The 57052-nt window shown below is 36.2% G+C and carries 61 protein-coding genes (2 of these 61 only partly in view); 34 read left to right on the forward strand and 27 right to left on the reverse strand.

Annotated elements, in window-relative coordinates; translation table 11 throughout:
- The 4 genes in view from EHQ24_RS16325 to EHQ24_RS16340 are tightly spaced (at most 33 nt apart) and all read right to left on the reverse strand, a layout consistent with a single transcriptional unit that may run on beyond the window.
- Positions 1–95 carry the start of an AraC family transcriptional regulator gene (locus EHQ24_RS16325; protein WP_135602686.1) on the reverse strand. It extends 733 nt beyond the left edge of the window, so only the first 95 of its 828 coding nucleotides appear in the window; it begins with the start codon at positions 93–95; the stop codon falls past the left edge of the window.
- 33 nt (positions 96–128) lie between these two features.
- On the reverse strand, positions 129–2339 hold the full coding sequence (locus tag EHQ24_RS16330; RefSeq protein WP_135602687.1) for a heavy metal translocating P-type ATPase: 2211 nt from the start codon (positions 2337–2339) through the stop codon (positions 129–131).
- Entirely contained in the window at positions 2323–2526 is a 204-nt protein-coding gene (locus EHQ24_RS16335) for a heavy-metal-associated domain-containing protein (protein ID WP_135602688.1), read from the reverse strand. Before EHQ24_RS16335 ends, EHQ24_RS16330 begins: the two co-directional genes overlap by 17 nt.
- Positions 2519–2956 (reverse strand): hypothetical protein, encoded by a 438-nt coding sequence (locus tag EHQ24_RS16340; RefSeq protein WP_135602689.1) that lies wholly within the window; start codon positions 2954–2956, stop codon positions 2519–2521. Before EHQ24_RS16340 ends, EHQ24_RS16335 begins: the two co-directional genes overlap by 8 nt.
- Positions 2957–3065: 109 nt before the next feature.
- Between EHQ24_RS16340 and cueR the strand changes: the two genes are divergently transcribed.
- On the forward strand, positions 3066–3467 hold the full coding sequence (cueR, locus tag EHQ24_RS16345; protein ID WP_135602690.1) for a Cu(I)-responsive transcriptional regulator: 402 nt from the start codon (positions 3066–3068) through the stop codon (positions 3465–3467).
- A gap of 11 nt (positions 3468–3478) precedes the next feature.
- Here cueR and EHQ24_RS16350 read toward each other — a convergent pair whose 3' ends face one another.
- Entirely contained in the window at positions 3479–4588 is a 1110-nt protein-coding gene (locus EHQ24_RS16350) for an SGNH/GDSL hydrolase family protein (RefSeq protein ID WP_135602691.1), read from the reverse strand.
- A 47-nt stretch (positions 4589–4635) separates the two neighbouring features.
- On the opposite strand from EHQ24_RS16350, the gene EHQ24_RS16355 reads away from it, so the two are divergent.
- Entirely contained in the window at positions 4636–6042 is a 1407-nt protein-coding gene (locus EHQ24_RS16355; protein ID WP_135602692.1) for an LA_3751/LA_3752 family putative glycosyltransferase, read from the forward strand.
- A 77-nt stretch (positions 6043–6119) separates the two neighbouring features.
- A complete protein-coding gene (locus tag EHQ24_RS16360) occupies positions 6120–7031 on the forward strand; it encodes a hypothetical protein (protein WP_135602693.1) in 912 nt (303 codons plus the stop codon).
- Positions 7032–7043: 12 nt separating this feature from the next.
- On the opposite strand, the gene EHQ24_RS16365 is transcribed toward EHQ24_RS16360, so the two are convergent.
- Positions 7044–7349 (reverse strand): hypothetical protein, encoded by a 306-nt coding sequence (locus EHQ24_RS16365; protein WP_135602694.1) that lies wholly within the window; start codon positions 7347–7349, stop codon positions 7044–7046.
- A gap of 184 nt (positions 7350–7533) precedes the next feature.
- On the opposite strand from EHQ24_RS16365, the gene EHQ24_RS16370 reads away from it, so the two are divergent.
- Positions 7534–7746 carry an STAS domain-containing protein gene (locus EHQ24_RS16370; RefSeq protein WP_244310482.1) on the forward strand — a complete coding sequence of 71 codons (213 nt, stop codon included), beginning with the start codon at positions 7534–7536 and terminating at the stop codon, positions 7744–7746.
- Between the two features lie 58 nt (positions 7747–7804).
- Here EHQ24_RS16370 and EHQ24_RS16375 read toward each other — a convergent pair whose 3' ends face one another.
- The 4 genes from EHQ24_RS16375 to EHQ24_RS16390 form a co-directional block, all read right to left on the reverse strand.
- Positions 7805–9262, reverse strand: coding sequence for a PAS domain-containing sensor histidine kinase (locus EHQ24_RS16375; protein WP_135602696.1), 1458 nt, complete (start codon positions 9260–9262; stop codon positions 7805–7807).
- A 406-nt stretch (positions 9263–9668) separates the two neighbouring features.
- Positions 9669–10043, reverse strand: a complete 375-nt coding sequence (locus tag EHQ24_RS16380; RefSeq protein WP_425270096.1) for a hypothetical protein — start codon at positions 10041–10043, stop codon at positions 9669–9671.
- A 58-nt stretch (positions 10044–10101) separates the two neighbouring features.
- The gene (locus EHQ24_RS16385) at positions 10102–10905 is read right to left on the reverse strand and encodes an SDR family NAD(P)-dependent oxidoreductase (protein ID WP_135602698.1); all 804 of its coding nucleotides are present in this window, start codon (positions 10903–10905) and stop codon (positions 10102–10104) included.
- A gap of 182 nt (positions 10906–11087) precedes the next feature.
- Positions 11088–13100 (reverse strand): neutral/alkaline non-lysosomal ceramidase N-terminal domain-containing protein, encoded by a 2013-nt coding sequence (locus EHQ24_RS16390; protein WP_135602699.1) that lies wholly within the window; start codon positions 13098–13100, stop codon positions 11088–11090.
- A gap of 225 nt (positions 13101–13325) precedes the next feature.
- Here EHQ24_RS16390 and EHQ24_RS16395 point away from each other — a divergent pair, with 225 nt between their 5' ends.
- From EHQ24_RS16395 to EHQ24_RS16420, 6 genes are all read left to right on the forward strand, one after another.
- Positions 13326–13646: a DUF3817 domain-containing protein gene (locus tag EHQ24_RS16395; RefSeq protein WP_135602700.1), complete on the forward strand. Its 321-nt coding sequence runs from the start codon at positions 13326–13328 to the stop codon at positions 13644–13646.
- On the forward strand, positions 13624–15729 hold the full coding sequence (locus EHQ24_RS16400) for a 7TM diverse intracellular signaling domain-containing protein (protein ID WP_135602701.1): 2106 nt from the start codon (positions 13624–13626) through the stop codon (positions 15727–15729). The genes EHQ24_RS16395 and EHQ24_RS16400 overlap by 23 nt, the downstream gene beginning before the upstream one ends.
- Before the next feature lie 51 nt (positions 15730–15780).
- Entirely contained in the window at positions 15781–17307 is a 1527-nt protein-coding gene (locus tag EHQ24_RS16405; protein WP_135602702.1) for a lipid A deacylase LpxR family protein, read from the forward strand.
- Between the two features lie 97 nt (positions 17308–17404).
- The gene (locus EHQ24_RS16410; protein WP_135602703.1) at positions 17405–18736 is read left to right on the forward strand and encodes an MFS transporter; all 1332 of its coding nucleotides are present in this window, start codon (positions 17405–17407) and stop codon (positions 18734–18736) included.
- A complete protein-coding gene (locus EHQ24_RS16415) occupies positions 18733–20421 on the forward strand; it encodes a glycoside hydrolase family 2 protein (protein WP_135602704.1) in 1689 nt (562 codons plus the stop codon). Before EHQ24_RS16410 ends, EHQ24_RS16415 begins: the two co-directional genes overlap by 4 nt.
- A 9-nt stretch (positions 20422–20430) precedes the next feature.
- On the forward strand, positions 20431–21600 hold the full coding sequence (locus tag EHQ24_RS16420) for a YheT family hydrolase (protein ID WP_135602705.1): 1170 nt from the start codon (positions 20431–20433) through the stop codon (positions 21598–21600).
- Here EHQ24_RS16420 and EHQ24_RS16425 read toward each other — a convergent pair.
- On the reverse strand, positions 21597–22742 hold the full coding sequence (locus EHQ24_RS16425; RefSeq protein WP_135602706.1) for an AraC family transcriptional regulator: 1146 nt from the start codon (positions 22740–22742) through the stop codon (positions 21597–21599). The genes EHQ24_RS16420 and EHQ24_RS16425 overlap by 4 nt on opposite strands.
- Positions 22743–22859: 117 nt before the next feature.
- On the opposite strand from EHQ24_RS16425, the gene EHQ24_RS16430 reads away from it, so the two are divergent.
- Positions 22860–24005, forward strand: coding sequence for an AraC family transcriptional regulator (locus EHQ24_RS16430; protein WP_135602707.1), 1146 nt, complete (start codon positions 22860–22862; stop codon positions 24003–24005).
- Between the two features lie 120 nt (positions 24006–24125).
- Positions 24126–25808, forward strand: coding sequence for a methyl-accepting chemotaxis protein (locus tag EHQ24_RS16435; RefSeq protein ID WP_135602708.1), 1683 nt, complete (start codon positions 24126–24128; stop codon positions 25806–25808).
- Positions 25809–25866: 58 nt separating this feature from the next.
- Here EHQ24_RS16435 and EHQ24_RS16440 read toward each other — a convergent pair whose 3' ends face one another.
- The 3 genes from EHQ24_RS16440 to EHQ24_RS16450 form a co-directional block, all read right to left on the reverse strand.
- The gene (locus EHQ24_RS16440; RefSeq protein ID WP_135602709.1) at positions 25867–26412 is read right to left on the reverse strand and encodes a DUF4334 domain-containing protein; all 546 of its coding nucleotides are present in this window, start codon (positions 26410–26412) and stop codon (positions 25867–25869) included.
- 83 nt (positions 26413–26495) lie between these two features.
- On the reverse strand, positions 26496–27218 hold the full coding sequence (locus tag EHQ24_RS16445) for a flagellin family protein (protein ID WP_135602710.1): 723 nt from the start codon (positions 27216–27218) through the stop codon (positions 26496–26498).
- A 15-nt stretch (positions 27219–27233) separates the two neighbouring features.
- Positions 27234–28382: a hypothetical protein gene (locus EHQ24_RS16450; RefSeq protein WP_135602711.1), complete on the reverse strand. Its 1149-nt coding sequence runs from the start codon at positions 28380–28382 to the stop codon at positions 27234–27236.
- 116 nt (positions 28383–28498) lie between these two features.
- Here EHQ24_RS16450 and EHQ24_RS16455 point away from each other — a divergent pair, with 116 nt between their 5' ends.
- Positions 28499–29452 carry a DUF1554 domain-containing protein gene (locus EHQ24_RS16455; protein ID WP_135602712.1) on the forward strand — a complete coding sequence of 318 codons (954 nt, stop codon included), beginning with the start codon at positions 28499–28501 and terminating at the stop codon, positions 29450–29452.
- Positions 29453–29495: 43 nt separating this feature from the next.
- Entirely contained in the window at positions 29496–29906 is a 411-nt protein-coding gene (locus EHQ24_RS16460) for a CoA-binding protein (RefSeq protein WP_135602713.1), read from the forward strand.
- A 121-nt stretch (positions 29907–30027) separates the two neighbouring features.
- Here the strand turns inward: EHQ24_RS16460 and EHQ24_RS16465 are convergent, their stop codons facing one another.
- Entirely contained in the window at positions 30028–30459 is a 432-nt protein-coding gene (locus tag EHQ24_RS16465; RefSeq protein ID WP_135602714.1) for a DoxX family protein, read from the reverse strand.
- Positions 30460–30600: 141 nt separating this feature from the next.
- Between EHQ24_RS16465 and EHQ24_RS16470 the strand changes: the two genes are divergently transcribed.
- Together EHQ24_RS16470 and EHQ24_RS16475 are read left to right on the forward strand one after the other, a co-directional pair.
- Positions 30601–32985, forward strand: a complete 2385-nt coding sequence (locus EHQ24_RS16470) for a TonB-dependent receptor (protein WP_135602715.1) — start codon at positions 30601–30603, stop codon at positions 32983–32985.
- Between the two features lie 16 nt (positions 32986–33001).
- Positions 33002–33571: an LIC_11695 family lipoprotein gene (locus EHQ24_RS16475; protein WP_135602716.1), complete on the forward strand. Its 570-nt coding sequence runs from the start codon at positions 33002–33004 to the stop codon at positions 33569–33571.
- Positions 33572–33585: 14 nt separating this feature from the next.
- Here EHQ24_RS16475 and EHQ24_RS16480 read toward each other — a convergent pair whose 3' ends face one another.
- A complete protein-coding gene (locus EHQ24_RS16480; RefSeq protein ID WP_208725841.1) occupies positions 33586–34680 on the reverse strand; it encodes a PepSY-associated TM helix domain-containing protein in 1095 nt (364 codons plus the stop codon).
- A 341-nt stretch (positions 34681–35021) separates the two neighbouring features.
- Between EHQ24_RS16480 and moaCB the strand changes: the two genes are divergently transcribed.
- The 4 genes from moaCB to EHQ24_RS16495 all read left to right on the forward strand — a co-directional run bounded on the left by moaCB (position 35022) and on the right by EHQ24_RS16495 (position 39527).
- The gene (moaCB, locus tag EHQ24_RS16485) at positions 35022–35936 is read left to right on the forward strand and encodes a bifunctional molybdenum cofactor biosynthesis protein MoaC/MoaB (protein WP_135602717.1); all 915 of its coding nucleotides are present in this window, start codon (positions 35022–35024) and stop codon (positions 35934–35936) included.
- Positions 35933–37129, forward strand: coding sequence for a molybdopterin molybdotransferase MoeA (locus tag EHQ24_RS16490; protein WP_135602718.1), 1197 nt, complete (start codon positions 35933–35935; stop codon positions 37127–37129). Before moaCB ends, EHQ24_RS16490 begins: the two co-directional genes overlap by 4 nt.
- Positions 37123–37293: a hypothetical protein gene (locus tag EHQ24_RS19265; RefSeq protein ID WP_167483088.1), complete on the forward strand. Its 171-nt coding sequence runs from the start codon at positions 37123–37125 to the stop codon at positions 37291–37293. The genes EHQ24_RS16490 and EHQ24_RS19265 overlap by 7 nt, the downstream gene beginning before the upstream one ends.
- A 77-nt stretch (positions 37294–37370) precedes the next feature.
- Entirely contained in the window at positions 37371–39527 is a 2157-nt protein-coding gene (locus tag EHQ24_RS16495) for a molybdopterin-dependent oxidoreductase (RefSeq protein ID WP_135602719.1), read from the forward strand.
- On the opposite strand, the gene EHQ24_RS16500 is transcribed toward EHQ24_RS16495, so the two are convergent.
- On the reverse strand, positions 39524–40600 hold the full coding sequence (locus EHQ24_RS16500; RefSeq protein ID WP_135602720.1) for a HesA/MoeB/ThiF family protein: 1077 nt from the start codon (positions 40598–40600) through the stop codon (positions 39524–39526). The genes EHQ24_RS16495 and EHQ24_RS16500 overlap by 4 nt on opposite strands.
- Before the next feature lie 132 nt (positions 40601–40732).
- Between EHQ24_RS16500 and EHQ24_RS16505 the strand changes: the two genes are divergently transcribed.
- From EHQ24_RS16505 to EHQ24_RS16530, 6 genes are all read left to right on the forward strand, one after another.
- Positions 40733–41674 carry a radical SAM protein gene (locus tag EHQ24_RS16505; RefSeq protein ID WP_135602721.1) on the forward strand — a complete coding sequence of 314 codons (942 nt, stop codon included), beginning with the start codon at positions 40733–40735 and terminating at the stop codon, positions 41672–41674.
- Complete coding sequence (locus tag EHQ24_RS16510; RefSeq protein WP_135602722.1) at positions 41675–41917, forward strand: MoaD/ThiS family protein; 243 nt, start codon at positions 41675–41677, stop codon at positions 41915–41917.
- Positions 41918–42358, forward strand: coding sequence for a molybdenum cofactor biosynthesis protein MoaE (locus EHQ24_RS16515; RefSeq protein ID WP_135602723.1), 441 nt, complete (start codon positions 41918–41920; stop codon positions 42356–42358).
- Complete coding sequence (locus EHQ24_RS16520) at positions 42342–42974, forward strand: molybdenum cofactor guanylyltransferase (protein ID WP_135602724.1); 633 nt, start codon at positions 42342–42344, stop codon at positions 42972–42974. Before EHQ24_RS16515 ends, EHQ24_RS16520 begins: the two co-directional genes overlap by 17 nt.
- Entirely contained in the window at positions 42971–43561 is a 591-nt protein-coding gene (locus tag EHQ24_RS16525) for an HAD family hydrolase (RefSeq protein WP_135602725.1), read from the forward strand. The genes EHQ24_RS16520 and EHQ24_RS16525 overlap by 4 nt, the downstream gene beginning before the upstream one ends.
- A 200-nt stretch (positions 43562–43761) precedes the next feature.
- A complete protein-coding gene (locus EHQ24_RS16530; RefSeq protein WP_135602726.1) occupies positions 43762–44952 on the forward strand; it encodes a hypothetical protein in 1191 nt (396 codons plus the stop codon).
- 25 nt (positions 44953–44977) lie between these two features.
- Here EHQ24_RS16530 and EHQ24_RS16535 read toward each other — a convergent pair whose 3' ends face one another.
- Together EHQ24_RS16535 and EHQ24_RS16540 are read right to left on the reverse strand one after the other, a co-directional pair.
- Positions 44978–45919, reverse strand: a complete 942-nt coding sequence (locus EHQ24_RS16535; RefSeq protein ID WP_135602727.1) for a sensor histidine kinase — start codon at positions 45917–45919, stop codon at positions 44978–44980.
- 1 nt (position 45920) lies between these two features.
- Positions 45921–46187, reverse strand: coding sequence for an immunoglobulin domain-containing protein (locus EHQ24_RS16540; RefSeq protein WP_135602728.1), 267 nt, complete (start codon positions 46185–46187; stop codon positions 45921–45923).
- Positions 46188–46369: 182 nt separating this feature from the next.
- On the opposite strand from EHQ24_RS16540, the gene EHQ24_RS16545 reads away from it, so the two are divergent.
- Positions 46370–46867: a YdeI/OmpD-associated family protein gene (locus EHQ24_RS16545; RefSeq protein ID WP_135602729.1), complete on the forward strand. Its 498-nt coding sequence runs from the start codon at positions 46370–46372 to the stop codon at positions 46865–46867.
- A gap of 28 nt (positions 46868–46895) precedes the next feature.
- On the opposite strand, the gene EHQ24_RS16550 is transcribed toward EHQ24_RS16545, so the two are convergent.
- Positions 46896–47882 (reverse strand): M14 family zinc carboxypeptidase, encoded by a 987-nt coding sequence (locus EHQ24_RS16550; RefSeq protein ID WP_135602730.1) that lies wholly within the window; start codon positions 47880–47882, stop codon positions 46896–46898.
- Between the two features lie 247 nt (positions 47883–48129).
- On the opposite strand from EHQ24_RS16550, the gene EHQ24_RS16555 reads away from it, so the two are divergent.
- The 3 genes from EHQ24_RS16555 to EHQ24_RS16560 all read left to right on the forward strand — a co-directional run bounded on the left by EHQ24_RS16555 (position 48130) and on the right by EHQ24_RS16560 (position 49918).
- Entirely contained in the window at positions 48130–49083 is a 954-nt protein-coding gene (locus EHQ24_RS16555; RefSeq protein ID WP_135602731.1) for an alpha/beta hydrolase, read from the forward strand.
- Entirely contained in the window at positions 49073–49234 is a 162-nt protein-coding gene (locus EHQ24_RS19270; protein WP_167483095.1) for a hypothetical protein, read from the forward strand. Before EHQ24_RS16555 ends, EHQ24_RS19270 begins: the two co-directional genes overlap by 11 nt.
- Before the next feature lie 99 nt (positions 49235–49333).
- Positions 49334–49918, forward strand: coding sequence for a DNA-3-methyladenine glycosylase I (locus EHQ24_RS16560; protein WP_135602732.1), 585 nt, complete (start codon positions 49334–49336; stop codon positions 49916–49918).
- Positions 49919–49947: 29 nt separating this feature from the next.
- Here EHQ24_RS16560 and EHQ24_RS16565 read toward each other — a convergent pair whose 3' ends face one another.
- Complete coding sequence (locus tag EHQ24_RS16565; RefSeq protein ID WP_135602733.1) at positions 49948–50334, reverse strand: nuclear transport factor 2 family protein; 387 nt, start codon at positions 50332–50334, stop codon at positions 49948–49950.
- 87 nt (positions 50335–50421) lie between these two features.
- Positions 50422–50859, reverse strand: a complete 438-nt coding sequence (locus tag EHQ24_RS16570) for a MarR family winged helix-turn-helix transcriptional regulator (protein ID WP_135602734.1) — start codon at positions 50857–50859, stop codon at positions 50422–50424.
- 264 nt (positions 50860–51123) lie between these two features.
- Between EHQ24_RS16570 and rnk the strand changes: the two genes are divergently transcribed.
- Positions 51124–51540 carry a nucleoside diphosphate kinase regulator gene (gene rnk, locus EHQ24_RS16575; protein WP_135602735.1) on the forward strand — a complete coding sequence of 139 codons (417 nt, stop codon included), beginning with the start codon at positions 51124–51126 and terminating at the stop codon, positions 51538–51540.
- 151 nt (positions 51541–51691) lie between these two features.
- Here rnk and EHQ24_RS16580 read toward each other — a convergent pair whose 3' ends face one another.
- The 4 genes from EHQ24_RS16580 to EHQ24_RS16595 all read right to left on the reverse strand — a co-directional run bounded on the left by EHQ24_RS16580 (position 51692) and on the right by EHQ24_RS16595 (position 54626).
- Positions 51692–52051: a cysteine rich repeat-containing protein gene (locus EHQ24_RS16580; RefSeq protein WP_135602736.1), complete on the reverse strand. Its 360-nt coding sequence runs from the start codon at positions 52049–52051 to the stop codon at positions 51692–51694.
- Positions 52052–52230: 179 nt separating this feature from the next.
- Positions 52231–52851 (reverse strand): glycosyltransferase family protein, encoded by a 621-nt coding sequence (locus EHQ24_RS16585; RefSeq protein WP_135602737.1) that lies wholly within the window; start codon positions 52849–52851, stop codon positions 52231–52233.
- A gap of 58 nt (positions 52852–52909) precedes the next feature.
- Positions 52910–54091, reverse strand: a complete 1182-nt coding sequence (locus EHQ24_RS16590; protein ID WP_167483096.1) for a thiolase family protein — start codon at positions 54089–54091, stop codon at positions 52910–52912.
- 64 nt (positions 54092–54155) lie between these two features.
- Positions 54156–54626: a MarR family winged helix-turn-helix transcriptional regulator gene (locus EHQ24_RS16595; protein ID WP_135602739.1), complete on the reverse strand. Its 471-nt coding sequence runs from the start codon at positions 54624–54626 to the stop codon at positions 54156–54158.
- A 121-nt stretch (positions 54627–54747) separates the two neighbouring features.
- Between EHQ24_RS16595 and EHQ24_RS16600 the strand changes: the two genes are divergently transcribed.
- The gene (locus EHQ24_RS16600) at positions 54748–55338 is read left to right on the forward strand and encodes a hypothetical protein (protein ID WP_135602740.1); all 591 of its coding nucleotides are present in this window, start codon (positions 54748–54750) and stop codon (positions 55336–55338) included.
- Between the two features lie 6 nt (positions 55339–55344).
- Here the strand turns inward: EHQ24_RS16600 and EHQ24_RS16605 are convergent, their stop codons facing one another.
- The gene (locus EHQ24_RS16605) at positions 55345–55587 is read right to left on the reverse strand and encodes a hypothetical protein (RefSeq protein WP_244310492.1); all 243 of its coding nucleotides are present in this window, start codon (positions 55585–55587) and stop codon (positions 55345–55347) included.
- Between the two features lie 123 nt (positions 55588–55710).
- On the opposite strand from EHQ24_RS16605, the gene EHQ24_RS16610 reads away from it, so the two are divergent.
- Together EHQ24_RS16610 and EHQ24_RS16615 are read left to right on the forward strand one after the other, a co-directional pair.
- Positions 55711–56586 (forward strand): alpha/beta fold hydrolase, encoded by an 876-nt coding sequence (locus EHQ24_RS16610; RefSeq protein ID WP_135602741.1) that lies wholly within the window; start codon positions 55711–55713, stop codon positions 56584–56586.
- A gap of 91 nt (positions 56587–56677) precedes the next feature.
- A protein-coding gene (locus EHQ24_RS16615) for an STAS/SEC14 domain-containing protein (protein WP_135602742.1) crosses the window boundary here: on the forward strand, positions 56678–57052 show its 5' portion. Its footprint extends 18 nt past the window's final position; 375 of the gene's 393 nt are visible here — the first part of the coding sequence; the start codon lies at positions 56678–56680; the stop codon falls past the right edge of the window.

A 57052-nucleotide genomic window follows, 5' to 3' on the forward strand; every position in this document is an offset into this window, starting at 1 on the left:
CAAGGAAGTTCTCTTGCATTCACACCCTTCCAAATCCAGAATTCTTTTACAGAGGATTCTAAAGAGGAAGGAGGTCTTATAAATCGAATGTCCAAAACTTTACCATCTATATTTATATTTGTTTTAATTTATTTCCAACGACTCATCCGAAGTGCATTAAAAACTACGGATATAGAACTGAGAGCCATGGCAAGCCCACTCACCCAAGGCACAAGTAAACCGGAGGCAGCAATCGGAATCCCAAGTAAGTTGTATCCGAGTGCCCATCCAAAGTTTTGTCTAATGTTGATCACAGTATCCTTACCGATCCGAATAAGATCCACTATCCTTTGGATGTCTCCATTCACAAGCACAACATCAGCTGTGTTAATGGCAACGTCCGATCCAGTACCCATAGCAATTCCCACATCCGCAGCCGCAAGGGCCGGTGCGTCGTTGATTCCATCACCAACCATAGCGGAATGGATTTGATTTGTTTTGAAAGTTCTGATGATTTTTGCTTTATCATCTGGACGAAGGCCTGAATGAACAGAATTGATCCCCACAAATTTTGCTACTTTTTCTGCAGAAGATAGATTATCGCCTGTTAGGAGGATTGGTTCTACACCTATTGACTTCAATTCAGAAATGGCTTTTTTTGATTCGGGTCTTAATCCATCTTCAATGCGAAAGACAAACATTCCATTTAATTTCCCTCGAATGCCCACAAAAACCAAACTTGATCCATCCTCTGTCCAAGGTTTTATGGTATTTGTGATTTCTGAACGGATATTAAAACCATTCTCCTCAACAAACTCTTGTTTACCGGCATAAAAACTGTTCCCATTTTGTTCGGATTGGATCCCACCACCAGGATATGTTTTTGTAGAAACCATATCGAGCCTTTCACTCAACAGATTTTTTTCCTTGCCATAAGCAACAATGGCCTTTGCTAAGGGATGGTCAGAAGTTTTTTCCATTTCTATAATGTTACGTAGTGCAGAGTCAAATTCAAATTCAGATTCAATAAATCCAAACTGGGTCAGTCCTGTCACCTTGGGTTTTCCTTCGGTAAGGGTTCCCGTTTTATCAAAGGCAATCCAATTGATTTTTGCGACGGATTCCAATGCTTCGGCACTTCGAAAGAGAACTCCTCGTTTTGCGGCCCGTCCTGTTCCAACGAGTAAAGAGATGGGTGTAGCGAGTCCCAAGGCACAGGGACAAGCAATGACTAAGATCGCGATACTTGTTTCAATGGCAGAAGTGATGATTCCTGGGCTAACAAAAAAGTACCAAACTAAAAAATCGATCAAACTGATCGTGATCACAACAGGAACAAAATAAGCAGAAATCCGATCAGCAATCCTTTGGATGGGTGCTTTTGTACCAAGAGATTCTTCCACAGAACGAATGATATGGGAAAGTGTGGTGTCATTTCCAACTTTAGTTGCTTTCACAACGAGAGAACCACCTCCATTCACAGTCCCACCCAAGATTGGATCACCTAATGTTTTTTCCACCGGCATACTCTCACCAGTTAACATTGATTCATCGGCAAAACTATTCCCTTCCGAAATGATCCCATCCATCGGGAACCTTTCCCCAGCTTTTACTAACACAAGGTCACCCTGTTTTAAATATTCATTCGGAACTTCTGTCCAAATTCCATTGGAAAGGATGGATGCTTTCTCAGGACGAAGTTTGAGTAGAGCATTGATTCCATCACTACTTTTCCCTTTGGCAAAATGTTCGATCCACTTACCACCCAAAATGAAGGTAATTAAAACGGCAGAGGTTTCAAAATACAGATCCTTTCCGAACACACTGTATCCATAAGCAGCACTTGTTCCTATCACAACAAGGACATCCATATTCGCCGATCCATTCCTTAAGGCACGATAAGCCGACTGATAAAAAGGGAATCCAATTAAAAATTGAACAGGAAAGGCAATCAACATTTGAACATACCGATCCATCAAAAAATGAGGCATAGGCATAAAACTTAAAAAACTAAAATGTGTGACCATCCCGTAAAACAAAGGTAAGGAGAAAAAAGCAGAAAGCAGGAACCGAATTTTTAAATTCCGAATTTGGTCTTTTTGTTTTTTTTCTGTTTCTGATTGTTTACCTGCATCATGAACCAGTGCAGAATACCCTAGAGACTCTACTTTTTCTAAAAGCGAATTTACGCTGACCGAATCATCAGTTCGTAAAAAAACAGACTCCCTTGCAAAATTGACTCGAACATCCGTTACACCTTCCATTTTGGAAAGGCCCTTCTCTATCCGAAGGGCACAATTGGCACAGGTCATACCAAAAAGATCTAATGTTTGTTCTGTGGTTTTATTCAAGGTTTCCAAGGGAATATCCATCCTCACCTAACCTCTCCCTCAGTGCATTAAGCTCTGAGTCGCTTAAGGTTTCATTTACTGATACAATTTGTTCTTCTACATTGGCTGTGGCTTTCTTTCCATTTTCAGCAAAAACTTTTTCTACAGTTTTTTTACAATGCCCACAAGTCATTCCTCCAATTTTATAATTAACCATGATGATGAAGCTCCTTTTTTTCCTCTTTCATACCAGATAACGGAAGTTTGTGTTTCACATCCGCGCCTTTTTGAAAATTCCATTCGGGAGAAAGGATCAATTCTCCTTCGTTCACAGAACTCCCCTTAGGAATTTCACAATAAAAATGATCGGGATGATTTGTACATTTCAAAGGAAATTCCTTACCTTTCGATACAACCTTACCACGTAACTTCGAATTTTTGGAAGTAGGATTTTCAAAATTTATATCAAGTAGATACACTTTAAATCCCAAATTTTGGAAAGGAAGCACTTCCGTATGAAATGCTCCAGGCATAGAAATCAATCCACCATGGGGGCCTGGTTTATTTTCTCCATGTGCTGCCATTTGCTGTGAACTGAGTAATGTTAGAAAAATTGTTAGTTTTATTAAATTTTTTGCTAGTTTCATGGTAACTCCTTTGTTAACATAAAACCAGTCTATACCTTCCAACTATTGGAAGGTCAATGGCCGATTCCAAATTTTTTTGCTATATTTCTAATTTTTTTTGGAGTGAAAAATGAACATTGGTGAACTTTCGAAGGAAACAGGCGTCAGCGCCAAGCTCATCCGTCATTATGAAGGAATTGGTCTCATCGCAGAAGCTGGAAGAACAGAAAATGGATACCGGGTTTATAGTTCCGATGATATCCACTACTTACGTTTTATCAAAAGATCCAGAGAACTTGGGTTTCCATTGGATGATATCAAAAGTTTACTTGGGCTTTGGAAAAACAAATCACGAAGTAGCAAACAAGTAAAACTGCTCGCAGAAAAACACTTAAACGAACTAGACATTAAACTAAAACAATTAAAAGATATGTCGGACACTCTCAAAAATCTTGTGAAACATTGTCATGGGGATCATAGGCCGGACTGTCCCATTCTCAAAAATTTAGAACAAAGTGGATCCATTAGCTGATAAAAATAATCCTATTGTAAATCTTTCTTTAGAATTTCAGCGATAAGCCTTGTGGCTACTTCATTTAAGTGAATGTCGCCATTTTGTAATAAGTCGGTGCGATACCTCATCCATTTTCGTAAATCGATTAGTGGAATATGATTTTCCTGTGTTAGTTGGATTAAATCGAGAACCAATTCGGAATCTGATTCCAACCATTTCGGATTCATTTTAAATCCAATGTTTTCGTAAACATCATAACGAGTTCTATCAAACTCAACTTCCAAAGGAATGTAGACAACTCTTAGATGTTTACCATCCTTTTCAATTTTATCTTTCAATCGAAAGAATACCTGTTTCCACCTTTCAAAATCTTTTTTAGCAAATGTTTTTGTATCAAGAGAACTTGAAAGATAAGAAGGACTAATTTGAAACAATGTTTTTATTGGAAGAAAATCAATCACTTCCTCTTGTTTAGCCTTTGTATCCGGAGCAATATAAGGGAGTTTCGATACCCGTTCCAGTTCTTCTTCCATTCGTTTTTGTATCGATTCGAAATAAATTCCTTTTAAATACAAACGACTGGATTCAGGAAAAAAAAATGCAACTATATGGAAGTACCATTTTTGATGATTCACAAAATGTAAATAGTCAGGGGTGTCCCCTGTTTCATAAATATCATTTCCATAAACAAACAAATATACATCTTTTGATGGGAAAGAAGGACTAACCTTCTCGTACATAGAAAATTCATTTTCCAAAGTGAACCCGGGAATACTTACATTGACCCAATGACAGTTCGTTTCTCGATTTAAAATTTCGGGGAAACTATCTTTTTTAAATATCCCAGAACCAAAGGTTTGAGAATCACCTAATAACAAATAGGAGCATGTAATATTTGTTTTTAAAGTACCAATGCGAAAACCAAATTCATTGATTTCAGCAAATTCTCTTTCCCCTTGCCGGAAAAAAGGAATCTTTTGATTTACCGGAAAATAGTAATGACCATACGAAAAATTGAATAACCCAGCCAAATCGATGAGCCTGCAAAAGGAAAGTAAAACAGAAAAGATAAGTAAGGTATATAAACCAAATTTTATAGGTTTGGGTAAGATTGTAGTTTGTTCTTTATCTTTTTTCATTGCAGATCTTAGGAATTCCGAAAGAATATACCTGTTTTCGATTTCTTATGAAACAATCAAAAAAAGCAATAGGTTTCTTCTTTAGTTTGGCAATTTTGGCTTTTGGTTTTTTGTTATTTTTTACAAAACAAATAGAACCTTTCTCTGATTTTGCGTTAATAGAGTGGCAGATAAAACTTGCAAACCAGGGAATCTTCCATCTTCCTTATCAAAATCATTTGTTAGATCCGAACTTTCATTTATTCCCCTTCCCCTCTCTATTTTTTCATTTTCACAATGGTTTTGCCTATTCCACATTTCCGAATTTATATCCCATTTTATTTTCTCCGATTTACGGAAGTTTTGGCCTTACAGGAATCAAAGCCGCACAATTTGTTCTATTTTTCTTTTCCATCTATCTTTTTTATCAAATCAATAAAAATGCAATCTCCGCAATACTTCTGTTATCTGGTTCAACAATTTTCATCTATATTTTTCTAATCCATGAAACCATTTTATTTTTCTTTCTAGAAGTTTTGATTTTGTATCTCTATCACAATCGGCGAACGGGTTTGTCTGGATTTTTGTCTCTGTGTTTGGTTTGGATGCGACCAGAAATGATTTTTTCTGTCGCCTTTCTTCCATTTTGTTTTTCAGAAAAACAAAACTGGAAAAGATATTTGTTAGCTTTTTTGATTACAGGAATTGTTTTCTCTATAGTAAATCAATTTACCTTTGGGACTTTCGTTCCAATCCGCTTTTTTAAAAGACCTGAATACCAATTCCGGCCTGAAATCGCTTTCTATTTGTTCAAAATTACTTTAGAGCAGATTCCTATTTTCTTTCTCTTCATCATATACTTAGTAAAGTTTTTTAAAAAAAAGGAATGGTTTTATCGAAACATATCGTTACTAACAATCACAATAATCATTCTACTCATTTCACCAAACACGGGAGGACACAATACACCTCGATATTTATTCGGACTCATTCCACTTTATATTTTGTTACTCCGAATGAACACAAACATAGAAAACAAAATTTCAAAACGATGGCTACTACTCTGTTTGACACTTTCTATTTATAGTTTAGTAACTCTTTGGAACCAAACCAAGGAATTGAAAAAAATTTCAAAATTCCAGACCAATACCTTAGAAGAATTATCGAAAATTGAAGATCAAATTCTTGTTTTTAATAACTCCGACTTTGCTTTTGTAGCTTTACCCCTCCTGGATAGAAAAAAAAATCTTTTGTTGTTACAAAACCAAAATCATAGAGAAAACCTCATCACAATTCTAAATGCAAAAAATGCCAGTTCCTTTACTTTTTTGGAACTCCCTCCTTCTCCCATTCCCATAGGTGAAACCTTAAAGTTACCTGGCTGTAACAAAGATTGTGAATTTCGAACCATTGAAACAAAGACCTTACCCAATGCCCTACTCCCCATTACAGCAACCAGATACAAACGAATGTAAATTTAAACTCATAAGAAAGATATTTCTAAAATGATTTTCTCCTTGGATTTCTTTTGCTATTTGTTTGAATTCGACATATGAGCTCAAAACAATGTCCAAGCTGCGGTAGTACAAATATTTACCAAGAGTCTGCAACCATTTATCGGTGTGGGGATTGTTTTGATCGTTTGCCGACAGGAAGTACAGTGGAACTTCCGCCACCAAAGATTTACGGAACCTCCAAACAAAATTCACAGTCAGGATCTTTGGGTAACTGGAAAAATTTAATGACAGGAATTGTCGTCGCTTGGCTTGTGTTAGGTTCTTCAGTTTTCACATTTTTCAAGAATATGAATTCAGGATCTAGTTTTATACAAGAAGAAAATGTTAACATTCAAATGGATCCCAATTTGGAATCGATTGAAATCATCCCAGAAGGAGATTTCCAATTTACCACTGCTCTGCCCGACATCATCGGCAATGTTTATGTTGTAGGAAAGTTTACTAACAAAAGCGGACAGAATTTACTGATGCCAAAATTTTTTGTAGATTTGCAAGATAAAGATGGGCTCAGTTTAGCATCTGGACTTAGTTATTCAGAAAAAAATATAGTCTCCGATGGAGATTCTGTAAGTTTTCAAGTATTAATCGAAAATGCACCTAACTATGACCACTACGATATTTCAGTGACAGCAACTACGATACCGGAAAATAACAACAAACAAGAACTTACTTTAAAACAAATTGATTTCAAACGAAATCAGTATAAAGAAATTGTACTTTTTGGAAAAATTCAAAACCGAAGTAATAAAATAGCCAATTCCACAAGAATCACTTGTTTACTTTTAGATAAAAAAAATCAATCAATTGATTATGAATCGGTGAGTATAGAAAAAGAGGATTTTTTACCAAAAGAATCACAAAATTTTCAAATCATATTTTCCAGAGCCAAACAAATTCCTAACTCTTATTATTGTGAAACAAACTCAAGTATGAAAAACAATGAGTGAAATGCGCGGAGATTAGTCCCAGTGTTTATGTAGGACTTTATAAAAATTATCAATGGATTTGTCTAAGTTATGGGAGCGCCAATATGGATTTGCTTCGAGAGCATCTTGGACAGATTTGACGACTCCTCTTGTAAAACTCGTCCTATCAATTTTTGATCCCTTTTCCAATTTTTCAAAATTTGTATTCCTAACGGAAAGTTCTTTTTTGATAGCTGATGAAATGACAATTACTGCATCTTCTGCTGTTAGTCGATGTTCCATCACGAGTAACTCTGCAGCTTCTTTGATTAAAGTTAATTGTCGATTGCTGACTGCCATAGGGAATCACACAACTCCATCACAAAGAGAAATGAAAAACAATTCAGAAACGAGAAATCCATTTGGAAAAATTCTTTCAAAATTTCCAATCAAATAAAAATAGTTTTAAACCTTGGCTATTGTAATCGAAATCAAGAACAATGATCTTTCTTTTGACGGACTCAGCGGATTCCGGGAAAGAATTATGTCTGCTATCAAAAATGCGAAAGAAGATGTGGTTTTGGATCTTTCGGAGATCAGTATGTCCTTAGACAGCGCCACGATCGGAGAATTGATGAAGTTTCATTCGGCTTTGGAAGCAAGAAATCTCCAATTACAAATCCAGGGTGTCAACAAACTCATCCGCACTGTATTTCGCCTCAATAAGCTGGATACGATCCTTCATTTAATTGATTAGTATGCGGAAGAGTACGAATGTTCCCGATTCGGAAACAGGAAAGATCCAATAGAAAAACTTATTTGTTGGGAAAAAGTAACTCAAACTGAATCTTGTGCCCAGGGGTTACCTTTACTTTTCCTTTCAGCTGCAAAACCAGTAAATTCAGCAGTTTGATTCCAAACCCAGCATCGGAATTTTCCAGAGAAAATGTTTCTGGCAAAGGTTCCCCATTGTCTGTATAAATAAATAGAATTTGATCCTCTAGTTTTTGAATCAGAACTTCAATATTTCCTGAATCCACCGAGCGAAAGGAATGTTTCACTGAATTACAAATAAGTTCGTTCAAAATAATTCCGACATTGTTAGCAATATCCGGTTTCACAACAATCGTCAAAGGAGAAACAAATTCAAAATTAATGATTTTTGGATATGTAGTTAAAATTTCCCGAACCAAATTAGGAATGTAATCTTTGAAATCAATTGTATTCGGATTTTGTGACCTGTACAAACGATCATACAAAGCCATCATACTTCTCAATCGACCGGCAGCTTCATCAAACTGTTCTTTCAAATGATCATCATTTGAAAAGTTAGCTTGCATCTTCAGAAGGCTATAAACAGAGAATAAATTATTTTTGATTCGGTGGTGCACTTCTTGTAAAAGTAATTCCTTTTCCTGCAGCAACTGAGAAACTTTTTCTTCCGATTCAATGGTACGAGTGATTAAAGTATGTAAGGCAAAAAAACGATTGATACTGCCGTCAATAGCACGTAAAGGAACAATGGTAGCGCTTACCCAATAAATAGATCCAGTTTTCGTTTTGTTTCTAATGTCACCTTTCCAAACATAACCATTTTGTATCATATGATACATACGATCAAAAAACTCGGGAGAATGGAATCCCGAGTTCAACAAACGATGGTTATTTCCTATAAGCTCTTCCCTCGTATACATTGAAATTTCACAGAATCTGTCGTTCACATAAGAAATTTGTCCATTTTTATCGGTTATTGCAATGATTGCATGTTCATCAAAAGCATGTTTCAATTGTGAAAACTCAAACTGAGACATTTTTAATTCAAAAAAATTCTTTTGATGAAGATCCGCAGGTTTCGGCTGTAAATCAGTAGAACTGGAGTTTGGAACTACGACGTTTCTATGAAGTTCAAAGTCTTTTCTAAGTTCTTCCGTAATGTCACGAGCAATGACAATGATCCTTCTATTTCCATTGGAATCTGGTTGTAATTTTCCTCTGCATTCAAAGGTTAAAAAATGTCCGTTTTTATGAGCGATCCGCCAAATTCCCGTGGTTTCCGATCCAGGCATCTGTAAATGAGAGATTTTTTCACGAACCTCCCTTTGATCCTCTGGATGAAAAAAATCATCTACCGAACGACCAAGGATTTCATGCCACTCGTAACCTAACCTATGTTTATGGAACGAATTTGCGTAACTAATTTTTTCTAATGCATCCAACTCACAGACTAAATCAGGAATGTTTGAAAGTAAATCGTTGTAATTTGTTTGAAACATAGATTTGAATCTAACTAATCCGCAATTGACTCCATACCTGGACTTTGGTACAGGATTATCATTCCATTAGAAATAGTCTATAAAATTAAAATAAACAAACTTGTTGAATCAATTGAATCCAATCTCTGCTTTTAAAATGTTGGAATGATTCTAAGGAGATTTGGAAATCTTTTTTCTTCTAAAATTTGTAGCAAAAGAGAAGAAAGACAACATAACAGTCGTAAGTTAATAGAGGGATGAGTTTCAGAAGCAATGTGAAATAAAATCAAACATAACTGTCATTCGCTAATTGTTATTCCCTTGGTAAGAATAAAGAATAAACCTCTGGATGATTGGTGTATCTGAATCGAATTTACATTTAATTATTAGAGAAGGATAATCCAATCAAACGGTTTTTAAATCTGGATTATAAAAAAATCTCTTTAGCCGCCTTTGGGTAACGTGATTGAATTCCATCCCACCAAACATCGGTACTAAAAGCCCCTGACTCGGAAATTTGCCACTTCCCATTTGTTTTTTTGAACAAAGCTTCTACATGACAACAATCATAAGGGATTTCTTCTGAAAGTGAAATTTCTTTCCCATCTTTTCGTTTGGCAGTTCCCCGAAACCAAGCATAATCTCCTGAAACCTTAAAATGTTCCACCACAAAGACAAACTCTTGTTTGAATTCATTCGAAAGATTGGCACGTAAAAGATCTAAAAGGTAAGTTCTTTCCTTTTCATTCGTTTTATTTTTTGTTTTGTAATCTAAAACCGAAGATTCCGCAAAAACACCCATACCGAATAATAAAATGATTCCAATAATATATATAAAACGTTTCAAATCTTTCTCCTCCTTATCTTACCTTTGCTTTTTGAATCATTTTAAAAAATAAAGAAGGGTATACTGCTTGTAAAAACAACCCAAATTTTTCTTTAATTCCAGAGATCACAACTTCACGTTGTTTGTTGGCAACTGCATGTAAAATTCTATGTGCACATAACTGAACTGGTAAACCCGCAGCAATTACTGAATCCATAGTTCCGGTAGTGGATCCGTCCCCTGTCAGTGCATTTTTAGAAATGTTTGTTTGGATAAAACCAGGATACACCATAGTCACAAAGATTCCATTGCGTTCTTCTTCTGAACGTAAACAATGAAAAAATCCGACTAACGCGAATTTGGAGGCAGAATAGGCTGATCGAAGTGGACTTCCCAATTTACCCGCCACACTAGAAATCACTGCAAAATGAACTTCTTTTTTCCCAACAATTTCCGGTAACATTGTCCGAGTCATTTCGGCCGCACCATAAAAATTTGTGTTCATAATTTTTTCAAGAGTGATCAAGTTTGTTTCTTTTGTTAAAGATCTTTGACTAATCCCACCATTATGAATGACAACTTTTGGAATTCCATATTTCTGTAGACAACGTTTCGCAAAAACTGCAGTAGATTTATAATCTTCTAGATCTAATTTTTCAACCGCATAACGTCCTTTTTCTAATTGGAGTTCTTTTGCAAGGGCCTCAAGTGTTTTTGTTTTTCGAGAAGCAAGTAACACTTTTGCTTTCTGTTTGTATGCCTGACTAACAAGTTCTTTTCCAATTCCAGAAGAGGCTCCCGTAATCCAAACCCATTCGTCTTTATAAAATTCGCTCATACGGTTTCCCCTCATCTCTGTTCTCTTTTCCTAAGATTTCTACTAGATATGAATTTCCCACAACTTGTTTTTATTGTCCGAATGGATTTAGAAGGAGATAGGGGGTCGATACGAAAAGACTGATAAAAGGAAAAGGGAATCAGATCCATAAAAATAAATGGATCCGATTCCTAGAGGGTAATTTACTTCCCACCCTCCCCAATACGAAAACTTGGACATTCTATACGGTAAGGAGAACGAACCCCCTCCTTATTTAAATAAATTCCCTCGTGAACCAATCGGTATTCCCCTGGAGATGTATCAGCACTCGTTTCCCAAATAAGTTCTACACTTTCTTCTGCCCTTCCCCAAAGTCCTCGTTTTTGGTAAATGAACTTTGTATCGAAGTCGGCATCGGATCGAACGGGATCCCAATCGGATTTTTCTTTTGTCTCAACCCATAAATAAGAAGCCACATTAGGGTAACCGACGTTAGGGTTTACTGCCTCCACTCGACAAGTAACCAGTTCTCCTTTGCCGTATGACTCCGCACTGGATTGGATGATAGTTTGTGGTTTGGAAGAAACAGAATCAGAACCAGGAACCTTCAATGGATGAACTTTGTCTGATAAATCCAATGGTTTGATGGCGTTTAATGTTGTAGGACTTCCATTTTTTAATTCCAAAGACATCTTATGAAATTCTTGTCTTAACGCATTTAAACTTTGTGGCCCATGTAATGTATGACCACCTTCGTAGTTTTGAGTGGAGTATTCTTCAGGAGTTGTAATATACCCTGAAAAATCATTCGTAAGTCCAGAGAGAACAATCTCAGATGATTTATCTTTTAATACAGATTGAACTTCTTTTTTCAATCGTCTGCTAGACATCGTTGTGACTTCATGTGGCATCACTAAAATTGTCAAATCACCAACTAACACGAGTCCATAAGGTAGAATTTGTGGCAAACTGGGAAGAGGTTTTGTTTCTCCCATAGGAAATAAAACTGCTTTCGGATTTTGGCATTCTCTAAGTTCTTCAGAAGGAGACTGCAACATAAACTTTGCGATCCAATCAATATAGAACCTTCTATTTTTATTCGTCATCCCTTCATGGAATAAAAAATGTCCTCCTCCTTCTTCTGTGGAACCAGCAGCAAATGCATAACCATAAGCGGATGGACAAGTAGTTTCTATCTTCCCAGTACCAGAAAATTCAGGACTTACAGGATGTTGACTCATATCAATGAATCGTTGCGTAAAAGAAATACCACCTGATAGTCGTTTGCCGGATGATTTTAGGATCTGTTGGCTAGCCAAAAACTGTCTTTTCCCAATGATAAAACTGCTATCATAAATGTCTTTTCCGGGACCAGTATTGTCAAGATTTAGGTTAGGAGAAACGTCACCTTCATTTGCTTGCGCAAAAATAGCTACAAAGCCATTTAACCCTTGTTTTTTGGCTTCTGCTTCAGAAAGTAAAGAAGCAATTCCCTTATTGTCCGAAGAAATCAAACGATTGTCAAAAGTGATATTCGTTGGATGGACACCATACCAATTAACAAGACCAATGGGAATTCCTGCCACCGATACTGTTAGTTGCACCATCTCTCGATCAATATTATCCGAATATTGTTTTCTTTCTAGTTCTGGATTAGCAAGATAAGCAGAAAGACTTCTATTGACTCCGGCTTCTCCCACAAAAGCCTTTCCAATGGTCAACTCTGCTGGTTTCATTTTCAAATAGGCATCTCGAATCGATTCAAAAATCCCATCTCTCAAAACAGCATAAGACTCAGAATAAAATTCTTTTGAATAAAAGGAAACTTCGGAATAATGAAAATGCCCTGCAGGCCCACTATGAGTGTGAGATGCATTGATGAGAACATTCCCATAACCAAATCCTGGATCCACTTCCGCCTGAAGCCTTTTGACCACATCCCTTTGGATTTCAAAGGGAATCCCTCCAACCTCGGCAGTTACATAGGCCAAAAGTTTTTTGGAGTTTTGGTCTCTAATCACAAGCGAACGAGCAAACTGCCTGGTGTGAATTCCAAGCCCCGTTTGGTCTTCCCGTGCATAACCCCAGAACATAACACCCACAGACGGCCCTGTGATATCTTTTTTAGCCATGGCTGCTAAATATACCGGACTCTCCTCAGACCAAAGAGGGAGAGAGAAACATAAAAGTACAACGGATAAAATTCGAAACTGCATATCTTTAGTGTATAGGGGTTGGATGCAAAAGTCAATCCCGAACAATTGTCGACTAATTTTAGCATACAATCTGTTTTAAGAGAAAAAAATCCATGATAACGAACACGGATTGGTCAAGCGAGTTACGAATTCCAGTCAGTAGAAAAGGTAAGTCGCTGAAGAAAGTAAGGACGAAACCAAAGAATCCCATGATACTGACGAATAACCATCTCTAAGGAAGTAATTATGTTTTCTTTACTCCAAACCAAACTGGGCAGATTCCGAATTTTAGCCTTTTTGGAGGGACTTTCTTTTCTCGCCATCCTCTTTGTAACGATGCCTCTAAAGTATCTCTACCAAAATCCTGAACCAAACAAAATTGTTGGTCTTGTTCACGGGTTATTATTCCTACTATATTTAGTAGAATTATTCCAAGTCAAAGTAGAGTTGGAATGGAAGGCCAAAAAAACTTTACTCGCGGCACTGGCTTCCGTGGTTCCTTTTGGAACTTTTATTGCGGAAAAGTATTTATACTTAAAGTCTGATGCAGATGAGACCATTCCTTAAACACTCTTTAAAGATAACATTTGTATTCTTCCTTCTAACAGAGTCTATTTGGTCTATAGACCTCAGTGAAATTTTTGATAAAAAATCCATCGGAAGAGAAATTTGGATTCTAGAAGATAAATCAAAATCTCTCACAATTGAAGATGTATTGAAGGAAGAAACAAATCAAAAATTTACCCTTTCTAAAGAAGAAATTCCCAACTTTGGACAAACTAACTTTTATTACTGGATCAAAATTCCTTTAGAAAACAAAAACAAAACACCAGTCAATCGTTTGCTTGAAATCGATTACAGCAATATCGATTTAGTAGAAGTTTTTTCTATCGCAAATAACACCTATCAACTAACAGATCAATCAGGGATGATGTTCCCATTCTCAGCAAGAAATATTAACAATAGAAATTTTATATATCCTTTAGAATTAACAGGAGAAACATCCCAAACCATTTACATCAAACTCTACAATGGAGGAGGACTTTCTTTACCTCTAACCATCTGGGAAAAAGAGAGTTTTTCTTCACATTATGCAAATGTCCAACATGGATTAGGATTGTATTATGGGGTTATGTTGGTGATGATCTTATACAATTTTTTTATTTTCTTAAGTGTAAGGGATCTCAGTTATTTATATTACGTAACTTATATCTTTGGGTTTTTAGGATTACAGCTGACACTGACGGGACATGGGTTCCAATATTTATGGCCCAATTTACCTCAATTCCAGAGAAATGGATTTGTATTTTTTTCCGGATTCTGTGTTGCTTCACTCATTTTATTTACAAAACGTTTCCTAAATACAAAGGAAAATATACCAAGATGGTTAGACCAAACACTAAAAGTATTTTTTATCTTCCATCTCATTCAAATCCCATTTACTTTATTCTTTTCACCAGAAATCACAGTAAAAATTGGTTTATTATTAACAATTCCTGTTCCCATTCTGATTTTCATCTCCGCAGTCATTAGTTTTTTCCGTAAGTTTAGGGCGGCACGTTTTTTTCTTCTCGCCTTTACCGTGTTAATTGTCGCGACAATCATTGTTACTTTTAAATACTTAAACTTAATTCCAGTAACCTTTTTCACGGAATATGGTTTATACATTGGGTCTGCCTCTGAAGTAATTCTACTTTCCATTGCCCTTGCCGATAGAATCAACATCATGAAACAGGAGAAAGAAGTTGCCCAGTCCAAAGCAATTGAAATGCAAAAAATTCTTACCGAATCTTACGCACGTTTTGTTCCCAAAGACTTTTTAGCTAATTTAGGAAAAGATACTATTTTGGATGTTAAATTAGGGGATCAAATCCAAAAATATATGGCTGTCCTTTTTAGCGACATTCGTTCTTTCACAACCTTATCGGAACAAATGAGCCCAGAAGAAAACTTCAATTTCATCAATTCTTATTTGGGAAGGATGAGTCCTATCATTCAAAAACACAACGGGTTCATCGATAAATTCATTGGAGATGCAATCATGGCACTCTTTGAAAGAAACATCACCGATGCTATTTTTGCAGGAGTGGACATGCAATTGTATTTAAAAGAATACAACTACCATAGGAATAAACAAGGATATGTTCCCATCCAAATTGGAATCGGCATTCACGCTGGATCTCTAATGTTAGGAACCATCGGCGCAGAAGAAAGATTAGAAGGAACAGTAATTTCAGATACAGTCAATTTGGCTTCACGTGTCCAAAACCTAACAAAAATATATGGTGCCAAAATTGCAGTGACCGAAGCAGCAATCCACGCCATCGATGATAAACACATTCAAAGTCTAGAATATAGATTTTTAGACCGAGTTCGAGTCAAAGGAAAAACGAAACCAGTTTCAGTATACGAAATTCTAAATGGAGACGACCCCATCTTTTTGGAACAAAAACTAAATACAAAAGATTTGTATTTAGAAGCGACCGCAGCCTATCACTCAGAAAATTTTGTAGAAGCTAGGGAAAAATTTGAAGCAGTTGCCAAACGATTCCCCGAAGACAAAGCAACACAGTTATATTTAAAAAGACTGTTCCCTCGAACATCCCCCGTATCTCGCATCCATGACGAATTTCCTGAGGATGAGGAATAAAAAATTAGATAGTTTCCTTGCGAATTCTTAAGGGGGAATTTCTCTAGGATCATGAAAGCCTTATGGTTCCTCTCTCTATTCAGCTTTGTTTTCACTTTGGGAATCAATGCCCAGGCAAAGAAAGTGGTCAAAAAATCGGCTCCAACAAAAGCAGAAATTCCACCTGAAATTGAGAGAACCATTCCCGAACCACCTAACCAATACCAAATTCGATTAACAATGGAGAATGATGCTTTCGGAGGATTCTCTGATCGATATTATACCAATGGTTCTCGGTTGGAATTTCATATGACAGCTGGGGAGTCTAACCCTACCCGAAGGATTTTAGGCTATTGGAATGATTTATTTATAACTTCATCAGAAAAAACAAGATACTTACAAGGATTTGCACTTGGGCAGGAATTTTATACACCAACAAACATAACCAAGGCGGATGTTTCTTACGGAGACCGACCTTACTCCAGTCGCGCCTATTTCAGTAATTCCCTAACCACTGCCACCGAAGACACAAGTATCACAACTGAACTAGAAGTAGGAATGATTGGACCAGCTGTGGGTGGTAAGTCGGCACAAATGAACTTTCATAACTTAATTGGCTCACCAACACCACAGGGATGGGACAGTCAGATTCCGAATTCCTATTCAGGGGCGCTAAGAACCGATGTTCGCAAATTCCACCATCGTTTTTTCGGGACTCAATATAACGCAAATTTAGGAAATATCCAAACGGATTTTTCCTTCGGATTAATATTCAGGTTTGGTAATGTAGATAAAACTCCTGGACCTGGAACTTCTGCATTACAACCAGGACCTCCGATCCTCCATGAAGATGGAAAGGGATATTGGTATTTTTATATAAACCCGGGTGGAACATTCCAACTTTATAATGCAACAATCCAAGGACAAATAGGAACAGATAAAACTTATAAAAATCAAAATAGAAATACGGCTTTTAGCAACTGGGACAATTATTTGAATAACCCAACACCAGAAGCAGGCGAAAGAGAAATTCAATACAGAGCCCTCTCGGAAGACAACGGGCGTAATTCTCTTCAAAGATATATTTTGTTTAATGAATTTTTGGTGAAAGGTACGAATAACCCTTATAACATTGGACTCAACTATTTGATTTTTAATAATATCTTTAACGGTGCAGAAGATATTGAACAAGCAACTCGAGTATTTTTACTAAAAAATCTACTCGACCAATGGGAACAAATTCCAGATAACGCACGTGCTTTGGCCATTTATTCCATTTTTAGACCAGAAGGTGGCAAACTACCGCCGATTGTTCGATTATACTCCTACGAAGTTTTGTCACAGTTTATCTTAGATCCCAAACAAAGAGAAATCCTCTTACAGTTGTTACGTGATGAAATAGAATACCGAGATGAAAAAACTTATGTAGCAGACTTAAAACGAGCCGTTGGTTTCGTTCGGGCAGGTTTTGTTTCCGTATCCAACGCTGGTTTTTTATTCGGACTCCACTATAATTACCAAACCATTGACTTTCAATCGGCAAAAGGTTTACCACAACAACACCAGTGGATAGGTTTCCAATTAGGCCAAGTTTTCTAACGGACAGTTTCTATTTAGAATCATTATTAAAGAAAATGGAACCGGTGTCAAAATAATTGTCGCCAAAGATGCCACTGCTCGTTGAAACTAAGCGATCATGAACAATCACAATTTAGGTGGACGACTTTGGTCTGTACTCATTCTATTTGGTCTCGTTGGACAAATTGCTTGGGCAGTAGAAAATATCTATTTTAACTTATTTATTTATAATACCATTTCAAAAAGTACTTCATCCGTCACACTGATGGTACAACTCAGTGGGATTGTGGCAACCTTCACCACTCTTATCGCGGGGATCCTAACAGATAAACTGGGAAACAGAAAGTATTTTATTTCGATTGGTTATCTCCTCTGGGGTCTTTTAACACTTTCTTTTGCTTTTATTTCCAAAGAAAATACGGCGGAATGGTTTCAACTTTCTGACTCCACTCAAATCATTAGTCTAACAATCACAATTGTAATTACTCTCGACTGTATCATGACAGCATTCGGATCCACTTCTAATGATGCTGCATTTAATGCTTATGTTACAGATAACACGGGCGAGGCGAGAAGTCTGGCAGAGGGTGTTCTTTCCGCAATGCCTCTCCTTGCAATGTTAATTGTTGCCGGAGGATTTGGAATCATTGTAAACGCTCTCGGGTATCCTGGTTTGTTTGTTTCCGTAGGAACTATGATGTCTGTATCAGGCCTCATCGGTATTTGGCTTATCAAAGACAACCCAAACTTAAAGAAACAAGATACAAATTTTCTTTCCGATATTAGTTATGGATTCAAAATCAATGTAATCCGCGAAAACCGAAGGCTTTATCTTTATTTTCTTGCCATGGGGATTTATGGAATCGCCAGTCAAATTTATATGCCTTATCTCATCATTTATATGCAAGAGTATTTACAATTCGATGTTATACAATATTCCATTGTCCTTGCAGGCGTTATCCTTGGAGCTAGTTTGATTACAGTTTTACTTGGAAAAAGTTTTGATGGGAAAAACAAAGATAAATTACTCATTTACTTTTCCATTTTATACATTTTTGGAATGTTATCTTTGTATGTTATGTCAAAAACTATCGACTTAAATCTAAAAACGCAAGTTATGTGGTTTACTGGATTCACAAGTCTAATTTTGATTACAGGATTTGTTCAAGTATTGGCCCTACTAGGAGCACAAATACGAGACAACACACCTACAGAAAACACAGGAAAACTACAAGGAATCAGGATGATCTTTTTTGTTCTAATTCCCATGTACATAGGCCCTATGATTGGCGAGTTTATTAACGAAAGAACCAATCTGACTTATGTCGACCCAGTGAATGGTTTGACGGCGCATGTGCCTTCCCCTGAGATTTTTTTATTCGGTGCCATCGTTTGTTTTTTTATCTTCATTCCTATTTCTCTATTATTTCAAGGCAAACAATCAAAATGAAAATTCCTCATTCCGAATACCCGCGACCTCAGTTAGAACGAAATAGTTACATCAATTTAAATGGTGAATGGGATCTTCAACATGGAATTTTTGGTGATAACACAAAAACCCAATGTAAAATCCAAGTCCCCTTCTCCCCCGAATCCAAAGCAAGTGGTCTTGGAAATTTCATTCTACAACCAGAAGAAGAATTAATTTATGAACGAGAATTTGAGTTATCGTCTTCTTTTCTCAAAGATATCACCATACTTCATTTCGGTGCTGTGGATTATAGTTGTACCTGTTATATCAACGATCAGGAAATAGGATCACATAAAGGAGGATTTCTTCCATTCCAATTTGATATTTCTTCCTACATACAAAACGGCAAAAACAAAATCCAAGTAAAAGTTACGGATCCCACCGACACGGGAGTCCAGTCTCGAGGAAAACAAAAATTAAAAAGGGGTGGAATTTGGTATACTCCGCAATCAGGAATTTGGCAAACAGTTTGGTTAGAAAGTGTATCCACTGATTATATAAAAGATATTAAAATCACACCAAATATTGATACAAAGTCTGTAGAAATTATCCTGACTACAAACTCACAGGATGCCAACATACAAATATTAGATGGGGAAACAGTCATCGCAGAAGTTTCAGGTAATCATGTAAATATACCAATTCCAAATATGGAACTCTGGTCCCCAGAAAATCCGAAACTTTATGAGATTCTTATCAAAACGACAGGAGATACGGTTAAATCCTATTTTGGGATGAGAAAATTTTCCATTGGATTCGACGGAAAATTCAAAAGACTATTTCTGAATAATCAACCATACTTCCACAACGGGCTTCTTGACCAAGGTTATTGGTCAGAAGGATTACTCACTCCACCTAGTGATGAAGCAATGGAAAAAGAAATCAAACTAATGAAAGATATGGGTTTTAATATGTTACGTAAACATATTAAAATTGAACCTTTACGTTGGTACTACCATTGTGATAGGTTGGGGATCCTTGTTTGGCAAGATTTTGTTTGCGGAGGTGGAGCTTACGAAACTTGGAAAGTTGCTTATTTACCTTTTATTGGTTGGAAAACTAAAGACACTAAATACAAATTTTTGAACCGAACGGATGAGGTAGGTAGAAAAGAATTTATCACCGAAATGGATGAAACAGTCAATTTACTAAAAAATACTGTGTCACTTTCTGTTTGGGTACTTTTTAACGAAGGTTGGGGACAATTTGACAGCATCCAACTAACCGAAAAACTAAAAACTTTAGACAATACAAGAACCATTGATAGTGTAAGTGGATGGTACGACCAAGGCAAAAACAGCAGTGACTTAAAAAGTTTACATCTATATTATCAAAAATTAAAAGTCCCAAAAAAAGATACTAGAGTTATCGTATTATCCGAATTTGGTGGTTATTCTTTAAAAACAGAGGGGCATGTTTACGATAATGAAAAACTTTTTGGATACAAAATTCTTCCTGACAAAGAAAGTTTAGAAAAAGAATACAGAAGTTTAATCGAAGAACAATTAATTCCCTTAATCGAGAAAGGTCTCAGCGCATCCATCTATACACAAGTCAGCGATGTAGAAGAAGAAATTAACGGGTTAGTCACTTATGATAGAAAAGTCATTAAGTTTGATATAGAATGGATGCGAGAACTCAATGCAAAAATCAGCTACAGGTAGGATTCGAATTTGGAATTAGTTGCCAGCCATCCTTTCATCGCAGTATTTTTAGTCTTTTGTTTAAGTTTTATTTTCTATTATATTTTTGAAGTGATAGAAACTCCGGTTCTGCGGTTCAGCGAATCTGAATTTTTATTACGTGTGATCGAAAGATCACCAAATCTAACAAATCCATACTATCCAACCTTCTGGTGTTTTAACCAACATCTAATGTTGTTATTACTCATGTTTAAGGAATACCGTACCAAACCATTTATTTATGATCAATTAGAACAATTGAAAATGAAAGATGGAGGGATCACTGGACTTGCTTGGTCAGGAATCCAAGTTGGTTCCCAAAACAATGACACTCCCATTGTTGTTCTTTTCCATACCATTAGCGGTGATGAACAGGATGTAAAATCAACAGTCAAATATTTGCGGGAAAAATTTGGTTGGATAGTCGTTGTTTGTATCCGCAGGGGTCACGGGAACCTCCCACTTACCAAACCAAAAATCAACACCATGGGATCTACTTCTGATTTAAAAGAACAGTTGTCATACATTCAAAAAAGATTCCCAAAAAGAAAACTGTTAGGTGTAGGAATTTCAGCAGGATCGGGACTTCTCGCAAGGTATTTAGGAGAAGCAGGAACAAAAAGTCAATTCATTGCAGCCGTGGCCGTATCCCCGGCTTATGATATCGAAAAAGCCTTCCATCGTGTTCATCCAGTTTATAGCAAAATTATGGGACAAAGGCTAATTAATTATTTTTTAAAAACGCATTATGAAACCCTATCCAATCTAAATGGTGTAGATAAACTTTTAAAAATCAAAACTATAGGAGAATTTCAAGACCAACTACATACCATTTCAGGATTTAAGGATAAAGAAAAGTATTATTTTCACTCCAATCCAGTGTTAGTTGCAAAGAATATTCGGACTCCACTGCTTGTTTTAAATTCAGCAGATGATCCTATCTGTGTAAATCAAAATGTAATCGAAAATTTACATTGGTTAGAAACCCTTCCCAATACCATTCATGTACATACCAAAAGAGGAAGCCACATTGCTTACTTCCAAGGTTTTAAAGCTAAATCCTGGTCTGATACAGTCATTGGTGAATATTTTTCGGCTGTTCTAAAAGAGAATTCACCGATTAAAAAACCTAAGAAAAAATCAAAAAAGAAAAAAATCTAACTTACTTTTGATCGATACACCTGCGGAGACACTCCATAACGATCTAAAAAAAGTTTGTGAAAGGAAGATTTAGAATTAAAACCGGATGTATAAATGATATTTATGATTGGTGTCTCTGGTCTTTCTTTTAGTAACCTTGCGGCTTCTGACAAACGAAACCCATTCACATAATTACGAAATGTAATACCAAGTTTAGTATTTAAAATCTCAGAAAGTTGGTGCGAATTTAGATCTAAGTGTTTTGCTAAAGAAGCCAAAGTTAAACTATCATTCAAATACAATTGGTTAAGATTCATAAGATCTTCCAGTCGCTGCAAAATTTGAGAAACATCTATCCCTTTCACCCTGCTCTCCTGATAACGGGCTAATCTTGTCTCTAATTTAAATTTTAAAATAAATTCTTTATGATTCATTTTCAAAACTAAGAGAAGGATTAGAAGTAATGTTAACGTAAAACATGCAAACAAAAACAATGGCATATAAAAAAGTTGTGCAAAAACAAACGAAGCAACGACGAACAAAGAAAATAATAAAAAATACAGAAATGGCCAAAAGGTCTTTTGTATCTTCTCTTTAAAATTGAATCTCCAACGAATCACTCGAATCAGAAAAAAACTGATATAACCAAGAATCGATAATACACTCAACCCCAGTAAACTGAAAATGGAATCGACATATAATGAATCTGGTTGGATTCGAAAACCAAAGCTGTTGATTAAAATTATATTCCCCAATGGCCGAAAAAGAAAAACATAAAACAAACAAAGAAAACTTGGTAAAAAATGGATCAAGTTAACTGTATTCATTTCTCCTCCACTCATCTCCTCAAAAAAAAGATAACTCAATGGGCCAACAAGAAGTAGAGCTGGGATATGAATTCCATAAAAGATCGAATCGAAAGTAATTTCCTTTGTGAGTTCTAAATAAATATGAAGTTGTAAAATTGCTAAGGAAAGAAACAAAAACACCGTTGTAAATTTTTGTAAACAACCAATCTGGAAATTAGAATTTACGCGAACAGGAAAGTGCCCCTTTGTTTGCGTTTTATCCTTTTTTTCTTTTTCCCTTTGAATGGTTTCCAACCAAGAAGAAAAAGCCAAAAGGAAGGCCACAACAGCCCCCGTAAATGGAATCAAATTCATAACACAATTAGGAAAACTAAAAGTCCGTTGTCTATTTTTTTACAAAACCCTAACAGTTTTTAGTCCGTCCGTATCCTAACGGACGACAAAAAGAGAAATGACAAAGATAATTCTAGTATGAATCAAAATTCTCAAAATTTCAGAAAAACAAGAATCAATACCAAAAACCAATTTAGCCTACAATTCTTGGGACTTATTTTTCTATTTACTATTGTACTAATTGTTCTACCAATCTTTGGTGAACCAGAACTTACCAATCATTTAGAAAAAATCCCGATACAAAAAAATCATAAAAAACCAGTGGTTGTTGTGATTGGAGAAAATCAATATACAGAACTTACTGATTTTGTTGTTCCTTATGGAATTTTAAAACGTGCAAATATTGCCGATCTTTATCCAATAGCACCTAACAAAGGAACCATGAATATGTTCCCATCACTGTCCATAGAAATCACAACATCCATCAATGACTTCGATTTATCTCATCCGGAAGGTGCTGATTTAGTTATTGTTCCTGCTATCCACAATTCAGAAAACAAAACCATCACCGAGTGGATTCAAAAACAATATCAAAAAGGTGCAACAGTTGTTGGGATTTGTGATGGAGTCTGGACTTTAGGTTTTGCTCGACTTTTAAAAAACAAAAAAGCAACGGGACACTGGTATTCTAAAGAAGGATTATCCCAAAAATTTCCCGATACAGAATGGATTCAAAACAAAAGATATGTTCAAGACCAAAGGATCATCACAACAACTGGAGTGACTGCATCCATTCCTATTACCTTAGCATTGGTGGAATCAATTGTTGGAACAAAAAAAGCAAAAGAACTAGCGACGGAACTTGGAGTTTCTGATTGGAGTCCTTTTCATAAAACAGATGAATTTTATTTTGATGGAAAAACATACCTTACAGCAGCAAAAAATCTAACTTTCCTTTGGAGCCATGAAACTTTTGGTATTCCCATCTATGATGGTATCGATGAGGTATCTTTAGCACTCGTCGCAGATTCTTATTCACGAACATACAGATCAAAAGTCGTGGCAACCACCAACACTGAAGATTCGGTGATCACAAAATCAGGCCTTCGTTTTTTTTCTGAATCCAAAACAATTGATAAAAACAAAATCCACTCATACATTCAGATAGAAAAAAACAAAAAAGCTTTTGAAGGATTGAGGGAAAGTCTTTCTGAAATTCAAAAACGGTATGGGAGAACCACCATGAAGTTTGTGGCCTCACAATTAGAATTTCCACTAGATTAGTTTTGTATTATGTCGCTTCTAAGCACCAATCTTTGGAAAAACGGAAATCAAAATCTTTAGTTTTCGAGTTTTAGACTAGCATCTCGTTTGTTTTCAAAAACATTGGAATCAAATCATCGTATGCATTCAAAACTTAGAGCTTATTTCGTCCTTTCCTTTTTGGCCTTCGGGTTCTTATTACTTTTAAGTGTACACCTGTTATTACAGACAAAAGCAGATAACTTAACAATAGTTCTCTGCTTTGAATTTGGAATCTTAGTTCTATTCGGGTTTCTCTTTGGTTCTGCCTTAAGTTCCTGGTTCGGAAAAATATTTGGAAAACTAGAACTTGCTTTTAAAGAAGTTGGGCTCGGGAATTTACAAACACGACTCTCTTACGAAAAAAACGATATATTTGCAGAGTTCTATTCGGGTTTCCATCGAATGTTGCAAGCCCAAGGGGAACTCATCCAACATATCAAATCATCGGCAGATACCTTATCTTCTGATTCACAAGAAATGAAATTGGTAACACTTGATTTTTCAAGTAACCTTCAATCCCAATCCGCTGCGACAGAAGAAGTGTCTGCTTCCATAGAAGAAATATCTGGAGTTGCTATTTCAATTTCAAACATTGCGGAAAACAACTCTGTCAGCATGAACAATCTAACCAGCGAAGTGGATCACCTTTCTTTGGCGATTGACAAAACGGGTGAGTATGTTGTAGGAACACTTGATTCCATCAAAAACATAATCGACCGTGCAGAAGCAGGAAAAAACACCTTACGCACAATGAATGAAGCTATGGATAACCTTTCTCATAGTTCACTTGAAATTTCTAAAACTGTTGATGTCATCGCAAAAATCAGTGAACAAGTGAATATGCTGGCTCTTAATGCTTCTATTGAAGCGGCAAGAGCGGGAGATGCAGGAAGAGGATTTGCTGTTGTTGCTGAAGAAGTTTCCAAACTTGCAGAAAGAACTGCTGGTGCGGTGAAAGGGATCGACTCTTTGATGAAAAAAAATCAAAATGATGTTTCCTTGGGTCGCGAACGAATTGAAAAAACTACGATGGAAATCCAAGAAATCATCGGGAACATCGATTCGATTTCTGAAAAAATTACAGAAGTCCACTCCGCAGTAAATTCACAAAAAGAACTAAAAAACAAACTGCTAAAAGAAGCACTCTTTGTCAAAGAACGTTCTACAGAAATCAAAGACGCGGTGACAGAACACAAAACGGCAACCAATGAAGTGATGGCTTCGGTTGCCTCCATTAGCCAGTCTTCCTTTAGTAATTCAGAAAGTAGCGATTTACTCGCTGAAAAAATCACAGCCATTGCTAACACAGCCGACAAACTCATATCTATGGTGGATTTATTCAAAACAAGTTTGGTTTCGGATGAATCATCAATTTCTAACAGAGATGAAACCACGCACAAACTCCAATTCCGCTCAGACATTGGTAGTATTTACTATATCAAAGAAAAAGATTTATTGGAAGTTGTGTGGACTCCCAATTTTAGCGAAGAAAAATATATAGAAATCTTAAATGAAGCTCTAAACATTATCGAAAAACATAATATTCGGAAATGGCTTGCGGATACCAGAAGAATGGGATTAGTGACTCGTTCTGCTCAGGAATGGGTAAATGTAAACTGGTTTCCAAAGGCAAGTAACTCATCTTTAAGAAAGATGGCCGTAGTGGTTCCGAACTCGGCACTGGCAGCCATCTCCATTGATGACCAAACTCTCAAAACAGGGAATGTAGAACTAAAGTCCGTTCCTAGTTTGGAAATTGGAATTGAATGGTTAGAAAAATAAACTAACCATTCACAAAAAAACAACAAAACATAAATCTAAACAAAATGTTTTGTTGTTTTTATTTATCTCTCTCTAAAACAAAAAAGAAAGGTTGTTTCATTCCTTTATAGTCCATACACCCAAACATTGTATCCTGATTTACTTTTTTAAATACGTCATGGATAGGGAGATTGTCATAGATCATTGCAGCGGTAAGTTTCCCTCGAAACTCAATTCGACGAACTCGAGCTTTTGATTTTGATGTTTGGAATAAAAATCGAACTAACAAAAAAACATAACGTAAAGGCCATAAGTTTGTAGTTGGAACTAAAGTTGCTAACCGAACAGGCATAATCGATGGATTTACTTTAAACAAAGTTTTTCCAAAAGATTTAAATACGAGTGGATGCACGTTATCAGCATCCACAAATTCTTTTCCATACCAATTGAAGGTTTCTAATGCTCCATCCATTGTATGTCCTGTATGGAATCCGGAACCATGCCAACGACCAAACATATCTTCGATCGAAACTGTTTCTAAAGCATCAAACAAGGCGAACGAATCGTCTGTAGAATTGTTCTTTTTACTACGCATTTCGTAGAATTTTTTTTCTAATTGATTCATGATAAAATTGTTTCCTCAGACAATCTTTTACACCTGCGATTCCCCGGAAATATTTATACAAAACAAGTCACAATTTTCAATTCTCAATCAAGAACAGATTGTATTCGTTGTCTCTCTTCATTGATTCGATTTATTGCTTCTTCTATATTTTTTTGAAACAAATTTGCATTTGATAACGTCAGATAATTTCCTTCAACAGTAGTTAAACCCAATGATTTAGATGTCATAGTGGCAATCCAAACGCGGGAAAGTTCCCCTTTGGATTGATGAATCATCCACAAAGAAGCCACCCTAGAATCCTTTGCAAAATCACCAGCAAATAGTCGCATATCATTAAACTCTGCTTGCGAAGCAATTCGATCTACTTCATGAATGAGTGAGTCCACTTCCGATTGTAATTCTACTTGTTTACCGAATAAATTTGATTTAGAAATTACGAATAACCGTTTTGAAATATGATATAAAATGTCTAGATAAACCAAAACTTTCTTCAACATAAAAGTTTGTTTTTGAAATGTTGTTTCATTCGGTTCTAACTCAGATAATCTTTTTAACTTTTGAGATGTAAGCGAAATAAACTTAAGTTTTGATTCCACTGCTTTAGCTTCGGTTTTTTCAACGATTGTATGATAGATAGAATTTGTTTCTGTATTCGTACGGAGCAGGATTCTCTTTTTCTCTTCCGGTTGATTAGATTCTTTAGAAGCCCAATCAGATATTTCTTTTTGAAGTTGATTGATTTGTTTTTGAATGATAACCTCTTTCTCTGAATCGGTGGACAAATTAGGATTCTTGTTCAATTTCATAATGACCTCTATGTCTCAGGGAAAATACACTTTACGTTCTTTTTGTAAAACCGACAATGCATCATCGATCAAAGGAAGGGATTCTCTTGCCATAGCCGCCGTAGACACAGTCAAAATCCCTCCATAATGATTCGCCAAACGTAATCTCTTACAAACATCCTTATCACCACCAGTAACGATTGAAATTTGTCCGATCACTTGAACGAGAGATGATACCACCATTTGTTGGTTCTGCCGATCCATCCCATGATACACTCCACTTTGCATATGAAAGGCTCTTTCTTTGATGGTTTGGATTGCCGATACAAAGGATGAATACCGGATGCCTAGTAAATCTAAAGATTTTTGATTTTTCGTTATACCGTTTCTCTGATTTTGGTTTTTTAAAAATTCTCGTTCCGCAAAATTCAAAAAATAAAATCTAACAGAGTATTGGTGCCATATGGCTCGATTCATTTTTAGGCGACTTAGAAACTGATTTAAAATACTTAAAACACTATTAATCCAATCGTAAGTAGTATCAGGCGAATTTTGGGATGAATTTGTTTCTTCCAATTCAAAATCAATTCCTAGGGGTAAAGGGAAAAATTGTATGGATTCTGTTTTCTTTGAGCCAAACCAGGGAACAAGGTAGTCAACCTTCAATGGCCCCCAAGGCAAATCCTCTTTTGTTTTCAAGAAAAAATGCGGGTGATTGCCAATTTTCAATTTTTCTCCCAATGAAAGGATCGAATTTTGGATTTGAATGGAATCGGATTCGAATTCTTTTTTCCCATAACCTTTTAAGCCAAATTGTAGACAAAGATTTTGCCAAACTTCCACGAGTGTAATGACAAGTAGAATCAAAACCTCAGAACGAATGGAAGCACAGTATAACGAACGATAAGTGGAAGTATCTGTATTTTCTAAAACTGGAAACTGGGTTTTTAGCTCTTCTGAAAACAATTTTAGAAATGTATCCAACTCCATTCCTTCTTTGTAAATTTTTCTAACAATTTCCTTTTTGATTTTTTCTGCTCCCGCCATAGGATAGGTGGGGAGTTGGTCTTTATGGGCATTTTCAGATATTGGCCTCAGATTTGGTTCTGAAGCTGTTTGGTTTCGAATGCCAGCTACAAGGAGAGTCGTGAAAGAAAGTTTTTTCAGAAAATCGATTCGCTGCATAGTTAGAAAGGCTTATTTAGATTCTAACGTTCAAGACAATAAAATAAACGATCGAAGAAAGTTGATAATAATTGCAATTTATTGACAATTAGTATACAATTTGAAAAGGTTTTTCAATGAGTTCCCCAAAAAACATACGTCTATATTTATTTTTCCAGATTTTGCTTCTTACGTTATTTGTTTTTGAATTCAATTGTAAAATTGCAGAATCCGACAATCTTTGTGACCCAAACTCAAAAGCTTTTAAAAATACTCAAATTTCCAAAATTCTATTAAAGGATAAATCCCCCACTTGCGGAAAAGACTATATTTCAACAGTTATACCATACTCAATATCAGGCTCCATCGCGGGATTAGCTAGTTCGGGTTTAAAACTCTCGCTAAATGGAAGTAATTCTTTGACCATTGACATCAATAGTATAAAATTTTCATTCACCAATGTTCTAACGACAGGATCAAGCTACGCAGTGACGATCACGAACCAACCCACAGGACTTTTTTGTACGATTACAAACGGCGCAGGTCTAATAAGAGATTCCGACATCACTTCCATAATGATTACCTGCGCAGTTTCCTGTAACCCTTGCAAAATTTTTCTATCGAATTCTGGATACCCACCAAATCCAGGAAGTGCGGTAAACTTTGATACATCTTGTTCTACAGATGCAAATTATCCTGGTACGGGAACTTATAAAGCAATGGTCGTCGATGGAGTGACAAGACGAGCTTCTTTGAGTGCAAATATCGGAGATGGTCAGATCGATTGGATTTTTGCACCAAATCGAACTTATTATCAGACAGCTGGTACGATCGGTACGACTAGTTCAGGCGGGTTATTTATTTCCACACTCACAAACACATTTTCAGTCAATTCCAAATACTGGACTGGCTTAAACACTAACTGGACAACTAACGTTAGTAATACTTGTAATTTATGGACAAGCAATTTAGGAACTTATAATGGAGTTATGGGACAAGGCAATTCCACCGTAATTGCAGATATTACTGCAGGCTGGACGCCCGATCCATGTAATTTAAGTAATCAGCAATTGATTTGCGTAGAACAGTAATTTACCCACTTGCAAAACATTCAATATATGTTATCCTATTCCTATGAATGTAGCCGATTCCGAGATCAAATCCCTCCTTCAGTCTTATAAAAAAATTACAGTATACGGGCTCAGTAATGATTTATCAAAACCAAGCCACTATGTCCCTGTTTATATCCGAGACAAAGGATGGGAAGTGGTAGGAACCTACCCCAAAGAACATAACGTAGGTGGATTTACTATTTATAAAAGTTTAAAGGATGTTCCAAAAGAAGATAGGAAATTCATCGATGTGTTTCGCAGTTCCGATAAAATTCCGGAAGTCATCGATGAAATTTTAAGTTTAGGGGGAACCGAAGTGATTTGGCTTCAATTGGGAATTTCACATCCGGAAGCAGAAAAAAAAGCCGAAGAAGCAGGCATACGTGTGGTTTCTAACCGATGCCTCATCATTGAACATAGAAATTATTTTTAGTAAATAAAAAGTGTGGATACGAATCCATCCCGTATAAAAAAACTATAGTTCGTTGTAAGTTCAGAACTTTAAACCAATCAAAGAGTAAAATCAATACAGGATGGTAACTCGAGTGATGAGATTAACTTTTCCTCTTAGATTGATAATCGGTCCAAGACCCACAACTCCAAATGGCCCAATACACAAGTAATGGTTGGAAAAATAAACGAATGAGTCTGGCCCTATCTGTATCCAATCCAAAAGCACTGATTCCATTTACATACTGAGAGATGTTGCCAGGAAAAATAAGAACAAAAAACAAAGCGACAATCCAACCAACTTGAGCTTGTTTGCTTTTCAGAAAAATCAAAGACAATCCTAAAGTGATTTCTACCACTCCTGACAAAAGAACCACTAAATCAGCATTCAGCGGTAACCAAGTGGGCACTTGCGCTAAAAACTCTGTCCTATGCCATGTTAGGTGGCCTGCTCCCGCAAAAACCAAAAAGGCTCCAAGTAGGATACGTAATCCCGTCTGATAAATACTTCTTTCGACTGTGTTAGAATGATTCATAAGACTTTAGACTCAAAACTTGTGATTTTAGACTTCGAGTCCCCTTCCTTCTCATTTTAAGGGAGAGCCCAAGGTAATGATTTTGAGTCTTTATCTCATTTTTAAGTCGACAAATAATGAATCTTACGGACGATTGGCCGTATGGCCCTTATTTTTGAGAATCAATCTCATATAAATGACCGCTCCATCAGACAGAATCGCTCCTTTTTTTCGCTGATTGTTCTAAATTTTTACTATTCGATCCTTTTCTTCTGTTTCCTCTCCCTACTCACAACCAAAGTTCACGCGCAAAACTTAGAGAAAAAAACTGACCGCACACAAGAAGGGACTGGATCTGATTCCAATTCCGGAACCAAACCTGTGGAACAAGGGATTCGTGTGACTGGCAAAAAGGATCCGAGGGACAGAGAAATCCTTCGGACACCTAATAGTATCAGTCGTTTGAACGAACAAGAAATCCAAGATGCAGGGATCAACCGGACAAACGATATCGATAAACAAGTTCCCAATTTTTCCATCATTGATTCGGGATCGCGTAACTTTACTTATTTTAATATTCGTGGGATGCGAAGTATTGCTTTCAGTGAACCAGCAGTGGGTTTGATTTTAGATGGAGTTCCATTGAATGATAATGTGGCACTTAACACAGAGTTATATGGACTAGAAAACATAGAAGTGTACCGAGGAAGCCAAGCAACTTTGTTTGGAAAAAACTTCCAAGGGGGTGTAGTTGAGATTCGAACCAAAAAACCAACAAATGTAGCAGAAGGAAAAATTACTTACGATGTTGGAAATTATAAAAAACAAGAGATCTCAACTTATTACAATGCACCCATCATCAAAGATACTTTGTATTTTGGAATCGCCGGTAAATCAACAGAACGTGAAGGATATCTTTCCAATATAACAGGATTTTATTATCCAAACAATCGCCCTTACGAAATTCCCATTGAAATCTATAAAACTCATCCCGATGGAAGGAAAGGAAAAGCAGGACGATTTAGATTGTTCTTCACACCTAATGAAATATTTGAAGCCGATTTACAAGTGAGTGCAGAGAGTTTTGATGACGGCTCTCTCAACTTAGTTAATTATTTGGGGGCAAAATCCGAAAGAGAAAAAGCTCTATTACAAGGATGTGTGGCAATGCCTGCCAACTGTTCTAAGTTATATGGAACTTACGTTAACAGAGTAAATGGAGATAGAAAAGTATACTGGGACTACGAAGGAAAAAGTAATGTAACAGGAAATACTTACTCTTTAGCTACAACCACTAAACTACCCCATACCAATTTAAAAACTGCTTCTGCTATTCGAAAGATGGACATTGACCCAATCACTGCCGATTCTGATTTTACGACAGTAGACCAAAACAGATCAATTTATGTAGAGAAGGCCACAACTTTCCTAAACGATGTTTACGTTGAATCAAAAGACAAAAATGATCCCCTGCAATTTAAAGCAGGAATTTATGCTTCCAGTAAAGTCACAAATATAGACCAAGCAAGAGAACACAGATCCCCAATTTATGTGATTAATGATTTCCCTGGACTTACTGCCCCCACCAGGGAGAAAAACCTTTCAAGACTACAAGATCGAAACGTAAGTTTTTATACTCACAATAGTTATACATTTGCTGAAAAATTTACTGCAACCTTAGGTGCTCGATTAGAAAGACAAGAAAGCCGTCTTTCACATACCGAACAAGCAGTGGGGATTTCTCGTTCAGGAAATCCACTCGGCGAGACACTAGTGTTATCCGACCCATACACAATTAACAATCGTTACAACTACAATGTATCCCGAATGATTTTTGATTATAAACCGATCGAAAACTTAATGTTTTTTATAGGTTTTAGTCGCGGATACAAAAATGCAGGTTATAGCACCGTCGTCAATATCCCTGACAAGGCCGCATTCAAACCAGAAATTAACGATACAATTGAAGCTGGGGTTAAGTCCGAATTTTTCAAAGGAAAATTTGGATTAAAATATACGCAGTTTTATACAGAAACACAAAACTTCCACGTGGTGCGAGCCATCAACCTTTCGCAATACATCAATCTCAATGCGGAAATGGTTACAATTAGAGGTTATGAATTAGAAACATTCATCAAACCACAAAAAGATACCAAACTAGGACTTTCTGCTGGTTATACGGAAGGGATCTTCAACAAGTTTTATGATTCAGTTCTCAATCGTGACTTCAATGGCAAATGGGTTCATTTCATTCCCAAATACGACATTGTCAGTTATCTACAATTTAGAAATGAATATGGAATTTTTTTCCGAGGTGAATTCCAAGCAGTCGGACAAATGTACTTTGCGGCAGATAACACTGTTTATAGCGATCCTTACTATGTAATCAATGCAAGGGTCGGATACGAAACCGACACCATCTCTGCCTATCTTTACATGAATAATATCAACGATCGATATTATTTCACTTCGTACATCGATGGAACTTTTCAAGCCGTACCCGGCGCACCCAAAACATACGGATTTATGTTAACTTATAAAATTTGAATTTCTGGAGAACCCTATGAAAACTAAAACAAAAATAAAAACTCTACTCACTCTAATCACATTAGGACTAAGCGTATTCCAATGTGATTTGTTTGATCCTAAAGACAAAGTTACCAGTGATGATCTGGTTTCGATGCTCGCCTTACAACAAATCAATGCCAATAGTATGAGTGAAGCTCAAAGATTAGGTTTAAACGTTGCGTATAGCCATAGATTTAGTATCAAAGATGGCCCACATTTGTTCTGCAGAGAATATTCTACAGCTTATTTAGAAAAACAAGCAGAATGGGAAAAAGATATGGAACAAACCTATACAACCATTGGAAATGCAATTGGCATTCAGATTGTTGTTGAAAGACTGAGTGGTCCGTGTGCCGTCACGAATAAAGTAGCTGCTTGTCATTACGACGGAGTGGATGGGATTAATGATCTGATCCCCTATGCTTATACGACAGAAGGAGAACATAAATACCTTATTCCCGCAAACGCATACTACGGAACAACAGATTTAAAAAATGCTAAAGAAGCTTGCGAAAGATTCAAAGGCACTTATGTTTGTTACGACCCAAGTAAATGTTGGCAATAATTAAAAACTAAAATTCAAACAGAAGAACTCAAGGGAATCTTTTGGGTTCTTCTCCTTTTATTCTTTCTCTTTATATAATAAATACTTAGCCCACTGATTGAAAGTATTGCTGGAGTTAGTCCTCCGATCACCCAAATTACTTTACTAAAATGATTCGCAAAGGTTCCAAAATGAAGTGGCCGAAAAGAATCTAAAACTTGGTTCAAAAAACTTTCTTTTGACATATCCACTTGATCAAATATTTGTTTGGATTTTACATCATAACGAATATAAGATCCGTATCGGCTTTCCAATCCAGAAGAATCAAATCGATTCCCATAGATTCCTATCGGTTCATCTTTGGAATGATGGGGAAAGGAAACATAACCTAATCGAAATCCTGGAATTTCAATTTTTGTTTTTTCCACCAACTGATCAACCGAATCATTGGAATTCCATAAATGGTGAACTACCTTTTCTTCGGGATACCTTTGAATCACCGTATCACGTAAACTCCACCACCCGCCGGTGATCGCCAAAACCAAATGGAACCAAATCGCATTGATTCCAACAAACTTATGTAAGTCGGAAAAAAGAATTTGTGCACTTTCTTTCCATCGAAGGCGAAACAAACTCACCCAAAATCTTTTATAAAGTTTGATCCCACTTATTGCTAAAAACAAATAAATAAACGCGATGCACCCGGTTAAAAAATATCCCACCCCACCCATAAAAAGACTATAATGCAAAACGATCAAAAACCCATAGAGACTATCACTTCGATTCTCTTTTAGTTTTCCTATGACAGTTCCATTGTATGGATTGACCAAATAAACAGATTCGCGACTTGGAGTTTCTAAATCATGAAACCAAACTTGATCCGCTTGGTCATTCAAATCAGACAACAACCAACCTGCTACCGAACCTTGTGGAATTTGAGTTAACAGTCGTTTGTATAAATCATCCAAAGGTAATCTGTTTTTTTCGATTACGACCGAGTGCGCACCTGTCAATGATTGCAGTTCTTTTCCATAAACAAGAAGTGAGCCCGTTAGGCCTAAAACCAAAAGGAAACTGGCTCCAAAAATTCCGAGAACCATGTGGATTTGATACCAAGTTTTTGCTTTCACGAACGATGTCTCTCCTCGTAACTAAATCCACAATAATGAGACCAGGTCTCATTATCAAGTAAATCTGGAAAAAGCAGAGGTTCGAACCAATCGTTATCTTGGATTGGAAAACGAAATTCTGGCTAGTTTGCCAACTCTTTCAGAATTTTACCCACTTCTGGGCGACAACTTCCGCAACCTGTTCGAGCACCTTTAGTAGGTTTGGTGCCCGTAACCCCAGAGAGTAACTTCCCTCTTTTGTCTCCAAGTTCCAATCTTGGAGTTTGTCGAAAAAAAATCCAAATGGTATACGTAGGAAAAATGACTGTTCTTCCATCCTATCACCCTTATAAGGGATAGGAATGAATGATATTACCGGAAAAAGAACCACCCTTCGTTATGCAGAAGCAGAAGGGTTTGTATATTGTAACGCGGAAACCATCAAACGAGTCAAATCAAACAATCTTCCTAAAGGAGATTTGTTTGGTGTGGCAAAGGCCGCAGCCCTACTCGGTTCCAAAAAAACTTCAGAACTCATTCCGCATTGCCATCCTGTTCCCATTGATTCCTTTTCCATTCAGTTTGAAATTTTAGAAGATAAAAATGCCATTCGTATCCAAACAAATGCCAAGTCCATAGGCAAAACAGGAATTGAAATGGAAGCCCTTACGGGCGTTACAGTAGCAGCACTTGTGATTTATGATCTATTAAAACCAATTGATAAAGAAATCGAAATCACTTCTGTTCGACTCCTCGATAAAAAAGGAGGAAAAACTGATGCACAAATTTCGAAATTCGCAAAAGGATCTAATGCAAAAATTTTAGTATGTTCGGACTCTTGTTTTGCTGGGAAAAAAGAAGATGGATCAGGAAAGGCTATTGCCGAACTTCTAGCAGGAGAAGGTGTGGAAGTTTTAGAAATTAAAATTGTTCCTGATGAACCAAAAGAAATTCAAAATACAGTCACGGCTTGGGCCCGTGAAAACATAGACCTCATCGTCACCACGGGTGGGACAGGACTTGGGCCAAGAGACAACACAACAGATTCCATCAAACAAATATTAGATAAAGAAATTCCTGGTGTAGCAGAAGTTATGCGTTCTTTTGGACAAGATAGAACTCCCTTTGCCATGTTATCTTGTTCCCTTGCAGGAAAAATCAAAAAATCCATTGTGGTTACTGTTCCAGGAAGTACTAATGGTGCAAAGGAAAGTATGACTGCCATTTTACCGGCAATTTTTCATGCAAAAAAGATGATGCGAGGAGAAGGGCATTGATTTCTTACGCGGCAGCTTTGGAGAAAATCCTTTCTGAAGCGAAACCTTATCCCAAAGAAATCGTCACAATAAACGAAGCTCTTGGTCGAGTTTTGGCAGCAGAAATTTTTGCAGATAGAGATTATCCACCTTTTCATCGTTCAGCGATGGATGGGTTTGCCATTAGTTCAAAAGATTATGCAGAAAACCAATTATATCCCTACCAAAGAGAACTTTCGGCGGGAGCTAGTTTAAATTTAGAACCAAATGAAAAAACCATCCGTATCATGACAGGTGCCCCGGTTCCCGATGGATTCGATGTTGTGATCAAAATCGAAGACACTATCCTTTCCGAATCCAATGGGCAAAAACAAGTGACTTTTTCCATAAAGGATGTCAAACCTTGGCAAAATATCGCCAAACAAGGGGAAGACTTAAAAAAAGGAGATTTGGTTTTATCTATAGGACTTAAAATAGGTACATCCGAAATATCTGTTTTGGCAAGTTTAGGAAAAGAAAAACTAACAGTCGTCAAACCACCAAAAATTCATATCATTTCTACAGGAAACGAAGTGGTACCTATCAACACTTCCCCACTCCCTTTTCAAATCAGAGATTCCAATTCCTATACCATCACATCCATTTTGTCCAAATACAAAATCCAACCGGAACTTGTAACCCATGTCCCAGATTCGGAATCCGAAATCACAAATCAAATCCAACAGGGACTTGAGGCAGATATTCTCATTCTTTCGGGTGGAGTTTCTATGGGTAGTTTGGATCTTGTTCCTTCCATATTACAAAAATTAGGTGTTGAGTTAATTTTTCACAAAACAGCGATCAAACCAGGAAAACCAATTTGGTTTGGAAAACGGAAAAACACCATTGTTTTTGGAATGCCAGGAAATCCCTTCAGCGTCCAAACATGTTCTAGAATCTTTCTCGAACCTTTTTTAAGAAAATCATTTGGACAAAATCAAATTCCTTCTTATAAACTCCCTTATTCAACCACCAAACAGAAGAAAGGTTCGCTCACTGAATTTTTCCCTGTCCGATTAGAGACAACCAATAACGATAAAACTTATCTTTCTCCTCTGAGTTTCAATGGCAGTGGAGACGTAAGGGCAGGAGTTACCTCCGACGGACTTGCCATCTTTCCGACTGAGGTCTCTTCCATCCAAAAAGATGACCTGCTAGAGTTTTTACCTTGGTAAAAGGATTTCTTCAAAAAATCATAAATTCCGTCTTACTCGTGATTAAAGATCCAAGAGTTTGGTTACGCTTCCTACTAGCTTTTGGTGATAAGTTTGGAATCAAATGGGGACTTCGTGAAAGGATTGTTTGGTTGTCAGCGGTTCTCGCTGGTGAAGAAATCTGATTTTGTAAAAAATCGACCCATTTTAAACTTGTCTTAAGAAAAACTCTCTTTTAGAATTTTCCCTTTAGGAGAGAGTTATGCATCAATTTCATTACCGTTCTTGTACTTTATGCGAAGCCATGTGCGGGTTACAAATCGAAATGAGTGATGGATCCATCCTAGGATTCAAAGGTGATCCCGAAGATAAATTCAGCCGCGGTCATATTTGTCCGAAAGGACCCGAACTAAAAAGCCTCTACCTCGATCCGGATAGGATCAAACTCCCTCAAAAAAGAACAGAATCTGGATGGGAAACGGTTTCCTGGGTGGATGCTCTTTCTGACATTGCTACGCAGTTAGTTGGCATCCAAACGAAATACGGAAACGATTCCGTGGCTATTTATAATGGTAACCCGACCGTTCATAACTATGGTTCCATGTTATTTGGACAAAGGTTTGCCAGTAGACTCAAAACCAAAAATAACTTCTCCGCCACTTCCGTAGACCAGTTACCCCACCAACTCCTTTCTTATTTGATGTTTGGCCACCAACTTCTTGTTCCCATTCCTGATATTGATCATACAGATTTTTTTCTGATTTTAGGAGGAAACCCATTTGCATCTAACGGAAGTTTAATGAGTGTTCCCGATGTGAAAAAAAGACTGAAAGCCATCCAAGATCGAAATGGAAAGTATGTTGTGGTGGATCCTCGTAAATCCGAAACTGCATCACATGCAAACGAACATATTTTTATCAAACCAGGAACGGATGCGTATTTTTTACTCGCCCTACTCCATGTTCTTTTTGCAAACAAACTAACAAAACCAAATTCACTCATCCGAAACGAAGACTTACAAACAATAGAAAACATCACTAAAGACTACAGTCCAGAAAGAGTTTCTAAAATTACAGCTGTTCCCACAGAGACCATCCAAAAGATAGCGACTGAATTTGCAAATGCAGAGTCCGGAGTTTGTTATGGAAGGGTGGGAGTGTCAACACAAGAATTTGGAGCCGTGTGCCAATGGTTGATCAATGTCATCAATATTGTTACTGGTAATTTAGACAGAAAAGGGGGAGCCATGTTCACACTTCCCGCCGTTGATTTGGTCGGTGAAGGATCTGTGATGCGTTCAAATCCTGGAAGTTTTAATACTTACCAATCCAGAGTTCGTAAACTTCCTGAATTTAGTGATGAACTTCCTGTAGCGGCATTAGCAGAAGAAATTTTAACAGAAGGTGAAGGAAAAATTCATGCCCTTGTGACTTCGGCAGGAAACCCCGTATTATCAACACCTAACGGAACAAAACTGGAGAAAGCCTTAGCTAGTTTAGATTTTATGGTCTGTGTCGATTTTTATTTGAATGAAACAACAAAACATGCAAACTATATCTTACCACCTACATCCGCTTTAGAACACGATCACTACGATTTGATTTTTAATGTATTTGCCGTCCGTAACACAGCCAGATACAATACACCTCTTTTTCCTCCCGAATCTGGAATGTTACATGATTGGGAAATTTTTTCAGACCTGACCAAACGTTTGGAACTTACAAGATCAGGAAAAGAACTTCCAAAAGAAGTGATCAAAACAAAACTAACACCCGCTAGTATCATTGATCATGCACTCAAATCAGGACCTTACGGAAATAAGGGGAAACGTAATGTCGATATGAGTTTGGAACTTTTAAAAAATAGTCCCCATGGTGTGGATCTAGGGCCTTTACAACCCAGTTTTCCCGAAAGATTATATACAGAAGACAAAAAGATCCATCTTTTTCCTGAAATTTTAAAAGAAGATCTCCCAAGACTTAAAAACAAATTTTCTGAATGGGAAAAATTTTCTTCTGACAAATCACAGTTTTTACTCATTGGTAGAAGGCATTTGCGTAGTAACAATTCCTGGATGCACAATCTTCCAAAACTAATGACCGGTAAATCAAGATGTACCATTATGATCCATCCTGAAGACGCAAGTACATTAGGAATTTCTAATGATGAAGAAGTCATAGTGGAATCCTCGGTAGGCAAAATTCAAATTCCAGCAGAAATCACAGACGAACTTATGAAAGGTGTTGTGAGTATCCCTCACGGGTTTGGACACAATCGTGGTGGAACCAATCAAAAAGTGGCGACCGAATTTTCAGGAGTCAGCATTAACGATTTAACGGATGATCAAAGTATTGATGAATTTTCTGGAAATGCCGCGTTTAGTGGCGTTAAAGTTTTTATCAAAAAACAAAAAGTTTAAATGGAATTTTTGTTCTGTAAAAAGGAGAGGTAGGCCCTTCGACCTCCTAATAGCGAATAAACGTCTTTCCCGTTATTAATGTAGGTTACAGCTTTTTTTGAACGAATCCCTGTTTCACAAATACAAACCACACTACTCCATTCGGGAACTTCCAGAAGGTAACCCTTTTCTAATTGGGAAAGAGGTACGAGAACAGTATCGGCAATGGGAAAATTTTCTGTTTCCTCCTTTTCTCTCACATCCAAAAGAATTACTTTTTTCTGACTTTGCATTTCGATGAACTTGGCCGAATCGATTTCTATTCCTTCCCAACTTCTATTTGTTTCTTTATGACCGTCGCCACAAACTGGACAATGAAGATTTGCTTCCACTTTGGATGAAAAAAGAAGTGGTGGGTTCCATTCCATAAAATAAACCGAACTTAGATCTGTTCCATTTGGATCGAGAAGGTATTGCATGGCTAAAGAAGTTTGGTAAGTCCCAGCAAGAGCCGTTTGTAATCCTAAAACACCACCAACACTACAATTCATTGTGTCCCCATCTTTTAGGTCAGGAAACAAACAACGGTAACATGGTTTTCCTTCACCAGAAAAAATTGCAAATTGTGAACTTGTCCGAAACACTGAGGCAGTCACTAACGGGACTGATTTTGATACACATAGATCATTAATCACATACTTTGAAGAAATTGTGTCCGTACAATCCAATACAAGATCCCAACCATCCAATCGTTCGGACTTTGTGGATTCAGAAATTAGTTCAAAAAAACATTCAATTTGTAACCAAGGACAATGTTCCAACAACACTTTCGAAACTACCTCTACTTTAGGTAATCCCAGATCTTTAAATGTAAACAATGTTTGGCGGTGAAGATTCGAAACCTCTACACGATCAAAATCTATGAGACCAATCCGACCAATTCCACCCAGGGCCAGTTGCAAAGCGGCAGGGCATCCGAGCCCGCCGAGCCCAATGACGAGGACGGAGGAATCCTTCCATTTTTTTTGACCGGCAGAACCGATTTCAGGAACTTGGATTTGACGTTGGAAGAATGAATCCTCTTCTGAACCCATAACTTAAAAGAAGAAATAAGGATTTATCGCAAGCAAGGAGAAATTACCAATTTGCTAAAATAGTTCAATATCCGAAACGATCTTTCTATTTTTGTTTTCAACCTAGAAAACTAGACTAAACTAGACTTTAAGGTGAAAGAAGAAACTAGAAAATTTGAAGTACTTCGGGTGAGTATCCTTTCACACTGTAGTTTTGCCTGTGTTTATTGTGCACCAAAAAATAAACCTGATCCGACCAATTTATATCCTAACATTCATTATTTAAGTCCTGAACTTTTAGAATCTAAAATCTCTGCATTACAACCTCATATCCAAATTAAAGAAGTTCACCTAACAGGAGGCGAACCGACATTACATAAAAACCTCATCCCACTAATAGAAAAACTAAAACAACTCTCTATTAACGAGATTGCTATCACTTCAAATGGTTTTTTCGATGATGGATTGATACCGAAAATGAAAATGGCTGGCCTCACTCGTATGAATTTTTCTTTAGATAGTTTTTCACAAAATGGATTTGAAAGATTAAGTGATCGTAAACTTCCCGTGGAAAGATTAATGTATCGAATTTTAGAAGCAAAAAATCTGGGGCTCGACGTAAAAGTAAATTGTACTGTATTAAAAGGATATAATGAATCTGAAATTTTAGATCTCCTAGGTTGGTCAGGGGAAAATGGAATCACCATTCGTTTTTTAGAATTTATGAGAATGGGCCCTTTGCAAGAAGAACACGAAGATTTTTTTTATTCAGCAGATAAAATTCGAGACACCATTGGCAGTAAATATAATTTTTCACCTTACCCAACAGCTTCAGATTCAACTGCTACTTACCATATAACTGATAACGGTTATTTATTTGGAATCATCGCAAACCATACGGAACCATTTTGTGAAGGTTGCAATCGTTTACGAATGGATTCTTTCGGTAGAATTTATGGATGTTTGAGTGATCAGACTTCCTTCGAGATCCCATTGGTGAATTCAGAGGTACAAGTGGTTTTAAAAAAAGCTATGGATACAAAAAAAAATAAGTTCACCGGTTCCCAATTATCAATGAAATACATTGGAGGATAAATGAAAATCCAACTTCTATCATTTGCAGCATTAAAAGATTTTTTCCCTTCAAAACAGGAAATGAATTTGGATGGAATTAAAACTGTTTCCGATTTAAAAACTCATCTTCTTGGATTAAATCCGGATGCCGAAAAACTCATCAAAATCAGCCGTATTTCGGTCAATCAAACGATTGCCAAAGATTCAGATTTGATTACTGAAGGTGCTGTCGTGGCACTCCTTCCTCCATCAAGCGGAGGTTAAATGGATACAAATATAAATTACAAACATATCACGGAAGAAAAACTAATCTTACCTTCGCAGTTTCCTCCTTTACCAAGTATGGGAGGTTATGTATTTTTTGCTGGTATTGTTCGAGATATTAACGAAGGAAAACAAGTCACCCATTTGGAATATGAAGCTTATTCCGAACTTGCAAACCAAATGATCGAAAACATAATTCAAGATGCATTTAAAACTTGGGAACTAGAGTTTGCCGAATGTATCCATCGTTTAGGGAGACTGGGTCTCGGTGATGTTGCGGTAATTGTTAACACTGGCGCTGTCCATAGAGACGAAGCTTACAAAGCTAATAGATACATCATTGACCGAGTCAAACATGAAGTTCCTATCTGGAAAAAAGAATACTATGTAGATGGAAGTTCCGAATGGTCAAAAGGATGTGCCCATGACCAACACGACTAAACCCATTTTTGTTATACTTGCCGGCGGACAAAGTGTTCGAATGGGAGAAGACAAAGCTTTTATTCCCATCGGTAAAAATTCCAATTTCCTGACTCAATTACTAAATAAGTTAAATGAAATTGACGGATCTATCTATATTTCACTTAGAAATGAACAATTAGAAATTTATAAACCATACACAAAGGAAACAACGTTAATTTTAGATAAAGACCTTCCTGTAGAAGGTCCGTTAAAAGGTATCCTTTCATCTTATTTACATTTAAAAGAAAAAAAACATCTTGGAGATTTTATTTTTTTTCTACCGATAGACATTCCTTATGTGGAAGAAAAAACAATCCAAAGACTTTTGGAAACGTATGACTCGAACCCTAAACCAATTTCTGGACTTTTTTACACCCAGGAAAGCGCTTTAGAACCTTTATGTGGGATCTATTCTAAAATAACCTTATCTCAATGGACAGAATCTTTATTTTTACCGGGACTTCATGAATATTCATTACAAAAGCGAATTTTATCATTGGATCCAAAACCAATTTTTATCAATCTTCCTTTGGAAGAAAAAATTTCTTTTAGAAATATAAATTCCAAAATGGATCTGCAAGGATTTCACAAATGAGTTATTTTAAAAGTAAAAAGAATTGGATCTTTGATATGGATGGAACCTTAACCATTGCCAATCACGACTTCCAAGCCATTAAACAGGAGTTAAACATTCCATTAGATATGGACATACTCACCTCCTTATCCAAACTTTCAAAAGAAGAGGCTGAAAAAAAACACAATCAATTAAATCAAATTGAATTAAAAATTGCAAAAACTACAGTTCCATCTCCAGGAAGTTTTGAGTTGCTTCAAAAAATCAAATCAGAAAACTACCAGTTAGGAATTTTAACTAGAAATAGTTTTGGAAACTCTATCGAAACTTTAAAAGCAGCCAAATTAATCGAATTTTTCCAAGACGATTTTATTTTTTGTAGGGAAAGGGCCATTCCCAAACCAAATCCAGAAGGAATTTTCAGACTGATGGATCTTTGGAAAGCAAATCCCATTGATACCGTTATGATTGGTGATTATATTTACGATTTGGATGCCGGAAGAGGAGCAGGAGTTGATACCATTTACATCGATCCGACAGGAACATTTCCATTCAAAAACTCCGCAACTCATTGTGTCAGAGAGTTAGGCGAAATCCTAAACCTATAAAACCAGGATACATTTTGTACGTTTTTTTTATCAACTTGTAGTGGTAATTGCGAAATCCAAGGAATGAATCCTGGATTTTATGACACAAGAGATACTTTCATATATTCGAATGTTTGATACGATATTGTCGACCAAGAAAAATCACAAAAGAAATCTTCTTTTGTGAATAAAATATTTCCATTGATTGTTAAAATAAATAGATGCGCTCATTCTATTTTTCTATTGTTTTATTGGTTCTATTACAGACAATTTCGTGTAATCCTCAGTCTACCAAAAATGAACTATCACCGGCACTCCTACTTTTCAGCTCTCTCGGCAACGAAAATAGTTCAACTCTCGAAGATAAATTTCAATCCATTCAAGTAACAACCCTTTATAGAAAAGATGGAATTTTTCAATTTCAAGACATACTGATCGAATACAAATTAAAAAATTCAAAAGAAAACTCAGAAACAGTAGAAGCATTTTTTGGAAATCCAAATGAAATTTCTTATAATACACAAACTAACAAAATATCCGGGCAAATCAGCCAAAAGGAAGATTTGTTCCAAACAAATTCTATTGTGTTTTCCTATTCAGATTTTACGAAGAGATTCAAAGTTTTTTTAACTCTAAAAAAAGATGGAAATATTGTTTCATTAAAAGAACTAACTACCACACCACCAAATCCGCCAAACATACCTCCCAATTCGATCACCATACCCCAAATAAATTATGAGAACAATCGGTCACTCATTGGAGGTACAGAATACCAAGTGATTCGTGTAAAATTCGAATCAGGTTCAGACTTATCCACCTTTACTCGGTTAAATGCTTATATTGGGAGACCGAATATCATCTCGATGGCCGCTGATAATTTCAATGTAGTTAATTATATTTCAGCAGCTTCTTATAATGATTCTTTGAATTACTTTTTATTCCTAACTCCCGAACTAAATGCATCTTATACAATCATTGTCGTAGGCTCAAACGATACGGTAAAAGGGAACCGAAGCGTAAATACAGTCCCACCGCCTCCACCACCATCTCCTTGTGCTGGAAGTGTTAATGCCCCTACCACGATAGGAAATTGTGCAACTCATTGTTTGGTAGTTGACTTAGTTGGAAATCAAATGCAATTTACTGCAAAGACATCCATTGGAACTACGACAGAAGAATATCTATCTTTAGATATGGCGAGTACAACACCAAGTGGAGGAGTTGGTCCCACTACTCTAGCTTGGTCTGAATTTTTTTCTCCGATTGCCATAGGAGATTATGAAACAGACTTACGGACTTTTGACGTAACTACTTATAACCATTCATGTGTGGCCTTGTCGTCTTACCTTGTATTGGATGGTCTAGATGGATTTAGAGATAGTTACATATCAGGCAAAATCAATGTCCCATAACATAAGTTTTTTGCTAATTCTAAACTTATATTTGGATCGGATTTTGATTGAAAGCGGGAAATCTAATTTCAAAAATAGTTCCATTCTTTTTTTCGATTAAGATAGTTCCGCGTAACTGTTTGACTAAGTTCTTAACAAGAGTCAGTCCAATACCTTTTCCATCAAAAAGATCGTTTTCCATTCCAAATCCATTGTCTCTAACGACAAAAACAAAATTATTCTGTAGTTGACTCAAATTCACCTCAATCCTTCCGTGATTTCTATTCAGAAAAGCATGACGAAAGGAATTGGAAACAAGTTCATTTAAAATAAGACCCATCGGAATCGCACGATCCAAATCCATTTCCAATCCCTCTTCAATGCTTTCAATCAACTCAATGTTATTTTTATCAGTCACATACATAATTTTAAGATTAGTCAGAATAGAATTAAAAATCAAATTCAGATCCACATATAATAGGTTAGGTGATCCATAGATAATTTTATGAACCGAAGCAATCGCCATAATTCGATTTTGAATCAAACCCAATGAGGTAGTTAATTTAGAATCATTTTCTGATTCCGCTTGCATTGCCAAAAGACCGGAAATAATTTGTAAGTTGTTATTAACGCGGTGATGAATTTCAGTAAGTAATTTCGATTTTAATTGTAGATCGGATTTAATTTGCCTTTCATGTTCAATTCTTTTAGTTTGTTCTTTTTTTACTGAATGTACATATAAAAAAATCAACAAAAACATAACATAAAGATCTTTACAAAAACCTTCATAATCATCAAAATAATCAATCCCATAACCATGTTCAAATAAATTAGATATACTTATATAACAAGGAATGATTGCGAGAATTAAAACAAATATACCTTCACCACGATAGGTTGGTCTACGAACCAAAGTTTTGAGAATCACGTAAATTGCGATCCCATAAACAATCAAAGATAAAAAATTAAGAATGACTATCAGATTCATACTAACGAAACGATTCCAAAATTTCTTTTTTTAAACTGATCAAAAACAGAAGAGAGGAAATGAAAAAAAAGGAATGTTCTAAAATATTAAAAAAATCTGGAAAAATAAAACCTTCCGCAACTGTAAAAATATTACTGAGCCATACACAGAAAAAACTTAGAATCAAAAAATAAAATTTGGGAATAAGTCCCGTCCAAAACAAACGCAAAGTAATGAGTAAACCTATGCTATCAAAAATAAGATTTAATACTTCACTTATTTGATACATATTTCACCAAACCAACCAAATTCATCGATTTCCTAGAGGACAAAGTATAACAGAGTTTCGTCTATGGTAAAGTGATAATTTGAAAAAAAGGGAACATAAGATCCGGAAAGAACCTTATCGAATTCATCTGCTTGAAATAAATTTTGATTGATTAGGATTTCAAATCTTACATACAAAACAAAATGGAAAATTTTCCCTATCTGCCTTTTTCTGCCAAAATTGAAATTATAGGAATCAATCCATTTGTTTTTTTACCTACTCCCGTTTTACACAAATTAATGTTACAAGCTGGTATAGATAAGGGCAAAATCAGAGTTTGCTTAAAAATAGAAGGTTTTGAATTTACACAAACGCTAGTTAAATATAGTGGTCATTGGAGGTTGTATTTAAACACACCAATGCGATTAAAGGCAAAAAAAGAAGTTGGTGATCAGGCAAATTTTGAAATTAAATTCAATCCGGAAGAAAAAGTACATCCTGAATCTCCGGAGCTAAAAAAAGCGTTAACCCTAAATAAAGAGGCAAAAGTTAAATTCCAAAGTTTAAGCCCTTCTCTTCAAAACGAAATCATGAGATACATTTCTGGACTCAAATCAGAGAAAACTAAGGAAGAAAATGTCGGTCGAGCCATTCAATATTTACTAGGCAAAGGTAAATTTTTGGGCAGGAAAACAAAATAATCTCCGCCGAAACATTACAAAACAAATTTCATACCAAATCAATTGGATTCGTTTTAGCCAGTCGCAACACATCTGTTAAAAACTTTCTATGACTAATGATCGATTCTTGTTTGGCTTCACGAGCAGGATTAAAGATCCCTCTTTTACGAAACACCTTCCATGGATCTAATTGGATGTCTGACCAAGTTCCAATCTCCAAAGTCAATGGTAAAAACCTGGAACCATTGGAACCGATTTCTACTTTTGTTTTCTGGTATTCATTGTACAATCTGTCCCAAAGATCACCATGTGTTGTATAAGTTTCACTCTGTGGCCCAAAACGATATAAAATATGATTAAATTTAGTTGTTAGGTGATTTGCAATTTTCTGAAACAAAGTTTCATCAACGCATTGTTCATGAGTTCCAGCATAAGGCCACCAAACATGATCTACAACACCGAAACCGGAATGAATATCAACCACCGGAATCATCGCGTTTTCAGCAGGAACAAAATATTCATTATAAAAACGATCTAATACTTTTGATTCAGCTTGGAGAACATTCCCTCTATAATAAGGAAACACATTGGAAAGTTTATGGCCTCCAAAAAAGAAAGGAGCTTTTACCGCCTCTACACCAGAGTTTCTCATTAAATCAACCCCACCAGGATTGGATCTACGTTTGAGAGCAACTCCACCTGGATTTAAAATGGGAATACAAACAATGCCAAGTTCTCCATCCTTAATCTCCCGATACAACTCCGATGTTTTACGAGCAAAAAGATCATCCAAAAAATCCAATAGAACTCGGATCCCAATGGTTTCTAATCCATGAACTCCTGCGACAAGACCGGATAGATTTCTTTTGATCGCTTTTTCCCTTCCAATTTCTAATACATAGATCGGGAAACGAAAACCTTCTTTAGTTTTTGTGGAAAATCCAAATTGTTTAAACCGAACTAGTTTACCACCTAACTTTACGATTTTCAAAATTCTGTTTTCGTATCGATTGAGACGTTTCATTCCTCTGAGCATTAATGATTAACCTACAAACTTTTGTTGTTTCGCTAAAACGACGGAACCGAAGCACCGGCAGATCTCAATATCTCAAATAGATTCGATTTGGAGAAATTCTATTTAATGAATTTTTATTACAATTTGATTACGAAAAACCAACTCAGGATTAAGCTAAGAACTTAATTATTAACGAATTACCAATAAACCAAATAGAAATTTGTGAATTTCATTTACGAGTGAATTAGATTCCTTTTCAGTTTAAACAATGAAACAATCTCTACCGAAGGCCAAACTCCAAAAATTCAAAGAAGAATCCATCACATCCAATGGAATCAAAATCAATTTGGGAATTTGGCCGGGAAAAAAACAAACGATTGTTTGCCTACATGGTTTATCGGGAAATTTGTATTCTATGAAATCTTTAGCAGAACGTCTGCATCATTTAGGATACAAGGTTATTTCCTATGACTTACGTGGCCGAGGGAAGTCAGACAAACCAAATTCCGGATACGGATTTCAAAATCATATCGAAGATTTAAAGGGTCTCATCGCTCACTACAAAATCAAAAATCCAATATTTTTTGCTCACTCTTTTGGTTGTATGATTGCTCTGCGTTATGCGATTCATTACCCAGATTCAGTTCAAGGAATGATACTTATGGATGGAGGAGGACTTCTAACACTACCAAAAAGAATCCAAGTTTTAAAAGTATTAAAACATTCTTTTGAAAGATTAGATGTTACCTTTTCAACGATATCCGAATATCTAAAATTAATTCAAAACTCTCCACTTGTGCCGAAATGGTCAAAAGAAATAGAAGAATACTTCCGGTTAGAACTGATGAAAACCAAAGGTGGTTTTGTTTGTCATATGCCTGGATATGTTATGGAAGAGGAATTAAAAGAAATGGGAGGATCCATGCATTTTCTAAATATACTAAAGTATTTAATTTGTGACCCCAAAAGAGTCCTTTCAAAAATGAAAGAAAACAGATCATTGGAATTTAAAAAAATAAAACCCCCAACTCTCATCCTTCGTGCCACAGAAATGAATTTATTCCCAAACGATGATTTATTACCAAAAACATCTTTTGAATTTATGTTAAAACAAATCCCCAACTCCCGTGGCAAAGAAATCAAAACCAACCACTACGGAATCCTTTTTGACAAAATCAAGGAGAGGGATTCGGTGATTGAAGAATTTTTGAATGAATGTTAGGATTCTATTTTTACTCTATTTCTTTTGGGAAGTTCCATTTGGTCCAATCAACTGGTTGGTTGGTGTAGGTATCATCGATTTCAAACAAAATCACTTTGGTGTGCAACTGCGAATTTTTGAAATAGCTCTATATGTCCCAATCGATTTATAAAATAACAAATATCAAAAAATCATAATGACAATTAAGAAATACAGGGAACGTACATTCACATTGACTAATTTTCGCACAATTCCTAAGTTATGTTGAGATATGAAAGATATGGAATCAGAACGTTGTTCCTGGTGTTTGAAATTTGAGCAATACATAAAGTATCATGATGAAGAATGGGGAGTGCCTGTCCATGATGACCAAACTCATTTTGAATTTTTGATCCTTGAGGGTGCACAAGCAGGACTCAGTTGGTCTACCATCTTAAAAAAACGTGAAGGTTACAGAAAGGTGTTTGTTAACTTTGATCCAACAAAAGTGGCAAAGTTTACAGATAAAAAATTAGAAAAAATCCTCTTAGATCCATCGATCATTCGTAATCGATTGAAGGTATATGCCGCGGTAAATAATGCAAAACGGTTTCTAGAAATTCAAAAGGAATTCGGTTCCTTTGACAAATACATTTGGAGTTTTGTAAATCACAAACCAATTCAAAATCGAAGGAAAAGTTTGAAAGAAGTTCCCGCGACAACCAAAGAATCAGATCTCTTGAGTAAAGATCTGATCAAACGTGGTTTTAAGTTTGTTGGTAGTACGGTAATCTATGCGCATATGCAAGCATGTGGCCTTGTCAACGACCACATTGAAAGTTGTTTTCGGTATAAAGAAATAGTTTCTATCTCTTAAATACTCCATAAATTATTCCATATCTGGGATTATAATTTTTCCGCCACCACAACAGCTTTGATCATTTTCCAGCCGCCTTCTTCAAAGTAGAAGGTGTACATAGATTGGAATTTCATAACCTTACTTTTCAAATCTGCTTTCACAAAACCAAACTTGTCCAAAAAATCAATCGAATGGATATTCACCGATCTTTCTACTCCTCCAATTTTTCCATCCTTTAACGACTCAATGTACTTCATTTTATTGGAACTGAAAATGAGATCACTCCCTTTGATATATACACTATCTGCATACTCAGTATGAAACTTTTTTTCTACTGCCAAGGTATTACCCTCATCAATGTTTTTCATTAACATAAGAAATTCTTCTTTTAAAGAATCCTCATTCATTTCAGCCTTTATTTGATTTGTGATCATAGTTTCCTCCTTTAATCACGAAAGTTTTAAGATTTAATCATTCATAGAAAACTCTATTTGTTGCTATAGCAACAAATAGTAAAAAAATTAATCTATCGATTCTTCATAAATTTGATCAATAATTCGTTTGAAAGTTTTAAAATCTTGTGTGGATAGTTTTTTAAACATTCGTTTTCGTTCCTCCGTCACAACAGAAGCCATCAAATGATAGATCTCAGAACCTTTTTTGGTTGGATACACTTGATTTTTTCTACGATCTTCTGGATCCGCTTGGATTTTGATCCAACCCTTTTCTTCCATATTGCGAAGGGCTCTTGCCATGGAAGGTCTATCATCAAAATCTCGCCCCAAATCCGACTGGCTACATCCAGGTTGTTTCATCAAACGAACTAGAACAAACCACTGTTCGGGAAAGAGATCAAGCCCATTAGCTGCTGCCAAACGCATAAACTGACGTCGCAAAGAACGCACCGTCCTATAAATCAAATATGCATAGGAATTTTCTAAATCAAATGAATCCGACATATTGTTGCCATAACAACAATATAGAATTACCTTTTCTTGTCTATAAAAAATTAATTACCAAATGTAGGCGCGTTTACTAACTTTCTTTTGCTCCAAATTCATAAAAGGCTCCTAACTCAGTATTCGGATATATACCTTTATTGAATTTCAAATTTAAAACAAATAAATTTACAATAACACCAAACCAATAACAATCTTCTTGACGGAAAAGACATCCTAAATATAGTCTAAAGTTTTTGCTTAAAATAAATTGGAGTATTGAATATGAATACTAAAAACAAAATCTATATGACTCATTTTGATTATAATCGACTAAAAACAATGGTTCTAGATTATAAAAAAAGAAATATAACAAACGGCAATCTAAAAGATTTGTTAGGGGAAATGGAAAGAGCTCAAAAAGTAGACTCTCAGTCAATTCCACCTAACTACGTCACTATGAATTCTGTGATTGAACTTAAAAATCTAGAAGAACTAGAGTTTCAAGAATTTCGATTGGTATTTCCAGAAGATGCAAATACCGAAGAAAACAAAATTTCCGTACTCGCACCCATCGGAACAGCTGTTTTAGGTTATAAAACGGGAGATGTCATCCAATGGAAAGTCCCTGGCGGAGAAAACCAGTTCCAAATTACCAAAATCAAATACCAACCAGAAGCCAACGGAGATTTTCATCTTTAAGTGAAGTTACAAACTTAACTTTAGTTAGTTTTGCGTTCCCAATCAAATCCAAGACATAACTCTAATAGATCAATGGGCCGGGCTCCTTCGGGGTCCGCTCACGCTCCCGTCTGCCTTCGGCAGACCAAGCCCTTCAGATCCCTAACGTTTGTCATACTTCATTTAAAACAGTTTTACACTGAGTGGAAATTGATGTCTCATGTTGAAATAAACATTTTAAAATACGACCACCGCCAGGAATGATCCAACGACAATATTCGCTCACGTCTTCTTTACAAAAACCTTGTGACTTAGTTTTCATTGCATCAGAAAGTGTACTCTGGGCGGTTTCACATGCGTCTGATAAATTTTTCCCACGTTCCTTCAAACATTGTAAAATTCGAGCCTTTGTATGTTTTACTCCCTGACAGTAATTGACGATCTCAGGTTGGCAAATTTCATAAATGGTTTTTGTTTCTGCAAACAAACCAAAATGAAAACAAAAAATAAGAATCAGTGACAAACGTTTCATAAACAAATAAATCCTCTATACCTAGAATGATTTTCTACAATTTCTAAAATTTTAATTTTCGTATCTGTAAATTGACAAAACAAGTCCATTATTTTGAATCAATTGTATTTTTTATTGAGCAAAAAAAGTTATCTTTACCAAATTCCTTATTCCAAAATACTACTTTTGCAGAATTTTCCCTATCTCTGGTACAAAGAGAACAATAACGATGACGGTAGGTGGAGGAAATGGCCAAATTTCAAGATTTGGTTGAGTAACGACTGTTTTATGACACCGTTTTTGATATAACGGTGCGCAGAAGTAATAGCAGGATACGGAAGCAAAACCGGCCACAAAATTTTTCTAAACTTTAAACTTAATTCCGTGTCCTCAAATATCGCTTCAATGCTTAAATCCGACATCCATAACCTGCGATCAAAAAAAACACAGTGATCAAGATAAACAATTCCTTTCCACTCCAAACGAATGAAATTAGAATACCATGAAATAAAACGCAACAGAACGTGATTCTTGTCAAATTGATGGAAAAATCCACCCCAAATCATTTTTCTATTCGAATCACAACTTAGCTTGATTAGGTGATCAATTGCTTCTTTCGGAAGCCCAGTTCTTGGGTGATGAAACAGTACCACCTCACCTTTAGATCGATGAAAACCAGTATTCAATCTTTCAGCCCTTGTGAATGCTTCTTTGGTGGATATTAGAATGATTTCAACTTGGGGATGGTTCCAATATGTTTGGAGAGAATCCTGAAATAATGAATTTTCTCCGCTGTCTGTGGGGATGACGATACTTAACATCGAAACGATCCTTCTGGATTTAAAGTAAAAAAATCCAGAAGGTTGAATAGCAAATTTTTTAATACTCTGGATTCTCTAAAACAATTGCAATGCCTTGACCGCCGCCAATACAAAGGGAAGCCACCCCATATCGGAACTTTTTTCTCCGCAGTTCATAGGCGAGAGTCAGAATCACACGTGTTCCGCTTGCACCGAGTGGATGCCCAATAGCAATGGCTCCTCCATTTACGTTCGTTTTTTCTGGATCTAAATTCAACTCTTGGATTACCGCTAGTGTTTGCGCTGCATATGCTTCATTGATTTCATAGAGATCCACTTCATCTATACGAAGCCCCGCATTTTGTAATGCCTTGGGAATGGCAAATACTGGTCCAAGGCCCATCATTTTAGGGTCGCAACCAACATTCGCATATCCTAATATTTTAGCGAGTGGCCGAATGTTTTTGGAACGAGACCATTCTTCAGAGCTTATCAATAAAGACGCTGCTCCATCATTGATCCCTGATGAATTTCCAGCTGTGACAGTTCCTTCTTTAGAGAAAGCCGTGGGAAGTTTTTGTAAACTATCAACACAAGATAACCCTCGGATCTGCTCATCTCTTTGAATGAGTGAAACATTTTTTCCTTTGCTCGGGATTAAAATCATTTCGTCAGAAAAAATTCCACTCTCACTGGCTTTTTCGGCTCGGACTTGTGAGATACCAGCCCATTCATCTTGCTTCAACCTAGAAATTTTGAAATGGTTTGCAATGTTTTCTGCTGTCAAACCCATCGTTAGATCCACATAACAATCAGTAAGACTTTGAGCCAAACGATCTTCCACAGGAGTATCACCATATTTATTCCCCCACCGAAGATTTTTCATAACAAAAGGGGCATTACTCATAGATTCTGTTCCCCCAACAAGGATTAGGTTGTTTTCCCCTGATAGAATTTTACGGGAACCAATGACTACACTTTCCATTCCCGATCCACACAAACGATTCACAGTAAGCCCACTGGAACTTTCTTTAAGACCAGATTTCAGCCCAATATGCCTTGCTAAGTAAGCAGAATCTTTATCATCTTGAATCACATTCCCGTAAATCGATTCTTCAATTTCTTCCGGATCCAAACCAGTTTTACGAATTGTTTCTTTTGCGGTAATAACTCCGAGCTCCGAAGAACTATAATCTTTCAGACCTCCACCAAATTTTCCAAAGGGAGTTCTCACTCCGTCCAAAATAACTACCATATTCAACTCCTTTTAATAGTGTATATACACTATATACTCATAATTTTCAAAAATCTAGACAATCAATCTTCTAACTTTCTTCTGCTGGATCTATTTCTAAGACGGGAAGGTTTCGTAATTCGGCAAGAATTTTTAAAGTTTGTTTGAATTCTGATTTTCCGAGATCATCTGTAATTGTGTTTTGAGTTTGTTTCCAAAGTTCTACGGCCTTTGCCAGAGCCAATTCACCTTTTTTTGTCAGTGAAATGTTACGCACATTGCCTATTTCTTTTTTTTCAATTTTGATCAAACCATCTCGATTTAAAATATCCAAACTTCTCTGTAAGGTTGTCCTATCGATATCTGTAATACGTGCTAAATCGGTGATACTGGGGTCTTTTTCATAAGCAATACCAGCCAAAAGTGTAAACTGGGTGATGCGAAGACCGGAAGGCCTTAGAGCCGAATCGTAATAATTAGTAATCAGCCGGCTGGTTCGACGAAGGCTCAAATTCAGACAGGATGAACCAATTTGTTTTAGGTCTTCATGGGAAAATTTCATTAGGCTCTACGTAATCCAGAATTATAGTGTATATACATCATATTGTCAACCAACATTCTAAATTTTTGTTTCTTAAAAAATTGTGGACATTTTGTGGAATCCACAATGATTTATCAATCTAATGTCACAATTCAAATACCTAACGCTTGTTTTTTGTTTTTTTAACTTCCTCACCTGCAAGTCCACTAATCAGTATATTTTGAATCGAGGAGTTGATTTATCTGACTCCTTTACTTTGGGAATAGAAACAAATCAATATGGTGCTGGAGTTTGGATTTGGTGTTTGGGTGGAGGCATTCATATCAACCAAAACGCAAAAGGAATTGGGATGCGTAATGGGCAACTTGGTTTATACAAAGCAGGTGGTGTTGACGATATCGGTATTTTGGGTGGCCAAACAAACAGAAGTTTTACAAACCAAATGGGAAATTCATTTTTAATGATCAACTCAAACCAACATAGACCTATTTATCCTGATTCAAAAAGAAGCCGTCAGAAATCTTATGATGCATCCAACGTATTGATGTTAGTATTTTTTACAGATAAAAAAAATAGTTCGGGTAAAAAACATTGCAACCAACCAGTAAGTGTCGAAGTATCCTTAGGTTTATTTCTTGGTGTTCGAGCCGGATTTAATTTTAGCGAATTTACAGACTTTTTATTAGGATTTACCACTTATGATTCTATGGAAGACGATATAACAATCGAATAAAAGAATTCATTCCTTCATCGTTCGATATTTTACCTCTTCCAAAATCTCTTGGTAAACACCCATACCTAAGTTGTATTCAATATCAGATTTTCCTTTGCCTATGATAAATTCTGCAAAAGTCCAATCATAACGGTTGGGATCTTTTCCTGTATCAAACCAATCTTTAAAGATAACGTTGTTTTCTTCTAAAATCACTTCCACCAAATGATAGGGTTCCGAATTTTTCCAATACCTTCTTTCTGTTATCACCAAGCCAAACCTTTATTATAGATTCATATAAATAAAAATTCCTTTCATCGTTTTATGTAAAAAACAAGAAATATAGATACATCATTGACAAGATGTTTACGATTCTATAAATACTAGAATCTTATGAAAAAGAAAACCTTACTCATCGTAGTTGCCGTTTTGACATTTTTTTTTACTACCATTAGTTATTTATTTTCGCCTATTGATCAGGATTCATTTTCAAAAGTAATTTCACGAGACGGAACCACCATTGCTTATGATAAAATTGGATCCGGCCCACCACTTATTTTTGTTACGGGTGCCATTTGTCATAGAAAGTTCCAGCCCATTATTGATGATGCTAAAACTCTAAGTCAAAATTTTACCGTTTATAATTACGATAGGCGCGGGCGTGGGGATAGCGGAGATAAAGAAATTTATTCGGTTCAATCTGAAGTAGAAGACATCGAAGCACTGATCAATGCCGCAGGTGGTTCGGCATACATTTATGGTCATTCTTCAGGTGCAGTATTGGCAATGGAGACAGCATTGGCCTTACCTAACAAAGTTAAAAAAGTTTATATTTATGATCCACCTTATGTTTCTAACGAAAAAGAACATAACGAATACCAACTTACAAAAGAAAAAATCAAGAACCTACTTAGCGAAAAAAAATATTCGAAAGCTATTGATGAATTTCTTGTTTCTATTGGTATGCCGAAAATTTTCACATACGTTTTACCCTTGACACCTGGTTGGGATAGAACCGTTCAGCTTGCACCGACTTTAATTTATGATATCACACTCACTGAAAATTTACCTCCCATTGAAAGACTATCAAAGATAAAAGTACCTATTTATATTGCTTATGGTGAAGAGAGTCCGGAAGAAATCAACAGAGTGACGAATATCCTCGCGAAAAACATACAAGGTTCCATTTTACAGGAAATATTAAAACAAGATCATTCTGTAGATACAAAGATCCTTCTACCGACGATGATTCAATTTTTTAATGATTGAAAATCAAAAAAATAAAACATTAAATTAGAATTACCTTGCAATTTTCGTCTCAAGAAAATACCAATCAGTTCATTAAGAAGGATAATTTCGAATGATCATATTTCAATGCCCGACCGCTGTGACTGAATATCTTGAAGATAAAAAGATCGTTGTTCTTACGCAGAATGGAAAGAATACAGGGGCGAATTTAAAAGATAGTTTAGACAAAGGTGTGGAAGCACTCATTCAAAACAAAGCAGTCAAATGGTTGTCTGACAATCGTAATATGGGCACTCATACAGCAGAAGATGTAGAATGGTTGAACAACGACTGGACTCCTCGGGCCATCAAAGCCGGTTGGAAAAAATGGGCTCTCATCCAACCTCAATCAGCATTGTCAGCAATGTCTGAAAAAAACTTGGTAGATTTTTTCGCGACAAATGGAATCGAAGTGAAAATTTTTGAATCACCTGAAGAAGGGTACCAA

The organism is Leptospira noumeaensis (assembly GCF_004770765.1).
Taxonomy (GTDB): domain Bacteria; phylum Spirochaetota; class Leptospiria; order Leptospirales; family Leptospiraceae; genus Leptospira_A; species Leptospira_A noumeaensis.

What these genes read in the sequence shown, in the direction of transcription:
- EHQ24_RS16335 (WP_135602688.1), bottom strand. Translation starts at nt 2,526, where the DNA reads ATGGTTAATTATAAAATTGGAGGAATGACTTGTGGGCATTGTAAAAAA.
- EHQ24_RS16340 (WP_135602689.1), bottom strand. Translation starts at nt 2,956, where the DNA reads ATGAAACTAGCAAAAAATTTAATAAAACTAACAATTTTTCTAACATTA.
- cueR (WP_135602690.1), top strand. Translation starts at nt 3,066, where the DNA reads ATGAACATTGGTGAACTTTCGAAGGAAACAGGCGTCAGCGCCAAGCTC.
- EHQ24_RS16350 (WP_135602691.1), bottom strand. Translation starts at nt 4,588, where the DNA reads ATGAAAAAAGATAAAGAACAAACTACAATCTTACCCAAACCTATAAAA.
- EHQ24_RS16355 (WP_135602692.1), top strand. Translation starts at nt 4,636, where the DNA reads ATGAAACAATCAAAAAAAGCAATAGGTTTCTTCTTTAGTTTGGCAATT.
- EHQ24_RS16360 (WP_135602693.1), top strand. Translation starts at nt 6,120, where the DNA reads ATGAGCTCAAAACAATGTCCAAGCTGCGGTAGTACAAATATTTACCAA.
- EHQ24_RS16365 (WP_135602694.1), bottom strand. Translation starts at nt 7,349, where the DNA reads ATGGCAGTCAGCAATCGACAATTAACTTTAATCAAAGAAGCTGCAGAG.
- EHQ24_RS16370 (WP_244310482.1), top strand. Translation starts at nt 7,534, where the DNA reads ATGTCTGCTATCAAAAATGCGAAAGAAGATGTGGTTTTGGATCTTTCG.
- EHQ24_RS16375 (WP_135602696.1), bottom strand. Translation starts at nt 9,262, where the DNA reads ATGTTTCAAACAAATTACAACGATTTACTTTCAAACATTCCTGATTTA.
- EHQ24_RS16380 (WP_425270096.1), bottom strand. Translation starts at nt 10,043, where the DNA reads ATGGGTGTTTTTGCGGAATCTTCGGTTTTAGATTACAAAACAAAAAAT.
- EHQ24_RS16385 (WP_135602698.1), bottom strand. Translation starts at nt 10,905, where the DNA reads ATGAGCGAATTTTATAAAGACGAATGGGTTTGGATTACGGGAGCCTCT.
- EHQ24_RS16390 (WP_135602699.1), bottom strand. Translation starts at nt 13,100, where the DNA reads ATGCAGTTTCGAATTTTATCCGTTGTACTTTTATGTTTCTCTCTCCCT.
- EHQ24_RS16395 (WP_135602700.1), top strand. Translation starts at nt 13,326, where the DNA reads ATGTTTTCTTTACTCCAAACCAAACTGGGCAGATTCCGAATTTTAGCC.
- EHQ24_RS16400 (WP_135602701.1), top strand. Translation starts at nt 13,624, where the DNA reads ATGCAGATGAGACCATTCCTTAAACACTCTTTAAAGATAACATTTGTA.
- EHQ24_RS16405 (WP_135602702.1), top strand. Translation starts at nt 15,781, where the DNA reads ATGAAAGCCTTATGGTTCCTCTCTCTATTCAGCTTTGTTTTCACTTTG.
- EHQ24_RS16410 (WP_135602703.1), top strand. Translation starts at nt 17,405, where the DNA reads ATGAACAATCACAATTTAGGTGGACGACTTTGGTCTGTACTCATTCTA.
- EHQ24_RS16415 (WP_135602704.1), top strand. Translation starts at nt 18,733, where the DNA reads ATGAAAATTCCTCATTCCGAATACCCGCGACCTCAGTTAGAACGAAAT.
- EHQ24_RS16425 (WP_135602706.1), bottom strand. Translation starts at nt 22,742, where the DNA reads ATGAATTTGATTCCATTTACGGGGGCTGTTGTGGCCTTCCTTTTGGCT.
- EHQ24_RS16430 (WP_135602707.1), top strand. Translation starts at nt 22,860, where the DNA reads ATGAATCAAAATTCTCAAAATTTCAGAAAAACAAGAATCAATACCAAA.
- EHQ24_RS16435 (WP_135602708.1), top strand. Translation starts at nt 24,126, where the DNA reads ATGCATTCAAAACTTAGAGCTTATTTCGTCCTTTCCTTTTTGGCCTTC.
- EHQ24_RS16440 (WP_135602709.1), bottom strand. Translation starts at nt 26,412, where the DNA reads ATGAATCAATTAGAAAAAAAATTCTACGAAATGCGTAGTAAAAAGAAC.
- EHQ24_RS16445 (WP_135602710.1), bottom strand. Translation starts at nt 27,218, where the DNA reads ATGAAATTGAACAAGAATCCTAATTTGTCCACCGATTCAGAGAAAGAG.
- EHQ24_RS16450 (WP_135602711.1), bottom strand. Translation starts at nt 28,382, where the DNA reads ATGCAGCGAATCGATTTTCTGAAAAAACTTTCTTTCACGACTCTCCTT.
- EHQ24_RS16455 (WP_135602712.1), top strand. Translation starts at nt 28,499, where the DNA reads ATGAGTTCCCCAAAAAACATACGTCTATATTTATTTTTCCAGATTTTG.
- EHQ24_RS16460 (WP_135602713.1), top strand. Translation starts at nt 29,496, where the DNA reads ATGAATGTAGCCGATTCCGAGATCAAATCCCTCCTTCAGTCTTATAAA.
- EHQ24_RS16465 (WP_135602714.1), bottom strand. Translation starts at nt 30,459, where the DNA reads ATGAATCATTCTAACACAGTCGAAAGAAGTATTTATCAGACGGGATTA.
- EHQ24_RS16470 (WP_135602715.1), top strand. Translation starts at nt 30,601, where the DNA reads ATGGCCCTTATTTTTGAGAATCAATCTCATATAAATGACCGCTCCATC.
- EHQ24_RS16475 (WP_135602716.1), top strand. Translation starts at nt 33,002, where the DNA reads ATGAAAACTAAAACAAAAATAAAAACTCTACTCACTCTAATCACATTA.
- moaCB (WP_135602717.1), top strand. Translation starts at nt 35,022, where the DNA reads ATGAATGATATTACCGGAAAAAGAACCACCCTTCGTTATGCAGAAGCA.
- EHQ24_RS16495 (WP_135602719.1), top strand. Translation starts at nt 37,371, where the DNA reads ATGCATCAATTTCATTACCGTTCTTGTACTTTATGCGAAGCCATGTGC.
- EHQ24_RS16500 (WP_135602720.1), bottom strand. Translation starts at nt 40,600, where the DNA reads ATGGGTTCAGAAGAGGATTCATTCTTCCAACGTCAAATCCAAGTTCCT.
- EHQ24_RS16510 (WP_135602722.1), top strand. Translation starts at nt 41,675, where the DNA reads ATGAAAATCCAACTTCTATCATTTGCAGCATTAAAAGATTTTTTCCCT.
- EHQ24_RS16515 (WP_135602723.1), top strand. Translation starts at nt 41,918, where the DNA reads ATGGATACAAATATAAATTACAAACATATCACGGAAGAAAAACTAATC.
- EHQ24_RS16520 (WP_135602724.1), top strand. Translation starts at nt 42,342, where the DNA reads ATGACCAACACGACTAAACCCATTTTTGTTATACTTGCCGGCGGACAA.
- EHQ24_RS16525 (WP_135602725.1), top strand. Translation starts at nt 42,971, where the DNA reads ATGAGTTATTTTAAAAGTAAAAAGAATTGGATCTTTGATATGGATGGA.
- EHQ24_RS16530 (WP_135602726.1), top strand. Translation starts at nt 43,762, where the DNA reads ATGCGCTCATTCTATTTTTCTATTGTTTTATTGGTTCTATTACAGACA.
- EHQ24_RS16535 (WP_135602727.1), bottom strand. Translation starts at nt 45,919, where the DNA reads ATGAATCTGATAGTCATTCTTAATTTTTTATCTTTGATTGTTTATGGG.
- EHQ24_RS16540 (WP_135602728.1), bottom strand. Translation starts at nt 46,187, where the DNA reads ATGTATCAAATAAGTGAAGTATTAAATCTTATTTTTGATAGCATAGGT.
- EHQ24_RS16545 (WP_135602729.1), top strand. Translation starts at nt 46,370, where the DNA reads ATGGAAAATTTTCCCTATCTGCCTTTTTCTGCCAAAATTGAAATTATA.
- EHQ24_RS16550 (WP_135602730.1), bottom strand. Translation starts at nt 47,882, where the DNA reads ATGCTCAGAGGAATGAAACGTCTCAATCGATACGAAAACAGAATTTTG.
- EHQ24_RS16555 (WP_135602731.1), top strand. Translation starts at nt 48,130, where the DNA reads ATGAAACAATCTCTACCGAAGGCCAAACTCCAAAAATTCAAAGAAGAA.
- EHQ24_RS19270 (WP_167483095.1), top strand. Translation starts at nt 49,073, where the DNA reads ATGAATGTTAGGATTCTATTTTTACTCTATTTCTTTTGGGAAGTTCCA.
- EHQ24_RS16560 (WP_135602732.1), top strand. Translation starts at nt 49,334, where the DNA reads ATGAAAGATATGGAATCAGAACGTTGTTCCTGGTGTTTGAAATTTGAG.
- EHQ24_RS16565 (WP_135602733.1), bottom strand. Translation starts at nt 50,334, where the DNA reads ATGATCACAAATCAAATAAAGGCTGAAATGAATGAGGATTCTTTAAAA.
- EHQ24_RS16570 (WP_135602734.1), bottom strand. Translation starts at nt 50,859, where the DNA reads ATGTCGGATTCATTTGATTTAGAAAATTCCTATGCATATTTGATTTAT.
- rnk (WP_135602735.1), top strand. Translation starts at nt 51,124, where the DNA reads ATGAATACTAAAAACAAAATCTATATGACTCATTTTGATTATAATCGA.
- EHQ24_RS16580 (WP_135602736.1), bottom strand. Translation starts at nt 52,051, where the DNA reads ATGAAACGTTTGTCACTGATTCTTATTTTTTGTTTTCATTTTGGTTTG.
- EHQ24_RS16585 (WP_135602737.1), bottom strand. Translation starts at nt 52,851, where the DNA reads ATGTTAAGTATCGTCATCCCCACAGACAGCGGAGAAAATTCATTATTT.
- EHQ24_RS16595 (WP_135602739.1), bottom strand. Translation starts at nt 54,626, where the DNA reads ATGAAATTTTCCCATGAAGACCTAAAACAAATTGGTTCATCCTGTCTG.
- EHQ24_RS16600 (WP_135602740.1), top strand. Translation starts at nt 54,748, where the DNA reads ATGTCACAATTCAAATACCTAACGCTTGTTTTTTGTTTTTTTAACTTC.
- EHQ24_RS16610 (WP_135602741.1), top strand. Translation starts at nt 55,711, where the DNA reads ATGAAAAAGAAAACCTTACTCATCGTAGTTGCCGTTTTGACATTTTTT.